This is a genomic window from Paenibacillus sp. tmac-D7, from assembly GCF_006519665.1.
Classification (GTDB): Bacteria; Bacillota; Bacilli; order Paenibacillales; family NBRC-103111; genus Paenibacillus_G; species Paenibacillus_G validus.
Genome location: NZ_VIDW01000010.1, coordinates 1 through 57,671 on the forward strand (window position 1 = coordinate 1; position 57,671 = coordinate 57,671).

At 50.2% G+C, this 57,671-nt stretch carries 45 protein-coding genes (1 of these 45 running past the window's edge); 1 reads left to right on the forward strand and 44 read right to left on the reverse strand.

Features of this window, described 5'->3' with window-relative positions; translation table 11 throughout:
- Window positions 1–273: 273 nt before the first annotated feature.
- The 3 genes from FKP33_RS09270 to FKP33_RS09280 form a co-directional block, all read right to left on the reverse strand.
- Complete coding sequence (locus FKP33_RS09270) at window positions 274–1,449, reverse strand: mandelate racemase/muconate lactonizing enzyme family protein (RefSeq protein WP_141334668.1); 1,176 nt, start codon at window positions 1,447–1,449, stop codon at window positions 274–276.
- 59 nt (window positions 1,450–1,508) lie between these two features.
- The gene (locus FKP33_RS09275) at window positions 1,509–2,192 is read right to left on the reverse strand and encodes a GntR family transcriptional regulator (RefSeq protein ID WP_164751748.1); all 684 of its coding nucleotides are present in this window, start codon (window positions 2,190–2,192) and stop codon (window positions 1,509–1,511) included.
- A gap of 400 nt (window positions 2,193–2,592) precedes the next feature.
- A complete protein-coding gene (locus FKP33_RS09280) occupies window positions 2,593–10,629 on the reverse strand; it encodes a glycoside hydrolase family 94 protein (protein ID WP_258313418.1) in 8,037 nt (2,678 codons plus the stop codon).
- 66 nt (window positions 10,630–10,695) lie between these two features.
- Here FKP33_RS09280 and FKP33_RS27650 point away from each other — a divergent pair, with 66 nt between their 5' ends.
- The gene (locus FKP33_RS27650) at window positions 10,696–10,869 is read left to right on the forward strand and encodes a hypothetical protein (protein WP_230875942.1); all 174 of its coding nucleotides are present in this window, start codon (window positions 10,696–10,698) and stop codon (window positions 10,867–10,869) included.
- A gap of 650 nt (window positions 10,870–11,519) precedes the next feature.
- Here FKP33_RS27650 and FKP33_RS09285 read toward each other — a convergent pair.
- The 41 genes from FKP33_RS09285 to FKP33_RS09485 form a co-directional block, all read right to left on the reverse strand.
- On the reverse strand, window positions 11,520–13,268 hold the full coding sequence (locus tag FKP33_RS09285) for a stalk domain-containing protein (protein WP_141334671.1): 1,749 nt from the start codon (window positions 13,266–13,268) through the stop codon (window positions 11,520–11,522).
- A 149-nt stretch (window positions 13,269–13,417) separates the two neighbouring features.
- Window positions 13,418–14,506: a GerAB/ArcD/ProY family transporter gene (locus tag FKP33_RS09290; protein WP_127606016.1), complete on the reverse strand. Its 1,089-nt coding sequence runs from the start codon at window positions 14,504–14,506 to the stop codon at window positions 13,418–13,420.
- Window positions 14,496–14,750 carry a hypothetical protein gene (locus FKP33_RS09295; RefSeq protein ID WP_127606014.1) on the reverse strand — a complete coding sequence of 85 codons (255 nt, stop codon included), beginning with the start codon at window positions 14,748–14,750 and terminating at the stop codon, window positions 14,496–14,498. The genes FKP33_RS09290 and FKP33_RS09295 overlap by 11 nt, the downstream gene beginning before the upstream one ends.
- A 6-nt stretch (window positions 14,751–14,756) precedes the next feature.
- On the reverse strand, window positions 14,757–15,995 hold the full coding sequence (locus FKP33_RS09300) for a Ger(x)C family spore germination protein (RefSeq protein WP_164751747.1): 1,239 nt from the start codon (window positions 15,993–15,995) through the stop codon (window positions 14,757–14,759).
- A complete protein-coding gene (locus tag FKP33_RS09305) occupies window positions 15,985–17,595 on the reverse strand; it encodes a spore germination protein (protein ID WP_141334673.1) in 1,611 nt (536 codons plus the stop codon). Before FKP33_RS09305 ends, FKP33_RS09300 begins: the two co-directional genes overlap by 11 nt.
- Before the next feature lie 51 nt (window positions 17,596–17,646).
- Window positions 17,647–18,216, reverse strand: coding sequence for a DUF427 domain-containing protein (locus FKP33_RS28070; protein WP_141334675.1), 570 nt, complete (start codon window positions 18,214–18,216; stop codon window positions 17,647–17,649).
- Between the two features lie 318 nt (window positions 18,217–18,534).
- Entirely contained in the window at window positions 18,535–19,680 is a 1,146-nt protein-coding gene (gene ssuD, locus FKP33_RS09315) for an FMNH2-dependent alkanesulfonate monooxygenase (protein ID WP_127606006.1), read from the reverse strand.
- Window positions 19,681–19,707: 27 nt separating this feature from the next.
- Window positions 19,708–20,535, reverse strand: coding sequence for an ABC transporter ATP-binding protein (locus FKP33_RS09320; protein WP_230875941.1), 828 nt, complete (start codon window positions 20,533–20,535; stop codon window positions 19,708–19,710).
- A gap of 16 nt (window positions 20,536–20,551) precedes the next feature.
- On the reverse strand, window positions 20,552–21,652 hold the full coding sequence (locus FKP33_RS09325) for a taurine ABC transporter substrate-binding protein (RefSeq protein ID WP_244932913.1): 1,101 nt from the start codon (window positions 21,650–21,652) through the stop codon (window positions 20,552–20,554).
- Window positions 21,653–21,693: 41 nt separating this feature from the next.
- Window positions 21,694–22,509 (reverse strand): ABC transporter permease, encoded by an 816-nt coding sequence (locus FKP33_RS09330; protein WP_127606004.1) that lies wholly within the window; start codon window positions 22,507–22,509, stop codon window positions 21,694–21,696.
- Window positions 22,510–22,623: 114 nt separating this feature from the next.
- A complete protein-coding gene (locus FKP33_RS09335; protein ID WP_127606002.1) occupies window positions 22,624–22,938 on the reverse strand; it encodes a DMT family transporter in 315 nt (104 codons plus the stop codon).
- Window positions 22,939–22,940: 2 nt separating this feature from the next.
- Window positions 22,941–23,306 (reverse strand): DMT family transporter, encoded by a 366-nt coding sequence (locus tag FKP33_RS09340; protein ID WP_127606000.1) that lies wholly within the window; start codon window positions 23,304–23,306, stop codon window positions 22,941–22,943.
- 1 nt (window position 23,307) lies between these two features.
- Window positions 23,308–23,853, reverse strand: a complete 546-nt coding sequence (locus FKP33_RS09345) for a TetR/AcrR family transcriptional regulator (protein WP_127605998.1) — start codon at window positions 23,851–23,853, stop codon at window positions 23,308–23,310.
- A gap of 201 nt (window positions 23,854–24,054) precedes the next feature.
- The gene (locus FKP33_RS09350; protein ID WP_141334676.1) at window positions 24,055–25,242 is read right to left on the reverse strand and encodes an acetyl-CoA C-acetyltransferase; all 1,188 of its coding nucleotides are present in this window, start codon (window positions 25,240–25,242) and stop codon (window positions 24,055–24,057) included.
- Between the two features lie 69 nt (window positions 25,243–25,311).
- Complete coding sequence (locus tag FKP33_RS09355; protein WP_141334678.1) at window positions 25,312–27,357, reverse strand: (Fe-S)-binding protein; 2,046 nt, start codon at window positions 27,355–27,357, stop codon at window positions 25,312–25,314.
- 73 nt (window positions 27,358–27,430) lie between these two features.
- On the reverse strand, window positions 27,431–28,405 hold the full coding sequence (locus FKP33_RS09360) for an electron transfer flavoprotein subunit alpha/FixB family protein (protein ID WP_141334801.1): 975 nt from the start codon (window positions 28,403–28,405) through the stop codon (window positions 27,431–27,433).
- A gap of 13 nt (window positions 28,406–28,418) precedes the next feature.
- Window positions 28,419–29,186, reverse strand: a complete 768-nt coding sequence (locus tag FKP33_RS09365; protein ID WP_141334680.1) for an electron transfer flavoprotein subunit beta/FixA family protein — start codon at window positions 29,184–29,186, stop codon at window positions 28,419–28,421.
- 40 nt (window positions 29,187–29,226) lie between these two features.
- The gene (locus FKP33_RS09370) at window positions 29,227–30,399 is read right to left on the reverse strand and encodes an acyl-CoA dehydrogenase family protein (protein WP_127605990.1); all 1,173 of its coding nucleotides are present in this window, start codon (window positions 30,397–30,399) and stop codon (window positions 29,227–29,229) included.
- Window positions 30,400–30,416: 17 nt separating this feature from the next.
- Window positions 30,417–31,946: an o-succinylbenzoate--CoA ligase gene (menE, locus tag FKP33_RS09375; protein ID WP_219996647.1), complete on the reverse strand. Its 1,530-nt coding sequence runs from the start codon at window positions 31,944–31,946 to the stop codon at window positions 30,417–30,419.
- Between the two features lie 20 nt (window positions 31,947–31,966).
- The gene (locus tag FKP33_RS09380) at window positions 31,967–32,752 is read right to left on the reverse strand and encodes an enoyl-CoA hydratase/isomerase family protein (protein ID WP_141334682.1); all 786 of its coding nucleotides are present in this window, start codon (window positions 32,750–32,752) and stop codon (window positions 31,967–31,969) included.
- Window positions 32,753–32,771: 19 nt separating this feature from the next.
- The gene (lpdA, locus tag FKP33_RS09385) at window positions 32,772–34,448 is read right to left on the reverse strand and encodes a dihydrolipoyl dehydrogenase (protein ID WP_141334684.1); all 1,677 of its coding nucleotides are present in this window, start codon (window positions 34,446–34,448) and stop codon (window positions 32,772–32,774) included.
- An 11-nt stretch (window positions 34,449–34,459) separates the two neighbouring features.
- Window positions 34,460–35,500 (reverse strand): 2-oxo acid dehydrogenase subunit E2, encoded by a 1,041-nt coding sequence (locus tag FKP33_RS09390; protein ID WP_181410096.1) that lies wholly within the window; start codon window positions 35,498–35,500, stop codon window positions 34,460–34,462.
- 13 nt (window positions 35,501–35,513) lie between these two features.
- Complete coding sequence (locus FKP33_RS09395; RefSeq protein WP_141334688.1) at window positions 35,514–36,512, reverse strand: alpha-ketoacid dehydrogenase subunit beta; 999 nt, start codon at window positions 36,510–36,512, stop codon at window positions 35,514–35,516.
- A gap of 17 nt (window positions 36,513–36,529) precedes the next feature.
- Window positions 36,530–37,492, reverse strand: coding sequence for a thiamine pyrophosphate-dependent dehydrogenase E1 component subunit alpha (locus FKP33_RS09400; protein ID WP_141334690.1), 963 nt, complete (start codon window positions 37,490–37,492; stop codon window positions 36,530–36,532).
- 21 nt (window positions 37,493–37,513) lie between these two features.
- Entirely contained in the window at window positions 37,514–38,116 is a 603-nt protein-coding gene (locus tag FKP33_RS09405; RefSeq protein ID WP_141334692.1) for a TetR/AcrR family transcriptional regulator, read from the reverse strand.
- The gene (locus tag FKP33_RS09410; RefSeq protein ID WP_181410097.1) at window positions 38,106–38,546 is read right to left on the reverse strand and encodes an acyl-CoA thioesterase; all 441 of its coding nucleotides are present in this window, start codon (window positions 38,544–38,546) and stop codon (window positions 38,106–38,108) included. Before FKP33_RS09410 ends, FKP33_RS09405 begins: the two co-directional genes overlap by 11 nt.
- A gap of 150 nt (window positions 38,547–38,696) precedes the next feature.
- The gene (locus tag FKP33_RS09415; protein WP_054798977.1) at window positions 38,697–39,497 is read right to left on the reverse strand and encodes an SDR family NAD(P)-dependent oxidoreductase; all 801 of its coding nucleotides are present in this window, start codon (window positions 39,495–39,497) and stop codon (window positions 38,697–38,699) included.
- A 34-nt stretch (window positions 39,498–39,531) separates the two neighbouring features.
- On the reverse strand, window positions 39,532–40,719 hold the full coding sequence (locus FKP33_RS09420; protein WP_181410098.1) for an iron-containing alcohol dehydrogenase: 1,188 nt from the start codon (window positions 40,717–40,719) through the stop codon (window positions 39,532–39,534).
- 13 nt (window positions 40,720–40,732) lie between these two features.
- Window positions 40,733–41,464 carry an ABC transporter ATP-binding protein gene (locus FKP33_RS09425; protein WP_141334698.1) on the reverse strand — a complete coding sequence of 244 codons (732 nt, stop codon included), beginning with the start codon at window positions 41,462–41,464 and terminating at the stop codon, window positions 40,733–40,735.
- On the reverse strand, window positions 41,457–43,277 hold the full coding sequence (locus tag FKP33_RS09430) for a branched-chain amino acid ABC transporter ATP-binding protein/permease (protein WP_141334700.1): 1,821 nt from the start codon (window positions 43,275–43,277) through the stop codon (window positions 41,457–41,459). Before FKP33_RS09430 ends, FKP33_RS09425 begins: the two co-directional genes overlap by 8 nt.
- A complete protein-coding gene (locus FKP33_RS09435; protein ID WP_306439345.1) occupies window positions 43,274–44,266 on the reverse strand; it encodes a branched-chain amino acid ABC transporter permease in 993 nt (330 codons plus the stop codon). The genes FKP33_RS09430 and FKP33_RS09435 overlap by 4 nt, the downstream gene beginning before the upstream one ends.
- Window positions 44,229–45,500, reverse strand: a complete 1,272-nt coding sequence (locus FKP33_RS09440) for an ABC transporter substrate-binding protein (RefSeq protein WP_196426822.1) — start codon at window positions 45,498–45,500, stop codon at window positions 44,229–44,231. The genes FKP33_RS09435 and FKP33_RS09440 overlap by 38 nt, the downstream gene beginning before the upstream one ends.
- 173 nt (window positions 45,501–45,673) lie before the next feature.
- Window positions 45,674–47,986: a hydantoinase B/oxoprolinase family protein gene (locus FKP33_RS09445; RefSeq protein ID WP_141334702.1), complete on the reverse strand. Its 2,313-nt coding sequence runs from the start codon at window positions 47,984–47,986 to the stop codon at window positions 45,674–45,676.
- 2 nt (window positions 47,987–47,988) lie between these two features.
- Entirely contained in the window at window positions 47,989–50,133 is a 2,145-nt protein-coding gene (locus tag FKP33_RS09450; protein ID WP_127605969.1) for a hydantoinase/oxoprolinase family protein, read from the reverse strand.
- Window positions 50,134–50,261: 128 nt separating this feature from the next.
- On the reverse strand, window positions 50,262–51,614 hold the full coding sequence (locus FKP33_RS09455) for an MmgE/PrpD family protein (RefSeq protein WP_141334704.1): 1,353 nt from the start codon (window positions 51,612–51,614) through the stop codon (window positions 50,262–50,264).
- A gap of 238 nt (window positions 51,615–51,852) precedes the next feature.
- Complete coding sequence (locus FKP33_RS09460) at window positions 51,853–53,142, reverse strand: dihydrolipoamide acetyltransferase family protein (protein ID WP_141334706.1); 1,290 nt, start codon at window positions 53,140–53,142, stop codon at window positions 51,853–51,855.
- Entirely contained in the window at window positions 53,139–53,357 is a 219-nt protein-coding gene (locus FKP33_RS09465) for a tautomerase family protein (RefSeq protein WP_054798966.1), read from the reverse strand. Before FKP33_RS09465 ends, FKP33_RS09460 begins: the two co-directional genes overlap by 4 nt.
- Before the next feature lie 59 nt (window positions 53,358–53,416).
- A complete protein-coding gene (locus FKP33_RS09470) occupies window positions 53,417–54,412 on the reverse strand; it encodes an alpha-ketoacid dehydrogenase subunit beta (RefSeq protein WP_141334708.1) in 996 nt (331 codons plus the stop codon).
- A gap of 27 nt (window positions 54,413–54,439) precedes the next feature.
- Window positions 54,440–55,387, reverse strand: coding sequence for a thiamine pyrophosphate-dependent dehydrogenase E1 component subunit alpha (locus FKP33_RS09475; RefSeq protein WP_127605961.1), 948 nt, complete (start codon window positions 55,385–55,387; stop codon window positions 54,440–54,442).
- Between the two features lie 62 nt (window positions 55,388–55,449).
- The gene (gene lpdA / locus FKP33_RS09480) at window positions 55,450–56,865 is read right to left on the reverse strand and encodes a dihydrolipoyl dehydrogenase (protein ID WP_141334709.1); all 1,416 of its coding nucleotides are present in this window, start codon (window positions 56,863–56,865) and stop codon (window positions 55,450–55,452) included.
- Window positions 56,866–56,936: 71 nt separating this feature from the next.
- Window positions 56,937–57,671, reverse strand: partial view of a molybdopterin-binding protein gene (locus FKP33_RS09485; RefSeq protein WP_372812861.1) — the 3' portion only. Its footprint extends 264 nt past the window's final position; only the last 735 of its 999 coding nucleotides appear in the window; the start codon falls outside the window, past its right edge; its stop codon occupies window positions 56,937–56,939.

The following is a 57,671-nucleotide window of genomic DNA, read 5'->3' on the forward strand; positions in this document are numbered from 1 at the left end:
GATGATCTATAGCCGCCTTGCGGTTCGCCTTATAGGTCGAATTGAAGATGCCATGCCATCTCGTCATCCACATGGTGTTCTATGAAATAAAGAAGAATGCGTCATTATGTAAGCCCTTACATTTTGTGTTTTATATATGACACATCCCTTTATTCGATCTCCTACAGTCTTGTGCGATGTCCACTGACATCAGTTGTCGGGTCTTTTACCGGATCGTGCAGCCCACAGGCATGTTCATATACAGCAGTACCAGGTGCAAACCAGTCTGCTTTTTTAAAATTCGCTTCCATATTTTGATATCACATCTAAATTGACTTCAATTCCTAGTCCAGGATTCTGAGGAACCGGCACTTTTCCATTTTGTAAGGTTATCGGTGTTTTTAAAAGCTCATCCCGGAGAGGATTAGGGTTTCTATCGTACTCAACTATAGGTTCGTTTTGTAACGGGACGGTATTTGCCGTATGCGGACTCGGCGGGATCGATGCTAATACATGAAGAGCCGCCGCCAGGGCGATTCCTGACCCCCATACATGTGGAATGACCGTTACACCGAAGCTTGAGGCCAGTGCCTGTATTTTCATCCATTCGGAAAACCCTCCGGAAACGCAAATATCCGGTTGGGCTATATCTACACAGCCTCCTAAAAATAAATCTCTAAAACCAAATCTGGTGAACTCGCACTCTCCTCCCGCAATGGGAATGTTTGTTGAAGATCTAACTTCGCGGTAACCAATCCGGTCTTCTGGAACAACGGGTTCTTCCAACCACATGACATTGAATTTTTCAAGCTCCTTCGCCATTTTCACTGCCGTAAACACATTATAAGCATGATTACAATCCACCAAGAGGGAAGTATTAGGACCAATGGCCTCTCTAATGGTTTTAACCCTCTCTATATCCTCTTCTATTGACAACAGGCCTACTTTCATTTTTAAAATCCGAAAACCCGCATCGACGTAAGAACGAGCTTCTTCAGCCAATTTAGGCAATGAATCTTTGTAATTCAGAACATCCTCGCCTCTGTAGTAACAGCCTGTTGCATAGGCAAATACGTTTTCTCGAAAGGAGCCTCCAATTAAGTGATGCACCGGTTTATTTAACATCTGACCATAGATATCCCATAAAGCGATATCTACTGCACTTAACGCTTCAATATAAGTTCCTTTTTGTCCAAAATCCCGCGTATCTGCATAATTTTGTTCCCAAATTCTAATCGGATTTTGTAACTCTTTATTTATTAATTTTGGTGATAAGACGTGTTTAACAACAGCTGCGACTGGTTCAGGAGGACCATATTGCCCTCCCTCCCCCCACCCAATAATCCCATTATCCGTTTCGATTTTAACTATTAAACTATTTCTCTCAGGAAAAGAGCATTGGGAAGAGAAAAAGCGTTCATTACCTAACGGCGTTCGTAAAATGTACGTTTGAATATTTTTAACTTTCATAATCGTACCTCCTAAAAGAGTTGGGAATTGGCAATACGGCCTTGCGATTCTCCGTTCATTTATATGGTTCGAATGTTATTTTTCACTGCAAATAGGATGGATTCTTTGGTTCCCCTCACATGTTTCCTCATTCTGCGCTCCGCAAGTTCACCGTCCCCGGCTTGAATAGCTTCAAATATTTCCCAATGTTCCTTGTTGGATAATTCCAATCTTCCAGGAATATGGTATGAAAAATAATGAAATCTCTGAATTTGGTTCTTAAAATCGGAAACGATCGTCAAGATCTTATTGTTGTTTGCAACGTCAAGGACAATCTCATGTAATGTGTTTCCGAGTTCAAAAGACTGATCCTTGTCTCCGTTTTCAAGTTCTTGATCAGCTTTTTTTAGTGCCTCATGCAGCAAAATAATCTTTTGTTCCGTTATCACGCTTGCCGCAATTCTAGCGCTAATACCTTCGAGAGCTTCTCTTACGGTAAATATATCCTCAAGATCTTTTACCGTAATTTCTTTAACCAAAGCTCCCCTTCTCGGAAAAAATTCGACCAAACCATCCTGGACCAGATGCCTGATCGCTTCCCTGATGGGCGTCCTGCTCATCTGAAATTCCTTGGCCAATTTTTCTTCGACTAAGGGAGTATTTGAAGGTAACTCACCTTCCATAATCTTTTTCTTTAATGTTTCATAGACCACAATAAACCTCGAATTGCCCTGATCATGGTTAACCATTGCTTCTTTCTTCACTTTTGCACACTCCATTTGAGTTTCAACTCGTTAACGTAATTCGGTTGATTATTATGATTTCAATTTATGATATTGTGTACAATTACGATAAAATAATTATTATTCGGTATAATATGACGAAATATCGCAAGTCCACTTTTTGAATTGTATACTATTTTATCCGTTTAGTCACTTTAACTTTGTTATATTGTATACAATCCTGTTAACGCTTTAAATTTAACATACCCTTCCAAAATAATCAATAACTTTTTTTCAAAAAACTGGTTATTGTCACTGAGGGTGTAAGAAACCAAAATTCCGCGAATCCATTCGCAACCTGTGCAGATTACGGCGGTCATCTGGCGTAAAGCAGCATGCCTTACTTCATCCGACGACGACCGCCCAATCTTATACCCTGAACCTACAACGTCACAACGACATGGTGGACTTGCCCATCGTCGCACAATTCAACGTAGTAACCGTCTGTTGCTTCGTGTTCCATCAGGACAATTTCTTGTCCGTCCAATTGTAATGCGGTCACTCCGCTGGACTTATGCAACGGATTGTTGACCGTAATGTGATAGCGCGTCCCGCCAATACGGTATTGGACGGAAAACTCCGGCCATTCACAAGGAATGCACGGGCTCATGTACAACCGTTCCCCACGTCTGCGAAGTCCGAGAATCCATTCAATCCCCGCCTGATACATCCAGCCCGCAGCACCCGTATACCAAGTCCAGCCGGCGTGTCCTTTGTGAGGATCCGCCGTGTAAACGTCTGCCGACATCACGTAGGGTTCACCGGCGTACTTCCGTACTTCATTTGGCGTACGCGTGTGCGTTAGCGGATTTAACAGGTGAAACAATTCAAACGCCTTGTCTCCGTTCCCAAGACGGCACCAAGCGATGATGCTCCATATGACACCGTGTGTGTACTGGGCCCCGTTCTCGCGAATTCCGGGCGGATAACCCTGAATGTAACCGGGACTAGGGTCCGTACGGTCAAACGGCGGTATCAGAAGATGTGCGACGGAAAGTTCCCGATCCACAAGTTCACGATCAAATGACTGCATCGCCTGCAGAGCCTTGTTCCTTGGCGCCGCTCCGGAAATGACCGACCATGACTGAGCGATAGCATCGATACGGCATTCCTGATTGTGTACAGAACCGAGCCATTGTCCGGCATCGGTGAAGGCACGACGGTACCACTGCCCATCCCAGGCATGCTCGTCAAGTGAAGAGACGAGCCGGTCCCTTACATCCTGGTAACGGTTTGACCGCTGCACATCACCGCGCTCCCGGCACAAATCCGTGAACCGACCCAGAATTTCGTAGAGAAACCAACCGAGCCATACACTCTCGCCGCGGCCTTTCGCGCCGACAAGGTTCATGCCGTCGTTCCAATCTCCGATTCCGATCAGCGGCAGCCCATGTTCGCCGAAACGCTGCAAGGCCTTGTCGATTGCCCGCAAGCAGTGCTCGTAAATGGTTCCGCTTTGTTCAGAAACTTGTGTCGGCTCGTATCGTTCATGTTCTCCCTCGCGCAGCGGTTCACTATGAAGAAACGGCGCTATCTCTTCAAATAAGCTGTCATCCCCCGTATGTTCGGCGTACCGCGAGGCTGCATACGGCAGCCACAGTAAATCGTCGGAGAAAAACGTGCGGATGCCGCGTTCCGTTTCTTCATGCCACCAGTGCTGCACATCACCTTCCACATATTGATGCGCTGCGTGCAGCAAAATTTGTGCCCGTGTAAGGTCGGGTCGGGTATGCAGAAGCGCCAATGAATCCTGCAGCTGATCACGAAAGCCGAATGCTCCTCCCGCTTGATAAAAAGCGGATCTGGCCCACATTCTGCTGCTCAGCGTCTGATAAATCAACCATCCGTTCAGCAGGACATCCATCTCCGGGCATGGTGTAGAAACCGAGATCTGGTCCAACACATCATCCCAGAATTCCCCTACGTGTGCGAATGACTGCTCACATACACCGGCTTGGCAGTAGGTTTGCGCCAGTTTCACGGCGGCATCCTGCGAATGTTCGCAACCAAGCAGAATGTAGACTGTCTGTTCGGCTCCAGGCTCCAGCGTAAGCTTAGTCTGCACGGCCCCGCAGGTGTCATAAAGTGGTCCCGTTGTTCCCGACAGGCGCTCGCGGCCGAGCGCGGCGGGTTTTTCATACGTACCGTTTCGTCCGATAAATTCATTGCGGTCTGCCGTCCAAGACAGATCAGGAGGCCCGACGGGATCGGTCCGCTGCACTCCGGATTCCGTGTTCAATGACTCCTCTGACGATTCCTGTGGTAGATACAAACCCAGAAAGGCTGTCGCATCGCGAAATGATTCCTGATAGGCATTGCGTGCCAGCAGCATTTGGGCCGATTCGTTCCATTCCGTAACGATGAAGGAGGCGTTCGCCTGACGCCGTACACCCAGCACCCATTCAGCGTAATAGGTGACGGAAAGGCGTCTCCGCTCGGAAGTCCTGTTTTGCAGCCGCAATTTGATCACCTTGACCGGATCATGGAGCGGAACAAAAACGGTCATTTCCTGCATGACGCCGTGTCTCTCGTGTAGAAACCTCGAGAATCCCCGTCCGTGCGAAACCGTATAGGGTTGGTCAGTGTGTGCGGTAGACGGAGTAGTAGTCCATGTTTCACCGCTCTCTTCGTCCCGCAAATAACAGACTTCGCCCGGCGGGTCAAGTACAGGATCATTTGACCAAGGCGTCAGTTTGCACTCACGGCTGTTGCGCCACCATGTGTAGCCCGTACCGAGCTCGGAAACAAGGCAGCCAAAGCGTGGATTGGCGATGACATTGATCCATGGCGCGGGCAAATGATTGCCGTTTTTGAGCACGATCCGGTACTCCTGGCTATCGGGCGAAAATCCTCCCCAACCGTTGAAGAACAGCAAATTGCCTACGTCCTCCGGAGGCGGGTTCCCGAACCTGGATAACGGCGCTGTCGCCTCCAGCGGAGCCGGCAACTCTTTTTCCGGCCTCGGCAGCTTGATTTGCGTCTTCAGACTCGGGCCACCCGCGCGAAGGACAAGACGGGCTGCTGCCAGCAGCAGTGTCTTATCCTCGTCCGGAAGCTGATTAGCGTTAAGGATGAACACGCCTCCATGTCCTGCGCCATGCCGGTCAATGCCGTGTTCTACTGCGCTGCGCAGCGCTTCCTGCAAATCCTGCTGGTACCCCCCGGGCGATTCGTTCAGAATGACCATGTCGAAAAGTAACCCCATGCGGCGTAAATACTCGTGTCCGATCAGAAGCTTGGCAATAAATTTCATATTGGCCCGATTCTCGATCCGTACAAGGATAATCGGGCGATCCCCGGACACTCCGTACGACCAGAGTCCGGACTGTCCTTTTATATTGGCAGTGATTCTATCCATCCGCTCCTCCCTCAGCGGCGGCGTATACAGCACCTGGCCTGCAAAGGTTTGAAGGGCCGTCGCCTCGGCGGCAGTGATGTGCAGATGCCTAAGCTCGATTTGACTGCGATTCCATGCAAGTTGAAAGGTTCGTTCCACGACTTGGTTTTCTTGGAATCGGCGGACGAGACTGATCGCCTCCTCCTTCGAATCGGCAGCGCAGGTGACAGCAAACAGTTGAATTTGTTCACCGGGCTCGATGCTTAACTGCCGACGCATGATAAAGGCAGGATCAGCCACAGAGCCCACCGTTCCACGAAGGCGGGAACGGATCCCCTTCGGCTGGGAGATTGTATGCCCGCGGCCAATAAAGCTGGCCCGGTCAGTCTCGTATTCCACCGGTCCGAGTGTTCGTCCTTCCACCATAAGTGAATGCGCCGCCCACAAGGGCTTCTCACTTTCCTGACGAGGCCTTCTCCGGGCGAGGAGACACTCGGCATCGCCCGCATATTCCGTTTCGATAAACAATTTGCTGAAGGCGGGATGCGCATCATCAGCTATAGGAGATGCCAAGGTCAGTTCAAGAAACGTTGTGACCTCCATGATCTTCGCCTCATTCCCCGTATTGGTGAGTGTCAATCGGCGAACTTCCGCATTCCATTCGGGCGACACGCAGACTTCAAGACTTGTCTGCACGTCTCCGTCTGCGCGCATAAATGTGGCCCGATCAAGCGAGAACTGCACGCGTTGTTCAGAGGACGGAACACGGCACGGTTGAAACGCCGGAGACCACACCACGTCACGGTTAACGTCGCGGATATAGATGTAGCTCCCCCAATCGTCCAATACCGGATCCTCCCGCCAACGCGAGACGGCCAGACCTTCATATCGACTGAACCCGCCGCCGCTGCCCGTCATCACGGTCGTATAGGTTCCATTAGAAAGAATACACACCTCCGGAGTACGCGTGTCTGCGGTAAGGTATTCCCTCAGGGCGCCATTTTGAACCGGCTTTGCATGAGGTACAGGTTCGCGTGCCATTGCAGGGTGTTTAGTGATTTTGGGGCGCGCGGGAATACGTTCCTGCAGCAGCAGTTCTGCCGCTTGCACGCGCTTGTCCCGGTGAAACCGTTCGTACATCTTTACCGGCAGCAGCATGTTGGCCAGGGCAAGCAAACTCATACCTTGATGATGGGCCATAAAACTTCGGATGACCATGCAAGTCTGATTGTTCGGCATCCGTTCGGACGTAAAATCGATGGCTTCATAGTAGCCATATTTGCCGCGGGCGCCGAGCTCTTCCATTTTGCGCAAATCTTTAAGCCCTCGACGCTTTGCGAAAGGTAAAGCCAGAATGGCAGCATACGGCGCCACGACCAAATCTTGTTCCAGGCCGCTCTTGAAGCCGAGACCGGGAACTCCAAACGCCCTGTATTGATAGTTCATCTGATAATCAAACGCGTAATAACCGGATTCGGAAATACCGAATGGAACACCCCGTCCATGGGCGTAGTCGATTTGCCGCTCCACCACGGCACGGTAGGTGCTCTCCCAGATGGTGTTCCGATAGGTGCGCATCATGAGCCAAGGCATCAAATATTCAAACATGGTTCCGGACCAAGAGAGCAGCGCGGCGCGCTTCCCGACTTTCGTCATTGTCCGTCCGAGCGCACGCCAATGCGCTACAGACACTTGACCGAGGGCGATGGCAATAAAGCTTGCCTGCCTTGCCTCTGATGCCATCAGGTCATACAGGATCTTATCTCGTTCCTGCAGCGCGGCATGGTACCCCAATGTGAAAAGTTTGGTTTTGTGATCGTAAAGCGGACGAAAGTCTGTCTCGTTAATCAATAACGCGATGCGGGCGATCAGATTTTGCCCGCGTGCCAACCAATTTTCTAAGGCAGTGTCTGCCGATGCTTCGCGGTCCGCCCTCTCTCCATGACCCCGAACTCCTGCGTCTGCCGCTCCTATGGTCTTGTCAGAAACTTCACCCTGCAGTGAAGGCATCAACTCCTCGGCGAATGCCACATTTAAGGCTTCTTCGGCCTTGCCCCGATCCTTCACATACGACTCCGGCCCTTCGTTCGGTTCGAAGTCTGTCTTGAGCCACTCGGCCAACCCCTCTTTGACCGTCATTAAATAGCCGACGAAGTTGCCGGAATCCACCGTTGAAACGTACAGAGGAGGTAATGGTTCCAAAGTGGTCGTATCGTACCAGTTATAAAGATGGCCATTCCATTTATCCATGCGCTCAACCGTATCGATCGTACGCTCCAAACGCTCAACCAACCCGGGCGTATCGATAAATCCGAAATCCCGTGCAGAAAGCGCGCAGGCAAGAAAAAGCCCGATATTGGTAGGCGAAGTTCGATGTGCGATCCCATTGGGTGGTTCCAATTGAACATTATCAGGCGGCAGCCAATGGTCTTTTGCGGTAACAAAGTCCTCGAAGAATGTCCAAATCTGATTAGCCAGCGCCCGCAGCTCTTTCTCTTCATCCGGTTCAAGCCTCCGCTCAGCCCGTTGTATTGGCAGGTCCAACCAGCGGATCGCAAGCGGAGCGAATAACCATATCGCGCAGAGCGCTAAGCCTGTCAACCGTGCTGCTGAACTGCCGCTGGCCGCTGCTGCCAGCGCAAAGACAAACACCAACACGTATCCTTGGTACATCCCCAGAAGCGTAACATGCCGCCCTCCACGGTTGCGGCGTTCAATTTCCGAAGAGCTGACCCATTCAAGCAAATGACGCTTTGATACGAATAACCGGTATAAGGTTCTACCGATTGCGTCGAGCAGCAGAACGGTTTGAAACGGCAGAGTCAACAGGGTAACCATAATTTGCAAAGCCGTCGAAAGCAAGCTTCGGGGACGCCGAATGGTTCGCCGAATCGCCACGAGCTGCCGGATCAGCGGCAAAACCAATGTAGCTGCTCCAAAAACAAACCACCGTTCGGGTGATCCGGGAAGTACGCTCATGCCTAACAGCAGTAGTGCGAACAATGCTGGCGGAAATAGACTGCGCCGCAGGTTATCTATCAAATGCCAGCGAGTAAGAGCGGATAAATCGACCGGCAAACGCTTCCCCCGCCGGTCGGAAATGCGGGGAAAGAGCCATGAGAGCAATTGCCAATCGCCACGAACCCAACGGTGCAGCCTCTTCTGATATGCGCTGAACGTAGCGGGTTGGTCATCAATCAATTCAATGTCCGACATCAATCCGGCACGCAAAAAGCCGCCTTCCAGCAAATCATGACTTAGGACCCGGTTTTCAGGAATACGTTCACACAGAACCTGTGCGAATGCATTCACATCGAATATCCCCTTACCCGTAAAGATACCCTCCCCTAATCCGTCCTGGTACGGATCGGAAACGGCAAACGCGTAAGGATCGATTCCCGGGTCACCAGACCAAAGATAGGCCAATCGCGAACGTAAGGACGATTCGTGGCTAATGCCAATGCGCGGCTGCAGCACGCCGTAGCCCTCGACAACCCGTGTCCGCGAGCGGTTAAGCCTCGGCTGGTTGTATGGCAAATGCAAAGTACCGATCATCCGCTGAGCACTGCCTATCGGAAGCTGTGTATCCGCGTCGAGCGTAATGATATAACGGATGCTCGGAAGAACGCTTGAGTCCCCGACTACGAAGTCGTAAGTCGTATTTGCTTGTCCTTGTAGCAGTTCGACAAACTCTACCAATTTGCCCCGCTTGCGCTCCCAACCCATCCATACTCCCTCAGACGGGTTCCATAACCTGCGGCGTTGAAAGAGGTGAAACGTACTATTCCCGCCCGTATGGGAGTAAGTACGGTTCAACTTCTCAATACTTGTGCGAGCAGCTTCAAGAATTGCGGCATCCTGCGGAAGACTCTCCGCGTCGGCATCGACAAAATCACCCAGAAGGGCGAAGTGAATATTCGAATCGCGGTTGGCCAGATAATGAAGCTCCAGTCGATCTGCCATTTCATGCACTTGTTCGACGGTTGACCAGATAACGGGAATGACGACCATCGTGGTCGCCTCAGCCGGTATTTCATGCGAGAAATCATAGCGCAGCAGCGGCTGCGGTTGCCTTGCGCATTCTATGATCCAGTATGTCGCCGTCACCGCCCACTCACTCACGGGTACGGATAGCATGAGCAAAATCACCGCCCACTCGATCATCGTATAGCTGGCACCGCCACCGATCCACGCAGCGAATCCGAGAAGGGCACATGCAAACAATCCTGTGAGCAGGGTGAAATATACGCGAGTAGCTCGTTGCCATAGCCCGATTTGCGGCAAACGCCGGGGGCTGCTGCATTGTTTCAGCGCGCGTTGCAGCTCTTTGACGCCACTCGGTTCGAGCAGGTAATAAGCGATAAACGCTTGACGAGGCATAACGTCTGAATCTGCCGTACTTCCTGCGGTTCTATTCCCCTCCGCAGCACCATTCGCAGTATCTGCGAAGGCTTGTCCGCGTTCCGCGCACGCCTGGTTATACTCCTTCGCTGCTAGCTCTACGACCTGCTTGGCAACCAGATTTTCCGGCACACGAAAGCGGCGGGCTAGTTGCTCAACGCTTGTTCGCAGCGCGTCGCGGCTTGAATCATCAAGCAATGGATAGACGCCGGCGTTTTCTTGCCGCATCGTGTGCTCCACCAGGCAAATTTGTTCGAACGGATCGCGCCAGTCCGAGCGCGTGATTTTTCTCAGACTGCTGATGGCGTTGCCTGTAGTCACTTGATAGGCGGCTTGAAGCTGATACTCATAGGAGACGATTCGATCGAGGCTGTCAGGACCGTTTTCCAATTTGCACATCAGCCATTCACGCATGGTTGCTGAATCGTCTGCCCATTCGCGCAGGTGGCTGACCAGGTGGACGATCATCGGACCGGAGAGCGGCATATCCTGACCTGCTTGTTCAAGTGCAGCCCTAAGCGCTTCGGGATTTAGCTTCGACGGCTCTATACGCTCCAGCAGCCTTTCGACCAGAGAACACACCTCCTGCCGTTCGCGAATCAGTTCCATGACTTCTGCCAGCCGCCGTACCAGGGCAATCCGTACGATAAGCGGGATCGCCCACGTTTCGGCAATCGTCAAAACCGATACTTCCTGATAAAAATTGATATAGGAAACAAAAGAGTTCTCGTTCAGGTTCCCATCCATATGGTTAAGATAATCGGCACAGATCGAAAGTATCCGTGGCTCACCGGTCTTGCGCAGGTGCGGCAAATGCTGCAAAAAGTTTCCGGTAAGCTGGTTTTGAACGACTACCCCCTGCTCCTCAATGAACTCCGCGTGATCGAGGAACCATTCTTCCGCTGGCTGCGAGCAGCTTGAGCGACGTCCTTGCAAGGAGCGTACGAACGCGCGCAAATTCTCGATGTCCGTAGTAAAATTCCGCCATAGACGACGCTTCGATGGCCGCCGTCTAAGATATGGTTCATGGGTCAGTGCAAGTTCATGAGCTTTTTGTCGGAGTTGTTCCGTATGCAGATTCATAGATCCTCCTAAAGAAAGTCAGAAATTAACCATGTTAAAGAAGTAATTTGTATAAGGTACTGACTCTGTAGCTGTTAAGTTTATAACAGTTAAAACATTCCCAATTTGGATGAAAATTATAAATATAGATTTTGAAGGAGAGTGTGAACGTATCGTGCGGAAGAGCCCAAGGGGTTGGAAAAGGAGGCCAAAGAGCCAAGGATTTAGCCTGGAAGAAGAAGTGCAGCGGTTACGAATGGAGATGAATTTCTAAAAAAGCCAGGGGGATTTCAAAGGAGATGGAACGAGATGTAAAGCTTTGAAGTTATCCAAACTTTTCCGCTCTGCTACCCGCCTCAATGAAAAAAGCAGGTCGCCGCGGCGCCTGCTTGGGTTGTCTTGATGAAGCTATAATTAACCTTTAGAGTGGCGATTAGCACGTAACCGCGGGTTCCGTCAAGCCGTATAGACACCCTCGCCGTACGAACTGTTGTTTGTTAACCCGTTGATTAGGGCTGTGGTCCAGGCTTTTTCAAATAAAATCTCGCCACATCCATTTCATAGGTGCCGCGCGGGTAAGATACCTGGCTCCTGACGGTGACCTTCGTCAAATACCGGTAATCGTCAGACGTATCCACGGTGAACGAGAAGCGGTCTCCCTCGAACGGAACCTCAAACTTCTTATCCAGTTCATAACCGCCTCCATATACTTGCCGTTCCACTAGAACGGTAAGTCCCGATCCGACTCGCTTAGACGCAGTCCCGCTGAAGACAACCTCAGCCGCTTCCGTTTCCGTATAGCCTAGTGCCGGCTGATCGAAGCTGATTCGGCTTATTTCCCCGAAACCGGAAGGATCGGGGTAGTCAATGACGGGATCGGCTGTTTCCGGAGTCAAATTGAACTCAAGCTCTGAGCTGAATAAGATGCGCTGACCGACCTTCAAGTCAAGGTCATAACCGTAGGAGCCGATATCGAACCTAAGCTCCGTTTGAAATTGATATTTGGATAAACCTTTCCGACCTCCGTAATCATAGGCCCCGGCTTCACCGATCAAACCGATCGAGCTGGCGCGGGACGTTCGATCGATACTTCTCCTGTCAAGTATCCTGAGTTCAGGAAATTGACTGACGGTACCCGTCATGTATCCAACAGCATTCGGAGCATAATAATAGTTTCGATAATCTGCAGGCAATCCGTAGTCATCGACTTTATAGTCGACATACAGGATATCGAGCTTCTTTGTATCCGGATTCCATTGTGAGTTATAGCCAAACAGCTGCTGAAGATCGCGTTCACTAACGAGCACGTCGGAGTCAGCGTCGGCAGGCACGGCTTTCACAGGAAACCTGCCCCTTTGCCCGCCCGACCCATACAATTGGATATCTAATGGATGCTCGGGATAAGCGGTTACGTTAGGTGCATGCGCCATCATGCCGAATATGCCGTTGTATAAACAGAGCGTCACTTGGCCGCAGCCCGAGTGCGAACCCGGACTGGTTCGATCATACCCTAAGGCTTCCCCCATAAAAGCAAGCGAAATCATCGGACTTCCGTCTACGATTTTTCCAATCGTTTGGCCCTGGTATACAACAGTATCGTTGCCAATCACAATATCCTTCAGTTCGATGGAGTTCACCTCGCGAAGAACCAGAGGCGCGTTTTCCATTGGCGGGTATCCCGGCGCCTCGCTTTTAGCCGGCGTGAATGCGATAGTCTTTGCTTGTTCATTCCATTCCACCAATCCCATGCGATCCAGGTCGTTTAACCGAATCGCAGTCCGTCCGTTCAAGTTGTACGACGGAATTTCCTGATCCCCATAGTAGGTTCGGATATCGGTATAGAGCACATCGCTGAGCTTCATGCCCACAGGAAGAGCAGCTTCCTGCTCTATCGGCGGCGCCTCCAACGTTTTGGCCGGACGGTTGTAAATGGTCACCTTACGATCCGCAGGCGTCCATACGACGTCAAAGCCGTATTGCCGCAAATCCTCGGCAACAACAGCGGTGTACCCGTCAATATTCATCGAGCGAATGGGTTTGCCCTGGACGTATGCTTTAATATCGGTCGCCAGCACGTCGCCGACATCGTCACCGATGATGGTTGTTCCGTCCGCAGCTTTCGCATCCGCTTGCTGCATCGGCAGCAAACCTGCCGTTAATACAGCAATTGCCGCCGCGGCGAACAGCTTGCGCAGCGAGCCGGCCGGACCTCGACGATCAACCAGTCGACGATGGTCAGCTTTCAATCTTTGCAGCATAGCTTCTTCTCACCCTCTCCGAATTCACGTCGTAGCCGCTTCTAATCTTCCTAAGCAGTTACCCTGTAGACGCAGCTGTTGCGGGGAAAGTTGCGAGACATAACGGTTTTTTCACGACAGCATGCTTTGGCTCGAGACTTGTATTGCCTTTATTTCACATTCCGAATGGTTGAGATTAACAATAAAATCGCAGGTATACAGAATCCGTGGAGCAAACTGTATAGTGGATAGGCTCCCATAGTAAACCATCTGATTTCAGCCGTATTTTGATAAACGAGCATGGACAAGGCGATAACGAATAATCCATAGGGAAGAATGGTGATACGATAGTTTTTCAATTTGAAAAGCTGAGCTGTCGCAAGATTAGCGGCATAAAAACAAAATATTAATTTGACAAAAATAGTCATAATCCAAATAATCGCAACCAAAACTTCTACTCGCTCAAAAAAATTACCGACCCTTATTTCTTTGGCAACATCAAATACGGTAAAGATACTTCTCGCAGCAATGTCCACTCCTAAAACCGCTATTGAAATAACAACGATCAAAGTGCCGAATATAGTGGCGAATATTGCAAATAAGGTGAAATACCTCTTTATTTTTCTTTGTTGGATAACGAATGGAAAAATGATCAAAAAAACAACCAGCTCACTAATTGGAAATCCCAAAAAAGGGTATATGCCTTTGACTGGTATTAGCCATCCATCAGGGAGTATGGGTAATAATTTAGACAAATCGATGTTCTTTAGCAGCATCAGTGTGGTCATAAAAAAGATGATGATCACCCAAGGAAATAATACTTCACTCGACCTTGTGATCACCTCGAGTCCCAAATATGCGCCATACATGATAGGAAGCATAAAAATGATGTGAACAACGTGTGTGGGTGTTTGCGGCAATACATTCGTTGTAACAAAATCCCCTACGTTTCTAAGTACCAGCGCACTTAGGTATAAAAAGAACGATACATACATGACACCAACCATTTTACCGAACCATTTGCCCAGAATTCGTTCACTATATTGGACGATGGATTCATTAGGGTATCTCATGGATAAGCGATTCCATAATAACACGAACCAAATAATCACGGTGATGCACAAAAGAATGGAAATCCACGCGTCTTGTTTCGCAATTGAAACGATAATGGAGGGCATGACTAAAGCCGTACTTCCTAATGTAAACATGAAAACAGCAACACCCAATTGCAAGGGTGAAATCTTTCCGTTATCCATCATGAAAATCCTCTCCTTCGGTCCAAAGAACAATTGGTTTAACAATGGGCTCCAACAGTGTTCCAATCGCTTTGGTTGGAGATGGGATGGGAAGATCAAGAACTACGCCGATATAAAGGATCACCGCCAATAGCAATACCGATGAAAAAATGATCATCTCTTTTTTCATTTTCTGCTTAAATAACGATCTCCCTTCCCACAAAAAAATAAGGGCTCCGGCTGCAAGTACTCCAATTACTGCGAGCATGTTTTCCTACTCCTTTTTCTCCCTACGGTCATTTCCAAAATAGGATTTATATCTTAATCCTTCTCTTCTTATTTCTGTATCGACTTCAATATGGACAGGGATCTTTGAGAAAATGTACGCCCAATTGTTCATGTTTTTTTTCCAATAAGCCGGATTCGCCTTATATACAGCATCAGCAAAACCGAATATATCCGTTTTCAATTTTTTCGCTTTTTTCACCGCATCCAGCATCTCTTTTTTGATTTGTGCTTCCGTTTCCTTGCCGATTTGAGCAAAAGTTTCTTTATCGGTTAGATCCATGTCTGAGCATAATATCTCCGCTATATTCGCTTCCTGCTTTACATGGATAACAATAGATGGTTGTCCCTGTTGAAACTTCCCCTTCATGCTTGTGGTGGAATGTACGACTTCAACAGCAATGTCGCTTTCTTTCTTACAAGAAACGTTGATGACCGTACTTTTCACTTTATCCTGAATCCATGCCGATCCCCTCGATTCCTTAGGATCTAAAAAATCAACCAGCGTTTGATTCTTGAACACGGCCATGCCGTTTAATTTTAAACTCGCTGAAGGATTGATTTTTTCAACGTTTTTATTATTGCCGCCCTTTTTTATATCCCCGATAATTTCAATACTTCCCATTGATATTTCTTTTTTTCCGGAATTGATGTTTGCGATCATCTCTTTGATACTCATACGATAGGAGGTTCCCAAAATTTGTTCGGCGTTCTCAACGGATTCGCGCATTTTTGTTCCGGGGATCTTTTCTATCGGTGTTTTAATTTTCAAAAGATCGGAAGCTTTTGCACCTTTAGCAACAAGAACATAAAAATCTGTACGAACTTCCGGATCCCTTTCAATAAGATCAAATAAGGGAGTTACTCCTTTTCGCGCTAAATCCTCTCCAATTACAAGCACTTGATTATGCGCAAAATATAATCTTCTTGAGGTTTTATTGGCAATTTTTCGTATGGCTTCAAAAACCGTCCGCCCTGTTTCGCTATATGTGGTAACGGAGCTTGAGCTGCCTCCCCCGCCCTTGCCTCCTCCTGTTGAAACTTCAGCGGGGTTCACGACTTGGACTGTAAGTTGAATATCCTGGCCTTCGCTTGTATCCATGCCCATGGCAATAACCGTCGAAAGTTCATCCAAATATTTGATATCCCAGCATCCCCCCAAAGGAATGAAGAGCAGCAGTATCCATATACAAACAAACATTTTCTTTCGCATCACATTATTCATCATGTCTGGGTTTATCCCCCGGCGGATGGTTTGGCTTCTGATCATGACCTTGTTGCATAAAATCTTCGCTAATCGGAAGCGGATGCGTTTTCATAGCCCAAAACGGAAAACGAAATAACGCATCCTTTTGTTCTTTGAGCATAAACGGAGCAAAAGGTTTTAAGTAAGGAACCCCAAACGACCTTAAGCTGGATAAATGTACCACAAGAAGCAATAAGCCAACAGCAATCCCGTACATCCCCAAAGTGCCGGCAAGAATTAAAATGCCAAAACGCAACAATCGTATGGCAATTGCCAGACTAATGGAAGGAATAACAAAATTTGTGATGGCGGTGAACGAAACGACGATAACCATGGCTGGCGAAACGATGCCGGCTTCCACAGCGGCTTGACCAATGACCAATGCGCCTACAATCGAGATGGTGTTTCCTACTGCACTCGGCATCCTGACCCCGGCTTCACGCAGAACTTCAAATACGATCTCCATCATAAAAGCTTCGATGATAGGCGGGAAAGGGACTCCTTCTCGCTGGGCCGCTAAATGCAGCATTAAGGTTGTGGGTAACATTTCTTGATGGTAAGTTGAGACCGCAACATATAGCGAAGGAAGGAGCAGTGCAATTAACAAAGAAACAAACCGCAAAATTCGCAAAAAATTACCGAAATCAAAACGTTGATAGTAGTCTTCTGCTGACTGTAAAAAGCTGTTGAACATGACCGGAACGAGCAACACGAAAGGTGTTCCGTCGACCAGAATGGCCACCCTTCCTTCAAGTAAGCCGGCAGCTATAACATCAGGTCTTTCGCTATTGAAAACCGTTGGGAACGGAGTCCATATTCCATCTTGAATCAAGTCTTCAATATATCCGGATTCCAGTATTCCATCAATTTTAATTCGTCCCAAACGATTTCTTACTTCCTGCACGATTTCGTCATTGGCGATTCCTTTGATATACATGACTCCGACTTGGGTTAGAGTCACATCACCAATGATTCTTTCTTCGAGCCACAATTTGGGGCTCCTTATTTTTCTTCGAATCAATGAAGTATTGGTACGAATGGATTCCGAAAAAGCCTCTTTCGGACCCCGGATGACCGTTTGTGTGGACGGTTCGGTGACGCCCCGATTTTCGCCTCCCTTGGTTGCGACGGCAATCGCTTTGTTACAACCGTTGAAAAGCAGTACCGAATCTCCGGATAACATCCCGAGAAAGAGATGCTTCCAATTGGATACTTCTTTTACATCCCCGGAAGTTAGCAGTTGTTCTTTTATGATCTGGAATGCCTGCTCAGCATCTATATCGGGGTCCATGTTGAATGCCTCATCTTGTAAACGCATTAACCTTTCCATAACAAAATCAGAGATAATCTTTTGGTCACATAAACCATCCGTAAATGCAGCCGCGGCGCGAAATTTTCCGGCTACCTGAAATTCCCGGATGATGACATCATGACTGTTCCCCATCTCGGATTTGATGGTTTCCATATTCCTAGTTAAATCATTGTGCAAAGACTGATTTTGAAAGGGTTGCAAATCTTCAATTTCCTGGATTTCGGCACGATCTGTTTTCTTTTTTTTCATCTTTAGAAACTTTGGAAACATGCCTCATCCCCCCTTACAGTTCAACCATTTGATAATTTTTCCAAAATCCCTTCATATTATTCCATGTTCGAATAAATACAGAGTCAAAAAAAGACTATCGAGACTTTCTCGATAGTCTGAAGAGACCGACATGTGTCTTGTCTTATTCTTATAGCTTCCCCATCTTCCGCGATACGTGTTCGGCGGCCTCAACCACCGCTTGGATCGATCTCTCTTTAAGCGCTTATCGTTCAATACGATTTGAATGTGCCGCGAGCTGGAGACCGCATCCACTCGTTTGTACGGATCTCGGGGATGCACAAAAACTTCTTCCTCTTCCTCCAGCCATGTATCGACCTTGTTCCAATAAAAGGCCAGATACCCACGTATCGCTTCGCTTTCAGGCCGTGGTTGTTGATAGCTCCATACGGCGTTGTCAATAACCCTGTCTCCTGCCTGTATGTTCCAATAAGAGGCGTCTCCCTTCAGCGGGCAATGAGTGGTATGCAAACTTGGCATAAGCAAATCCTTGCGCACATCCGACTCAGGAAAATAATACACGGGAAGATGGCCTCGCTCATGAAGCGTCAGTACGCCTTTACTATCCGCGATTGTCTCACCGCAACACGGACGCGAACCCATCTTGGATTCGTTTCAATCATGATGTTTTTCTTGACAGGGTCGACTGCTTGACAAGACGGCTCTCCAACGGACGGAATGCTCTTCGAAATACCTCCTTAAATATAATCATATAGTGATAATTTATTATCTATAATAGATAATAAAATCCCTTGAAATGATTCTCAAGCATTATTCCTATTATTCCAATGTGAAATGAAATTCACATATGCCGAATGAAAATAAAAAAGGAGATTGCAGTTCTCTAATCAGCAAGGATTAGAGGCTGCATCTCCGTTGATAATGGGTAGTATTCCTCTGTACTGACTAGATGGCTCCGAATTAATGTTTGTCCGGAAGAAGCTGCTTGGACAATATATTTTCAGCTAATATTTCACCCATAGGCTGCAAGGTGACATCGGCCGGACGCTTCGGGTAGGACACCGGAAGTCTTGGGAATAACAAGTCCGCAATCCGATAAGCTTCTTCTAAATGCGGATATCCTGACAAGATGAACGTATCGATTCCCAATTCCCGATATTCAAGCAAACGCTTCGCAACGGAATCAGGATCTCCGACCAGCGCAGTCCCAACCCCTCCCCGAACTTGACCAATTCCCGCCCAAAGATTAGGACTAATCTCCAGCCGGTCCGCGTTCTCTCGAACCAAGCGGGTCATTCGCTGCTGCCCGACGGAATCAAAACGGTCAAACGTTTGTTGCGCTGTGGCGATGTCTTCATCCGTCACATACTGAATGAGCTTATGCGCCTCTGACCATGCTTCCTCAGCCGTATCCCGGACAATGATTTGCACGCGAAGCCCGATCCGGATTTCTCTATTCTGCTGAGCTGCAAGCGCCTTCACATCTTTGATCTTCTCGGCCACCATGTCTGGCGGTTCCGCCCACGTTAAATAGGTATCTATATGCTTGGCAGCGACTCTATGCCCAGCCGGGGAAGAAGCTCCAATGAATAATGGCGGCGACTTATGGTCTAACGGAGGGAACAATAGCTTGGCCCTTTCGACACGAATATGCTTGCCGGTGAAGGTCACTTCCTCACCTGTCATGAGTCGTTTCCAGACGGTCAGGAACTCATCGGTTGCCTCATATCTTTCGGCGTGCGCCAAGAAAATTCCGTCACCGGCCATTTCCAACGGGTCCCCTCCCGTTACGACGTTAATGAGCAGACGGCCCGAAGAGAATCGTTCGAAAGAAGCAGCCATTCGTGCCGCAATACTAACCGATACACCGCCAGGTCTTACCGCCACAAGAAACTTTAATCTCTCCGTAACGGGAAAAAGTGCTGATGCCACGACCCAACCGTCTTCGCAGGCATGACCGGTAGGCACGAGCATTCCTGTGTAGCCCAGCCGATCAACAGCTTGCGCGATTTGGCGAAAATAGGACAGGTCGGTAACTCTGGCGCCTTCCGTTGTTCCCAAAAATCTGCCGTCTCCCATCGTCGGTAAATACCAAAACATTTCCATCTATGAGCTCTCCTCTTCTAATGGTAGTTATTCCTTTATATGCGAAGCTATTTGTGTGAACAGAAATGTTCGCAGTTCCGCGAATTCCCTCGTGGACCGAATATGTTCAAAAGATTCGTCCGCGAATTTCAAATGAAGCGGATTGTCAAAGTCTTGCACAATTCGGCCTGGACTAGGGTGCATGATAATAATGCGGCTAGCCAGCAGAAGTGCTTCATCCACATCATGCGTTATAAAAAACAGGCATTTTTGCGTTTGTCTCCATATCTCGCGCATATGCTGCTGCATCGATTCCCGGGTTAACGCATCCAGCGCGCTGAACGGTTCATCCAGCAAAATAATGTCGGGCTCAGTAGCTAGCGTACGAGCGATCGCCGCACGCTGCTTCATCCCCCCGGATAATTGGTGTGGAAGCAAGGATGCATAGTGATCCAATCCTACAAGCTGTAAGTATTGTTTGACTCTAAGCTTACGCTCCGCCTTCCGGACTTTACCCATCTTCAGGCCGAATTCAATGTTGCCCGATATGGAGAGCCAGGGGAACAGGTTGGCATGCTGGAAAACCACGCCCACCTTTGAATCCGGTTTGTTATGTTCCGTGCCGTCGATATGGACCGTCCCGGTAGTCGGCTTGACATAACCTGCGATAATATGGAGCAGTGAAGATTTGCCGCAGCCTGAAGGTCCCAATACACAGACAAACTCGTTCTTTTTCATACGCAACTGAATACCATCCAGCGCCCGAACGGGTGTTGTCGTATGATGAAACTCCAAGGAAATGTCTTGAAGCGAAATGCCCTGGAGTTCATGCAGGAGAACATCCCGTTCAGCAGCAGCGTTATGTTGACCGAACAAAAGGATCTCCTCCTTCTTATTTTTGATACAAATCGTTACGAATCGCTTCTTGGTATACGCTAATTTCAGGAGACTTGGTAATCGATTTTTGCTCGACCAAAAAATCGGCTGTTGCCTTTAATAGCTTAGCGAATTCACCCGGATTGTCCTTGGTTCCCATATATTTGGCATTCGTCTGGTCGGCTGCGTTCAGCACGATAATTTCCTTCATCGCCTTCAGGCTTTCCTCCGGACTAAGACCGAGTTCCTTCGAAAGTGCCTCAGACGCTTCTTTCGGATGATCGATATAATAGTTGCTTGCTTCATCCAATACGGCGATATACCCTCTCACGACTTCCGGGTATTTGCTGACAAAATCTTTACGAACGACGCCGAACTCTCCGGTTAATGCCCCTTTGTCCGCTATCTGCTTCGAGGTAATAATCACCTTGCCGTCGTTTGCAAGCAGTTTGGACTGCACAGGCTGCCATGTGAATCCGCCGACGATATCGCCGCGCTGCCAGGCTGCCAGAAGATCTGGCGCTTGCATATCGATGATCTTCACTTCTTTGGGGTCAACATTCTCTTGCTTAAGCGCAGACAGCAGACTGAAATGAGATGTCGAACCAAAGGTCGTAGCAATCGTTTTGCCTTTCAAATCTTGCAACGATTGGATACCCGAATTATTCTTCACGACCAGCGCTTCGCTCTCGCCGATGACGTCGTGAATATAATAAATTTGATAAGGAAGCCCTTGTGCGATCCCGGATGCGCCCGGCGGTGTTCCGACCAGACCTAAATCAATTCCTCCCGCAGCCATGGCTACATTCACGTCGCGACCGGAGTCGAATTTCAGCCACGAAACTTTAACATCCGGGAATCTCTTTTCCGCTAATCCCAGCGCTTTGGCCAGCAGTTCCCCGTTTGGTGAAACCTGATAGCCGATTTTGATTTCTTTAGGAAGCTCACTGGCTTTGCCAGGGTCTTGTGCTCCAGCAGCTGTCGGCTTGGCTGTGCTTTCCTCAGCTGCGGATGGGGAGTTAGCCGTACCGGCACTACCGCAACCGGATATGACCATCATCAACGTAATTAATAATAAGATAGCGGTATGTATTTGTTTCTTTGACTTATGAATCAACAAGAGACCTCTCTCCTTATCATCTTCATCTTCGTGTGTATCTACTGCCCTTCCGTCCATGGCGATGCCCAACGAATAAGTCTCCGGAGCAAGGCGTCAATAAGGACTGCAATAATCCCCATCATCATAATAGCCGCATAAATAATATCACTTCGTAAAAATTTACTTGCGTCCAACACCATCCAACCGATCCCGGATACAGCCGCAATCATCTCGGCAGCTACCAGTGTGGCATAAGTAACACCAACAGCCGTACGAAGCCCTGTTAATATATCCGGAAGACACGAAGGGAATATGACATACAGGTATATATTCCAGCCGGATGCACCCAACGACTTGGCTCCATGGATTCGATCCATCGGTATGCGCTGACTGCTATAGACCGTCGTAATGAACAGCGGTGCGAATGCGCCCAAGAACAGCAGGATGATTTTGGATGTATCGGTAATGCCAAACCAAAGGACTAGCAGCGAATAATACGCAAGAGGCGGAAGCGGACGATAGAACTCAATAAAGGGGTCGAAAATGGCTCGAAGCCACCTCAATCGGCCGCATAGGATGCCTAACGGCACAGCAGTTATACAGGCAGCTGCCAACGCCAGAAACAAACGTTTCATACTGGCGCCAATGTGTCCTGCCAACGACACTCCTTTATAGCCTTCGCGCGCAATATCGAGAAATGCTGTCCAGACCGCAGCCGGAGACGGAACGAATAGCGGGTTCACCCAACCCTTCGTGCTGGCCAGCAGCCATAAGATAAGAGCGATCAAAACGGACAACGCGGAAATACCGTAATAAATCGTGCTGCTCGCTTTAGAACGTCTCTTTTTTAAGTTTCGCACGGGTACTTCTGCCATCCCATCTGTCTACTCCTTTCCATACACGCTGTGAAAATAACAAAGTATCCATAGATATATAGTTGGTTATACTGCGTGGTGCACCCTGCTCAGATGGGTAGACACCTTTATTCCTCAAGAAGTCAATTTTAATCCAACAATGCCAATGACAATCATGGCGATATACATAGTTTTTCTCAGGCTGTAGCTTTCATTAAAAAAAATCATGCCCACAATCACTGCGCCTACAGACCCTATACCCGTCCATATGGCATAAGCGGTGCCGACCGGAATGGAAGCAAGAGATAATGAAAGTAAAAAGAGACTGCCTCCCAAGGTTGCTATACAGATAAGGGTGGTCTTGTTCAGCCTGAATCCATGCAGCCTCTTCATCAACACGACACTGACAACCTCTAACAAACCGGCGACGATCAAACAAATCCAATCCAATTTTATAATTCCTCCCGATAACGGGTCGTTGTTTGGTTTACAGGGGGTTCTTTGGCTTCCATGCTTTTTAAACCAAGGATGCCGAAAAACATGAACGAAATAAAGCCTATTCTCATCCAATCTGCGGGTTCATTCAAAAACAGCATCCCTGCGATCACAGTCCCCGCTCCGCCTACACCGGTAAAAACCGCATATGCGGTTCCCGCTGGAAGCATCCGGATCGATTTGACATAACATCCATAACTGATGAGGATACATATAATGGTTGCTATGCTTAGGAGCGGATTGGAGAATCCTTGCGACAATTTCAACCCAATGGCCCAGCCAACATCCATGACACCGCCAACTAGCACATAGAACCAAGGCATGCTAGGCGTCCTGCTTTTCGGTCATTTTCATGAGATAAGCGAGGACAGATGATCGCAATTCTTCATCCAGCGGCGCAAATCCGAACAGTTCACAGAAAAATAATCCGTCTCCGGCCAGCCTGGCCACCGTAGCCTGAACAGGATTTGAACACTCGGCAGCCATTCGATTCTGCCAGGTTATATAGCGTTGGCGCATCGGTTCCAGCAGCTCCGGGTTGTTTGCGGCGGCTGCCAAAACGCCCGAACTCATTTCCAGATCATCCTTGCTAATCTCAAATGTTTTAATCAAATAAGCTTGTGCCCACCCATTGTTCAGATTGGTATTACGCACAGCTTCCTCCGTTGTGTCCGAATCGAATCGGTCCAGAAAATCGCTTAAAATAGCCTGAATGAGTAGCTCTTTGGATGGAAAATGGTATAAGAGACCGCCTTTGCTTACGCCAGCTTCTTTGGCGACGGCATCCAATGTAAGCTGCAAAGCTCCTTTTTCCCTCACGAGGCGACAAGCTACTTTCAATATTGCGTCACGTTTTGAGTTTGATGTCATATGATAGCCCCCTGTTGATTACTATACCGTCCGGACGGTTTATTTGTCAATAAAAAATACATATTCCCATCGCATTAGTTGGATATAGAAAAGTGCGTCTACGCTGGTCAAGTAACCCGAACTCTCCTTGTTGCCGACATTTCCCTGCTTAAAATTAAAAAATCCCCATTATACGGGGATCTTAATACGTGAGGGTTCGATTTATTCCCTTTCAACAATCGTTGCTATGCCCTGGCCTCCGCCTATGCACAGCGTAGCAAGACCATACCGGGAGGACCGGCGCTTCATTTCATAAAGCAGTGTAACCAGAATCCGGGCGCCGCTCGCGCCAATGGGATGTCCGATCGCGATCGCACCGCCGTTTACATTTAACTTGCTTCTGTTGAATTTGAGCTCCCGGTCAACGGCAAGAGCCTGTACGGCAAAAGCTTCATTCGCTTCGATCAGGTCTATATCTTCGAGGGAGAGGCCTGCTTTGTGCAGCGCTTTCCGCGTGGCCGGTACGGGACCGAGTCCCATGACACTAGGATCAACCCCTGCGGAAGCGTTGGCTTTTATAACCCCTAGTGGAGGTATTCCGAGCTTTTGCGCCTTTTCCCTGCTCATGATAAGCAGGCACGCAGCCCCGTCATTGATGCCTGAGGCGTTGCCCGCAGTCACGGTTCCATTCTTCATGAAGGACGGTTTTAATTGGCCGAGGTCCTCAGCCGTGACGCCTTTACGGGGAAATTCATCCGTTTCAAAGACAAGGGCGTCGCCTTTTCTTTGCGGAATCCGAACAGGAGCGATTTCATCCTTGAAATTCCCTTGGGCTGTCGCCGTTTCCGCTTTTTGCTGGCTCCAGGCTGCGAATTCATCCTGCGCTTCCCGGGAAATGGCGTATTTCTCGCACAGGTTCTCTGCCGTGATCCCCATGTGATAGTCATGAAACGCGCACCATAATCCGTCGCGAATGAGGCTGTCGACCACCTGCTGGTCCCCCATCCGGAAGCCGCTTCTGGCGTTCTCCAACAAATACGGCGCTCTGCTCATATTTTCCATTCCACCCGCCATAACGGCCTCGGCTTCTCCAGCCCAAATGGCCTGTGCCGCTAAATGCACGGCTTTAAGACCCGAACCACATACCTTATTGATGGTCATCGCCGGAATGGATTCCGGCAGGCCGGCTTTGACCGCAGCCTGACGGGCGGGATTTTGTCCCAATCCGGCCTGGTATACGTTCCCCATTATAATTTCATCCACTTCATGGGCAGCGACTCCTGAACGGTCAAGCGCGCTTTGGATCACAACCGATCCAAGCTCCGTAGCCGGTACAGCGGCTAAGCTCCCGTTAAAACTGCCGATGGCCGTACGAACGGCGCTCACAATAACGGCGTCCCTTCTCGTCATCCCGGTCCCTCCTCTCCTTTACTCCATAAAAAGTCCGCCGTTTACAGGCAGCACTTGAACCGGAATTGTTCATGCAAGAGCACGCTCCACGATTTCCGAAATATCCAGTGTCGCGACCCGCTCTTCCGCTTCTTTCGCTTTGACGCCATCGCTCATCATCGTCAAGCAGTACGGACAGTTGCTTCCGATCGCTGTCGGGTTCACGCGCAGCGCCTGCTCGGTCCGCGCGAGGTTGACGCGTTTGCCCTGCGTTTCCTCCATCCACATCATGCCGCCGCCGGCCCCGCAGCACATCGAATCCTGCCGGTTCCGTTCCATCTCCAGCAGCTCCACACCCGAAATGGACTGAAGGATTTTACGCGGGATCTCATAAATTCCGTTGTACCGGCCGAGGTAACAGGAATCGTGGTAAGCAATGGCTTCATGGACCTGTTTGGTCGGTTTGATTCTCCCTTCTTCCATCCATGTCCAGATCAGCTCCGTATGGTGATAAACTTCCGCTTCCAGCCCAAATTCCGGATACTCATTCTTGAACGTGTTGTACGTATGCGGGCAGATCGTGACAATTTTCTTCACCCCATACTTTTCAAAATTGGCGATATTTTTCTCGCACAACTGCTGGAATAGAAATTCATTGCCCATCCGGCGGGCCGTATCCCCCGAATTGTGCTCCTCATTACCCAGAATGGCGAATGGAATTCCAGCCGCATTCATGATTTTGGCGAAAGACTGCGCCACCTTCTGGGTTCGCTGATCGTAAGAGCCCATGGAGCCGACAAAGAATAAATACTCAAATTCATCCACTTCCTTAACCGTCGGGACGACGATATCCTCCCGTCCTTCACGCCATAGGATCCGCTCTGTCCGGCTGATTCCCCACGGATTGCTCTGCCGCTCGACGTTCTGGAAATAACGGACCGCTTCGGACGGCATACGGCCTTCCGTTAATACGAGATGACGGCGCATATCGATAATCATTTCGACATGCTCATTGGCCACCGGGCACTGATCTTCGCAGTTCCGGCAGGTCGTACAGGCCCACAATTCCTCCTCGGTGATCACCTCTCCGACCAGATTTGCCGCTAGTGAATCCGTCGTCCCCGCCTTCTTGACCAGCGTATCCGCTCCGGGATCTTTGAAGACGAAACCAGGCATCCACGCTGTCCGGGAGGTGATGGCCGCTCCCTTTTCCGTTAAATGATCCCTCATCTTGGTGATGACGTCCATCGGCGACAACGTTTTTCCCGTACCCGAAGCCGGACACATCTGGGTGCAGCGCCCACACTCGACACAGGCATACAGATCCATCAACTGGTTTTGGCGGAACTCTTCGATTTTGCCAACCCCGTATGTTTCCTGCGTTTCATCCTCGAAATTTATAGAAGTCAGCTTTCCTGCCGGTTTCGTATCCCGCAGATAGACGTTCACGGGTGCAAAAATGATATGCGCGTGCTTGGACTGCGGGACATAGACGGCAAACGACAGCAGGGTGAGCAGATGAATCCACCAGAACACATAGAACCCTACGCCCGCCGCAGCCGGACCGATGCCGGCGAACCAACCCGCGATGATCGAAGAAATCGGAGCATAGGGGCTTCCCGTATTCCCGAGCCAAAGATGCTCAAAAGCCAGGCTCATCAAGATCGAGAACATCAAAACCGAGAGGAACATGATGACGAGGCCCGCTTTGAATCCCCTTTTCAACCGCGCCAGTCTTTCTATATAACGGCGGTAAAAGGCATAAAGCGCAGCAAGAAGGACGAGTAACGTAGTGACTTCCTGGAGAACGCTGAAATAGGGATGAAATTCCCCGATCGGATATTCAAAGCCTTTGATAAATCCTTTGATCATGAGCTCGATAGCCCCGAACTGAAGGATGATAAAGCCGTAAAACAGGATAAAGTGCATGACGCCGCTTTTGGCGTCCTTGAAAAGTTTTCGCTGCCCGAATACATGAACGAGAAACTCGTTGATCCGGACCGCGGTATCTTTTCGCAAGTTCGATTTTTTGCCTAGTTGAATGAACATGATGCGGCTGTAGATGACATGAGCGGCAAGGTACAGCGCATATCCGGTTACAGCGAGAAAGGCTATGAAATTTAAAAGTGACAGCATGATCATTCCCCCATCCTCTGCGGGTACCTTACTTGTCGCTGTTTGTTTTTACATCCGGGTCTTCCGTCAGCGGTCAACCCGCCGCATCGTGCAAGGTTTGCTTAAAGGCCTCCGTCAGCATAGGGACAACTTCAAACAGGTCGCCCACGATGCCGTAATCCGCAATCTTGAATATCGGAGCCTCGCGGTCTTTATTGATGGCGACAATCACCTTCGAATTGGACATGCCGGCCAGGTGCTGAATAGCACCGGAAATGCCGCAGGCAATGTATAAGTCCGGGGTTACCACTTTACCCGTCTGGCCGATTTGCAGCGCATAGTTGCAGAATCCCGAATCACATGCCGCCCGGGAGGCGCCCACAGCGGCTCCCAGCACAGCTGCGAGCTCACGGAGCGGTTCGAAGCCTTCCGCGCTCTTCACTCCCCGGCCTCCGGCTACAATGATTTTGGCTTCGCTCAAATCCACGCCGCTCGCCGTTCTGCGAACGATGTCTTTGACCAGCACTTTCAGATCTTTGACGTCCGGACGGAAAACAGCCGCAGCGGTTTGGGCAGGAGCTTCGGAGACGTCAATGTTATTCGGGCGCAGCGTGGCATAGATCGTGCCGCTGCGGAATGACTTGATCTGGAACGCTTTACCGGAATAGACCGCCCTTGTAAAGAAAACGTCTTCTCCCGTCACTTCCATTCCAATGCAATCCGAGATCAATCCGACACCCATACGCGCAGCGAGTCTGGGAGCGATATCTCTGCCTGCCGACGTATGACCCATCAGTATGGCATCGGGACGTATCTCCTGAATGAGTTGAAAGAGTGCCTCGGTGCAGTATTCATTGGTTGGATGGGCCCCTTCACCGGAAATCGCGTAAAGCTGTTCCGCGCCGTACTTGCTTATTTCTTCAGCATACGATTCAGCGTCTGATCCAAAGAGTGCGGCTATCAACGGTCCGCCGTCTGCCAGTCTTCTGCCGGCCGTCAAAGCTTCGAACGTTACATGTCGCAAATGCCCGTCTTTTGTTTCCCCGACTACCAGCACTTTTCTACTCATCATCAATCTCTCCCTATACGACCTTTTCTTTGCTGCGCAGCGAATGTACCAGTTCCTTCACCTGATCCTTCAACTCTCCCTGGAGCATGCGACCGGCCTGCTTCGGGGAAGGCAAATATTGATCGACAACCTGGGTATAGATCTGCAATTCTTCCGGCTTCATGTTCAGATCGGCGACGGTCAGCTGCTGAAGCGGCTTCTTCTTCGCCTTCATGATGCCGGGCAGAGACGGATAACGGGGTTCATTTAATCCCTGCTGGGCGGTCGCCAGCAAAGGAAGGTCGACCTCCACTGCCTCTACGTCACCCTCTACATCACGCTCAATGGCGGCTCGGCTGCCGTCGATGGTTAGTTTCGTAATCGTCGACACGTGGGGAATCCCGAGCCGTTCGGCGACACGTACGGCAACCTGGCCGGCTCCCGAATCAATGGCCATATTTCCGGCAAGAATCAAATCGTAGGATTTCCCGTAGATGGCTTTGGCGATGATGCTGGCAATCGCCGCTTCATCATGCTGGCTTTCCTCGGATATCACGTGTATCGCTTGGTCTGCCCCCATAGCCAGCGCAGTCCTGAGCGCGCTTTCGGCTCTGGACGGTCCCACGGTAAGCACGGTCACTTCACCGCCTAATTCGTCCTTCCAGCGGATCGCTTCCTCCACCGCATATTCGTCATAAGGATTGATCACAAATTCCGCGTCATCCTCTTTGATCTTCTTGTTCTCGATGAAAATTTTTTCTTCCGTGCCTAAGCTCTGTTTCAGCAAAACCAGGATGTCCATCCTTCACTCCTCCTCCGCAATCCATCAAGGCAAACGAAAGTTAATAAGACCGCGGCAGACCGAGATCATGCTGCGAGATATAATTCAATATCATTTCTTCAGATACGGGGGCGATTTTGAAAAGTCTGACGTCGCGCCACAACCGTTCAATGTGGTATTCTTTCGCATAGCCATACCCGCCCATTACCTGCATGGCCCGGTCGCAAGCATGGAAGGCTGCTTCGGCGGCGATTAATTTGGCCATGTTCGCTTCGGTGCCGTTCGGTTTCTTCTGATCATAGAGCCATGCGGCTTTATAATTCATCAGCTGCGCCAGCTCCAGTTCGGCCCGAATTTTCGCAAGCGGGAATTGGATGCCTTGATAAGCGCCGATCGGGGTGTTGTTAAACACCACCCGTTCTTTCGCGTAATTCACCGCGAGCTGCAGAGCGAGCTGCCCCGTCCCAATGAGCCCGGCTGTCGTCACAATCCGTTCTGCGTTAAGCGTATCCACAAGGTATGACCAGCCTTTGCCTTCTTCTCCGATCAGGTTGTCTTTATGCACTCTCAAATTTTCGATAAATACCGTATCGGACCGCACACAGCGGGTCCCCACTTTCTCAATAGGCTGAAGTGTAATGGCGGGGTCCTTGGTATCCACCAGGAAGAGGCTGATTCCTTCGGTTTTTTTCTGCACTTCGCTGCGCTTTGTCGTTCGGGCGACGATCAGCATTTTATCAGCCACATCGGCACCGGATATCCAAATTTTTTGACCGTTGATCACGTAATGATCTTCTTCTTTCCTGGCAATCGTCGTGATCTCAAGCGAGTTGCTGCCTGCGTTCGGCTCCGTCAGCGCCATGCAGAAATTAAGCTGTCCGGCGGACATCTTCGTCAGATACTGTTCCTTTTGCGCTTCGCTGCCGTGAAGATCGATCGTCACTCCGCCGAAAACGGGAGTGAGCATAAACAGCTGTGCTACCGTGGACCCGGCCCCCCCTTTAGCCAGCTCCTCGATCACCATGGTCATTTCCATCATCCCAAGTCCGACGCCGCCGAATTTCTCCGGAACGGCCACACCGATATAACCGTTTTTGCCGAGCTCGCTCCATAATTCAGAGACGAATTCGTGCTTGTCGTCCTTTTCCCGCCAATAGTCCAGCCCGAAATCTTCAGCAATTTGTCGAACGCCGTCCCGCATCATTTTTTGTTCGTCGGTTATTTCAAAATTCATTCAGATTCATCCTCCTTCTATTCCCTCAATAGTCTTTTCAGCACTTTACCGGACGGATTCCGCGGAAGTTTATCTATGAATTCCACTTCTTTCGGCACTTTGAATTTAGCCAGTCTGGACATACAATGCTCTTGAATTTCTTCTGCGGTCAGGGTTGCCCCCGGCTTCACGACGACGAACGCCTTCGGCACTTCTCCCCACCTGTCGTTCGGTACCCCGATTACAGAAGCTTCAAGTACTGTCGGAAGTTCATAAAGAACGCGTTCCACCTCCAGCGATGCGATATTTTCTCCGCCGCTGATGATCATATCTTTCTTGCGGTCTACGATAAACAGGAAGCCGTCCGCGTCCAGTCTGCCCATGTCTCCTGTGAAAAACCAGCCGTCTTTAAACGTTTTCCCGGTAGCCTCCGGGTTTTTCCAATATCCTTTTGAGATTTTCGGTCCCCGCAATACGATTTCACCCACCTCGCCCGGCGAAACTTCATGTCCCTGATCATCTACGATTTTCAGATCGAGATGCAGGCAGGGCCGCCCGACCGAGCCGAGCTTCTCAAACGTCATGCTGCTCGGCATGAAGGTGTCCCCCGACACCGTTTCGGTTAATCCGTACGCGTCGCAAAACCAGGCGTTTTTAAACAACTGCTGGATTTTTTGGATGAGCGGCTCCGGCATTCGTTCCCCGCCCGCGATAATGTAACGGATCGAATCCAGCTGATATTGATCCGTCGTCGGTTCCTGCAGAATCATGTTGACCATGGCGGGAGCCAGCCAGATGTTCGTCGGCTTCTCTCTCTGGATCGTCTCCAGCACTTCGAGCGTGTTGAACTTGTTGACAATGACGATGCTTCCACCGCGATAGAGGGTGCCGGTTGCCGTCAAGTCGAGCGCTCCGACATGATACAATGGCCCGGAGATTAACGTTTTGTCGTCCGGCGTAATATTGAATTCCCAAATATGGCCGATATTTTTCCAGTACAGATTTCCATAGGTAATCATGACGCCTTTGGGCCGGGAAGTCGTGCCGGACGTATACATCAGGCGGTGCAGGTCGTCCAGTTCGACGTGCGCGTCCTGAACGTCGGCGCCCCGGTTCGTTTCTATCAATTGTTCGTATCGGGTCCAACCGGACGGTTCGTTGGCGGACAGCGTAATATAATGCTGAAGCTGCTGCACATTCCCCCGAATGGAATCCAGCGTTTCATGGAAGGAGTCCTCCGAGAAAATAGCTTTGGCATCGGCATTGTCTGCAATGTATGCGATTTCATCGGCGGCTAAGCGGAAGTTTAGCGGCAGAAAGATCGCTCCGATCCGGTTGGCGGCAAAAATAATTTCAAAAAATTCGGTGTGGTTAAATAAGAGAATCGCAACCACATCGCCCTTCTTTACTCCGAGATCAAGCAGCCCTTGCGCTAAGGCGCTGACTCTCTCCTGAAGCTCGCGGTACGTCATTCTTTGCTGCTTGAAGGTGATGACTTCTTTGTTCGGGTTGTTTAAAGCGCCTCGGGTCACAAGGGATGAAAAATTGTTATTTCCCATATGTTTCATAAATCAACCCTGCCTTTTGCTTATTTGCCTTTATAATGGGGCTTGCGTTTTTCAAGAAAAGAAGCTAGACCCTCTACTCTGTCCTCGGTGCTGAAGTTGACAAGCCATGCTTCCGCTTCCAGAACCAGTGCCTGGTCCAGAGAAATTTCGCTTCCTTGATTAATCGCTTTTTTCGCCTGCATGACGGCAATCGGACTATTGGCTATTATTTTTTCGGCCAGCGTCCGGCAGTAGGGCAACAATTCTTCATGCTTCACGACTTTGTTCACCAATCCGAGCTCCTTGGCTTCTTCGGCGGAAAGACGTTCTCCGGTAAACACCAGTTCTTTGGTGATTCCTTTACCGACGAGCCTTACCAGTCGCTGGGTGCCGCCCCATCCGGGATAAAGGCCGATGCATACTTCCGGCAGCCCTAATTTGGCTTTCTCCGAGGCAATTCGAATGTCGCAGGCCAAAGCGAGTTCCATTCCTCCCCCGAGCGTATAGCCGTTAAGCGCCGCGATGACGACTTTTCGCGAGTCTTCTATTTTCTTCAATACTTCCTGTCCGCGGTACACAAATTTCTCGCCTTCCAGAACACTCATCTGCCGCATCGCAGCAATATCTCCGCCGGCAACAAACGCTTTATCCCCGCCACCGGTAATCATGACCACCCTTGCCTGATCGTCCCGCTCCAGCATCGTGAACGCTTGATCCAGCTCATCCAGAACCGCGTCGTTGATGGCGTTCAATGTTTCCGGGCGGTCCAGGACGATCGTGGCGAGCCCGGAGTTGTTTTCCAACCTGATATATTGAAAAGACTGCATACAAATCTCTCCTTCACGGTTAAGAATGGATGCCGCGTCCCATGCTCGCGAGAATCGCCTCGACCAGCACTTCCGACAGCGTAGGATGCGGGTGAATGGCTAATGCAAATTCCTCTGCGGTTGCCTCCAAATGGACGGCCATCATCGCCTCTCCGATAAGTTCGGATGCGTTCGGGCCGATGATATGGATACCGAGAATTTCGCCGTACCTGGTATCACGCAGTACTTTCACAAATCCAGCGGTTTCCCCGTAAGTCATGGCCCTTCCGTTTGCTTCAAAAGCGTATTTGCCGATCTGATAATCCCGTCCCTGCTCTTTGGCCTGCCGCTCGTTCAAGCCTACGGATGCGATCTCGGGAGACGTGTAAATACAGCGGGTAACCGTGCGGTAGTCCATTCTGGAAGGCCGCCCCATGGCGGCTTCGGCTGCGACGACTCCTTGAGCGGAGGCAACATGGGCCAGGAACTCGATTCCCGTGACGTCCCCAACGGCGTAGATGGATGGGATGCTGGTTCTCATCTGATCATCCACGGCGATTTTTCCGCCTTCCAGCCGGACGCCGAGCTCCCGCATCTGTTCCAGATCCGGCCTTCTTCCTGTCGCCGCAAGAATGGCATCGACCTCAATGGCCTGTGCGCCTTGGGCGGTTTCTACATGTACGACCTTACGGCCGCCATGGATATCGATGCGGGTAACGGTTGCGGAAGTAAGAATTCGCACCTGTTCCTGATGGAGGGATTCCGCGAGAACGCGGGCTAGATCCCGGTCCGTCCCGGGAAGGATTTGATCGGCGCTTTCGATCAGGGTAACTTCTGTGCCCAAAGGGGCATAAATACCGGCAAATTCGCATCCGATCGCTCCGGCGCCTATAATGGCCACGCTTCTCGGCCGTTCTTTGCCGGCAAGCGCTTCGGTGCTGGTCATCGGGCCTGCCTGCTTCAGCCCCGGAATCTCCGGCATGTGCGGCTGGGAACCGCTCGCCACGATGATATGGTTCGCTTCGATCCTATGGCTCTCTCGGTCTTCCGTCCGCACTTCAATGGTATGCGGATCGACGACCCTGCCAAGCCCCTTGAGCAGCTCGATTTTATTCTTGTGCAGCAGTCCCGCGACGCCGTTCTGCAGCTTTCGGACGACCTGATCCTTGTAAGCGATCAAACGGGAGTAATCGACCCGGGGGTTTTCGAAGAAAACGCCGTATTCCGCTGCGGTTTTCGGCATTTTGACGAATTCCGAAGCCCGCAGCAGCGTCTTCGTCGGAATGCAGCCCGTGTTCAGGCAGGTGCCTCCCAAATCGCGTTGCTCGATCAGGGCGACCTTGCCGCCAAGCTGAGCAGCGCGTATAGCGGCGACGTACCCGCCGGGCCCCGCTCCAATCACCGCTACATCGTACTTCTTTCCTTCTCCGGCTGCGCCGGATGCCGCTTGTGAAGCTGAAGACCGTTCCGCCTCCGCAGCTTCCGTCTCCATAATGGCAAGACACTCCCCGGTCGCAACGGTTTCCCCTTCCTGGTGTAGAATAGAGACCATGATTCCGTCGTAAGGGGCGGTGACTTCGACCGTAATTTTGTCCGTGGCGAGCTCCAGAACGACTTGGTCCTTCTCAACCGGATCCCCTTCGGAGACCAGCCACAGTCCAACGGTCGCTTCCGTCATGGTGAGTCCCGCTTTTGGAACGATAATCTCCTTTTTCATCTTCACTGCTCCTACAAAGAGTCCTGAAGAGATTCCGGATTCTCCAGCAACTCTTTTATATTTTTTAAGAACAAAGCCGCAGGTGCGCCATCCATCACCCGATGGTCAAAGGACAGCGACAGGACCATGGTTTTCCCGATGTGAATTTGCCCGTTATGTACGATCAAATCCTCGATCATTCTTCCCACCCCGAGGATAGCGCTTTCAGGAAGATTGATAATCGGGGTGAACGCATCCACTTCATACATGCCCAAGTTGCTGATCGTGAACCGGCCGCCCTGCACTTCATCCCGCCGAAGCTTGCCTTCTTTGGATCGTTTGACCTTATCCTGCAGGTCCTTGGAAATGTCCTGCAGGCGCCTTCGATCGGCATCACTAATGACCGGGACGATTAAGCCTTCCTCTAAAGCGACGGCCACGCCGATATCGCATTGTCGATGCCTGACGATCCCGTCCTGTTCCATGGAGACATTGACACGCGGATGCGCACGTAAACTCTCTGCTGCGATTTTCACCAGAAGATCCGTATAGCTCACCTTCATGCCGTCCTGCATCCATTTGTTTCGAAGCTCTGCAAGCCGGGTCACTTCCGCTTTCACCGTAAGCGTGACGTGGGGAGCCGTCTGCTTGCTGTAGGCCATCCGTTCCGCGATGATTTTACGCATTCCCGTCATCGGAACTGCTCCCATGGGGGGGACGCGCTCTGCAGAAAAACCGGCCGAAGCTGATTCCTCTTTCCGCGGCCGTACATCGGAGCTCCTGATCTTGCCGCTCACACCGGATCCCGCTACCGTGGACAGGACGATGTTTTCCAACTGAGCGATCGCTCTGGCGAGCGGAGTGGCTTGAATCTTCTTGTCCGGCCGAATGCTTGGATCTCTTTCGGCAGGCCCACTAGACATGTTTGCACGCTGCGAACGGTAAACCTGCACATCCTGTTCAATGATTCGGCCGGAAGGCCCGCTTCCTGCCACTTCGGGCAACGGGATGTTCTGCTGTGCTGCAAGAGCTCTCGCACGTGGAGAAGCGAATATCCGCCTGACGCTTGTCATTCCGTCCCCCTCCCTACTTCGCAGCTGCGAACTGTCTGCCCACACAGATTCGCTGAACCGCTTCGATAATATTATTCTCATTCGGCATATAGTAATGCTCGAGCGGTTTGCTGTACGGTACAGGCGAGAACGGAGCGGCGACCCTTTGAATGGGAGCATCCAGGTAGTCGAACGCCTCCTCCTGCACCATCGCGGCCAGCTCGGCTCCGATCCCGCCGATTTTCACCGCTTCGTGAACGATAACGAGCCTTCCCGTTTTCTTCACCGATTCGAGAATCGTTTCCTTATCGAGCGGAGTAACCGTCCGCGGATCAATCAGCTCCACGCTGATTCCCGACTCCTCCAGCACCTGTGCCGCCTGCAGCGCTTTGTTGACCATCTGGCCAAGCGCAATGACGGTCACATCGCGGCCTTCCTTAACTACCTTTGCCTGACCGAGCGGAACGGTGTATTCTTCATCGGGGATCTCTCCCTTCGAGCTGTACAGCATCTTGTGCTCAATGAAAATAACGGGATCATCGTCGCGTATCGCTGCTTTGAGCAGGCCCTTCGCATCGTAAGGGTTCGAGGGCATCACTACTTTCAGTCCGGGAATATGCATAAGCAGCGCTTCCAGGCTTTGCGAATGCTGCGGCCCCGCGTTTGATCCCGCCCCGGCCTGCGTACGAATGACGAGCGGCATTTTCATTTGTCCGCCGGACATAAACCGCATTTTCGCCGTTTGGTTGATAATCATGTCAAAGCAGACACCGATGAAGTCCATAAACATGATTTCGACGACCGGCCGGAGCCCACTGGCGGCGGATCCGATGGCCATGCCGATAATCGCACCTTCACTGATGGGCGTGTCGACAACCCGGGCTTCGCCGAATTCCTCCATCAAGCCGCGCGTCACGCCGAACGATCCGCCTGACGCCGCAATATCCTCTCCGGCCAAAATGATGCTTTCGTCCCTGTGCATTTCCTCTTTCAACGCCAAATTAATGGCCTGGTTGTATCGCAGTACCGCCAAAACTTCCACCTCCCAAGTTAAGAAGCATAAATGTCCTGCAGCGTTTCTTCGCCTTCGGGCAGCGGGCTTTCCATCGAAAACCGCTCCGCTTCATCGATTTCGCGCTCGACCTGATCCTTGATCGCGGCAAGCTCCGTTATATCGACGTCATACTGCTCACGCAGCACTTGTTCCACATGGAGGATCGGATCCTTCTTCCTCCACGCCTCAGCCTCGCCGGCCGGACGGTATTTTTGCGGATCGCCTTCATAGTGGCCGCTCCAACGATTGGTGAAACATTCCACGATGACAGGTCCTCCTCCCTTACGCACCTTGGCCACAATGGCCGACAGCTCTTCAAATACTTCCACCACATTATTTCCATTCATAGCATGGCCTTCGATCCCGTACGCTTTGCTTCGTTCCGCCACGGTTTTCACCGGCAAATGTTTTTCCCGAGGAGTGAATTCCGCATATTGATTGCTCTCGCATACAAAGATTGCGGGCAGCTTCAGAACGGCAGCCAAATTCAACGATTCGTGAAAATAGCCCGTTCCCGTCGCCCCTTCTCCAAAGAAGGCTACGGCAACCTGGCCGGTGCCCTTGGTTTTGGCGGAAAAAGCCGCCCCCACCGCAATCGGCATGCCCGCACCGACGATTCCGTTAGCGCCAAGGATCCCCAAGTTGACGTCGACGACGTGCATGGAACCGCCTTTTCCTTTGCAGTAACCGGTCCGTTTGCCGAATAATTCGGCCATCATCCGTTTGACGTCGGCGCCTTTGGCGATGCAGTGTCCGTGTCCGCGGTGGGTGCTCGTGATGTAATCGTCCTTGTGAAGATTGGCGCAAACACCGGCCGCCACCGCTTCCTGCCCGACATAGAGATGGAGGAATCCGGGAATGTGCCCGCCGGCAAACAGCCCGGAGACTCTCTCTTCGAAATTTCGTATCTTCATCATCGTTTCATAAAGTTCGAGCAGCCGCTCTTTGCTTATCTTCACGTTACCGTCCCCTTTTCGGTTTTACTGAAATAAGCCTTTGGTGATGAGAGTAATAAAGATATCCGACAGCTCCTCGATCGACTTTCCTTTGCCCGGCTTATACCAGGTATGCATAAAGTTGCAGGATCCCAGAACATACAGCACGACGATGTGGCTGTCCTCGACTTTAAAGACGCCTTTGTTCTTGCCTTCTTCCAAGACGCGCACGAAGATGTCTTCGTATTCATCCCGCTTCTCTTGTACGGCCTGCTTTTTGTCGTCGCTTAAATACTTCATACAGTTAAAGAACAGGGTAATGTCGTCCTTGAATTGGTCAATGATCTGCAGGTGCATCTTCAGCAGTTCGATCAGCTTATGCTCAGGCTCAAGTGATTCGGCCTCTACCAGACGCAAACGTCTTAATCCTTCGACAATAAAGCGGTCGTGTAGCAAAAACAGTACGTCGTCCTTGCTCTTTATGTAGTAATATAATCCGCCTTTGGTTAGACCGGCTGTGTCGGCAATATCCTGCATGGAGGTTTCATGATACCCTTTCTTAACAAACAGAGACAACGCGATGTCCAAAATTTCCGTTTTTGTATCGCTTCCCTGCCTGCGGTTCACTGAAGATCCGTCAAACGTCACTTGATTTCACACCTTTACTGTTATTAATTTCTACTCGAACATAGTTTTCCAGCTTGAAACGCAGCTCATCGGTTAGCCGGGTCGTTTTCTCCGCAATTAGATCATAACTCACCAGGACCGCTTCGCCTACTGCCAGCAACTCGTTCGAGTCTTTATCATGGATTTCATGTCCCAATTTGAAGCTGGATCTGCCGATATCCATGACATAGGTGTGGATCTTCAAGCTCTGATTGATGTAGACCTGCTTCTTGTAGTCACAATGCAGCGAAGCAACAAGAAACGGGAACTTCTCGGATGGAAGTACCATGCCGCTGTCCAGCAAAAAATCGACGCGCGCCTGCTCAAAATAAATAAAATAGCTGACATTGTTAATATGGCCAAGTGCATCCGATTCACAATACCGGGTGCGTATTTCTGTAAGATGGACCAACGCCTTCACCTTCCCCCAATGAAACATACCGATCGGTCGGTATTTATTAACCTTATGATAATTATACCGACCGGATGGTATTTTGGCAATACCTGGTTCATTTCTTTGCTGCTTGGAAGGGAGACGCTGAACGTTCAGCGGCAGGACGGATTACTCATCACGATAAATGCCGAGTTCCTTGGCGATCAGCCGGATTTCGCCGCCTGCCGTCATTCCCCCGTCGAGCGTTATTTCCCCTCCGGTCATGTAGGAGGATTCGTCGGAAGCGAGAAAAATAACGGCCTGGGCGACTTCCTCCGGCTCACCCGCCCGTTCGAGGGCGTTCACTTTGTTAAAAGCCTCTACCATTTGCTTGGCCGGTAACGTAAGCGGCGTCCAGATGAAGCCGGGATTAACCGAATTCACCCTGATTCCCCAACCGCCAAATTCCTGCGCAGCGGCCTTGGTCATTCCTCTCACCGCCCATTTACTCGCTGTATAGGGAGCTGCAAAATAACCGGTCACTCCGGCGATCGACGACATATTAATAATCGACCCGCGGCCTGACTTTCGGAGCAGCGGCGCACTATATTTCATCCCAAGAAATACGCCGGTCTGGTTAACGGCAATCACCCGGTTCCAATCGGCCAGAGAGCAGTCGACAAACCGTTCCCTCTTGGTAATTCCCGCGTTGTTGACTAAAATATCCAGTTTCCCAAACCGCTTCTCGATCGAGATTGCCGCCTGGGTCCAATCTTCTTCAAGGGTGACATTCAGTTCAAGCGGAATAACAGTCGTCGCTCCGCCCAGTTCTTCCACCGCCTTCACCGTCTCCTGCAAAGCCGACTGGCTAACATCGGACACGATAACGGCCTGCGCTCCTTCTTTGGCGAACATAACGGCTTCCAGCGCTCCAAGACCTCTCGAAGCACCGGTGATAAGCGCTACTTTCCCTGCCAGTCTTCCCCGCATTCATCTCTCACCTCTTATCATGAATTACACTTCCCTACCATGCGGCTTCGAGAAGAGCTACAATCTCGCCGGTTCCTTGTACAGGTCTGGGACTGCTTGCCACGACCAGATCTCGCATGGCATCTTCCGCAATCGGTTGAAACTGCTCTTTGCGCACCTGGACATCGCGAAGCCTTAGCGGCAGCTCCAAATCAGCCACCAGTTTGACCACCAGCTGCGAAGCCATTGCGGCGGCTTCCTCCACACTCCTGCCGCTTACTTCGCCCCCCATGGCGGCACTGATCAGGGCTTGCTGTTCCAAGGTAAAGGGCAGCGAAAAGCGCATGACATGCGGAAGCATAATGCAGGAAGTGACGCCGTGGGCAACGTTGGCATGGGCTCCTATTTGGTGTCCGATGCCGTGGCTGAGTCCCATCATCACGTTGCTCACGCCAAAGAACGACATCCATGCAGCCATTTGACATTGCAGCTTCGCTTGCAAATCTGCTGGATCTTTTTTACATTTCGGAAGATATTCGCTCAGCAGCCGGATCGATTGGAGCGCGAGTGCCGTAGTGATGGGGTGAGTTTGCTTGGAATAAACGGTTTCAATGGCATGATCCAGCGCTCTCATCCCGGTGGCCGACCACAGCCAGTCCGGCGTGTCCGTGCAGAGCTCCGGATCCATATATACGACTTTCGGCGTCAATTGGTCATCGATGTACAGTTCCTTTACCTTCCTGTGCTCATCTGTAATGCCGATAATGTTGGAAAACTCGGCTGCGGACAAAGTCGTTGGAACGGCGATGTGCGGTATTAATTTTTGCTTGACTTGAGGAATTTCGATTTTATCGGGATACTCGAATTTGACCGAATACGATTGTAATTGCTGCGGCTCATCGAGGCCCTCTCCCAATACTAAAGCGATGGCCTTTGCAGAGTCGATGACCGTGCCGCCACCTAAACTGATTAACAGGTCGATACCCCGGTCCCTCAGCCTGGAAGCGATTTCGAAAATCGACTGGCTTGGCGCGTGCTGTACGGTACCCGAGAGGACAACCTCCAAACGGCTTCCCAACAGCTGTTCCAAGCGTTTGATAACCGGAGAAGCGAACAGGCTGTTACTGGTAAGCAATGCAGCTTTCCTGGCGCCTAAACGATCGATTTCCGCAGGCAAATTTTCAATGACGCCAGCACCATGGAACACTTTCTCAACCGGAATAAACCGGTAGCAGCTTGACATGAACATCACTCCTCTAATGGTTCCCTTTACCCAAATAGATGGACGAAAGATCGTCGGAAGCGAGCAAATCTTTCAAATAAGCGCTGTCCCCGCTTTTCACGATTGCGCCGCGATCCAGCACATAGCCATAGTCGGCGATGCGCAGCGCGAGAGCCGCCATCTGTTCCGAAATAAATATAGTCATTCCCGCCTGATTAAGCTCTTGCAAAAATGCATATACCTCGTCGATAATAACCGGAGCCAAACCCAGAGACGGCTCGTCGAGCAGAAGCAATTTAGGAGCCGAAAGCAAAGCCGCCGATATAATCAACAGCTGCTGCTGTCCCCCGCTAAGCGTGCCGGCCAGCTGATGCTTCTTGCTTTCCAGAATCGGAAACCGCTGAAACACCTGCTCAATCTTGTTAGCTATCGTTTTCTTCTCAAGCCTGGGTGTACGAAAATGTGCGGCCAGCCGCAAATTATCGTGGACCGTTTGGTCCTTGAATAAACGGCGCCCCTCCATTACGTGAGCGATGCCTTGTTTGACCCGGGCTTCCGTAGGCCATGCTGCAATGGAGATTCCTTCAAACAGCAGGTCGCCCTCCTCGGGCGTTACCAACCCGCTGATGGAATTAAGCAGGGTCGTTTTCCCCGAACCGTTCGCGCCAATGATGGCGGTAATCCCCTTGCTTCGAATGTCAAGGGAAACCCCTTTCAAGGCTTTGATTGGACCATAACTGACATGTACATTCCGCACGCTAAGCATGATTCGCAACCCCCAAATAGGCTTCAATCACCTGCTGATTCGTTTGCATGCCCTGCGCATCGCCCGAATAGATTATTTTACCGGAATCCAATACGATCACCTCATCGATAAGACCCATTAGAAATTCCATATGATGATCAATGAGGATGACCGAGATCCCTAGCGTCTTGACATACCGGATAAGCTTGCTTAATTCCTGCATTTCATGCTCGGACAATCCCGCTGCCGGCTCATCCAGGAGCAGCAATTCAGGTTCAGCCAGAATCGCTCTTGCCACTTCTACCATTCGCTGTACGCCGTACGGTAAATTTTCGACCAATTCTTCCGAGTACTGTGCGAGTGAACAGAGCTCCATCATTTCATGAACTTTGACCAGCATCTCCTGTTCTTCAAGCAGAGAGCTTTTCAAATTGAGAACGCAGGACACAATGCCGGATTGGTATTTTTGATGTCTGCCTAACAGCAGATTTTCCTTGACCGTCATACTGCCGACATTGTGCGGGTCCTGAAAGGTTCGAATAATGCCCTGACCGGCAATGGCATGCGTAGGCATATTGGTGATTTCTGCCTTGCCGAAACTGATTTTGCCTTCAGTCACCGGGTAAACGCCGCTGATCACGTTGACCAATGTGCTTTTCCCCGAACCGTTAGGACCTACCAAGCCCAGAATGGTACCTTGCCCCAGCTCCAGGCTCACATGCTGCAGCGCGCGAAGTCCGCCAAAATCCTTGATCACGCCTTCCACCTTTAACTTTTTGTGATGAGGGCTGTAGGAAAGCGTGCGTGCCTCCCTCCCGGGAATGCGCAGAGGCTTAACCTCAGAAATCGGCTTTACCTTTTGGAGACGTTTTTCCTTGCTAAGTGCCGTACGGATTCCCAATAAGCCGGCAAAGCCTCTGGGGATAAACAGAAAGGAAATGACGAGAAGAAGCGAATAAATCATCAGCTGATAATCTTTAATAAATTGCAGCTTGTTTGCAATAAAAGTCAAAAATCCAGCGCCGAGAATGGGACCGATAATGGTTCCGAATCCGCCAAGTATGCCCATAACAAGAATTTCAATCGATTGCATCATGCCGAAAGAATTCGCCCCGATGTAAGCCATCAGATGCGCATACAGCGCACCGGCAATACCCGCCAGGCAAGCGCTCATCGTATAGGCGAGCTGCTTGACCCGGCCCGGAGAGATGCCGATACTGGATGCGGAGAGTTCGCTCCGGTGAATAGCCAGAAAGGAACGGCCGTAGTACGACTGGACGAAATTCCGCAGCATCCACACAATCAACGCGACAACCAGAAATACGATCCAATAATAGTGGATCAAATTCAATTTGATGCCGAACAAAAGCATGGTGCCCAGCTTGGGTGAAGGGATTCCGCTTAATCCCATGACCCCACCGGTGACGCTGGACCATTCTTTGATGATCTCCTCGATCACGAAACCGAAGCCCAAGGTCATCATCGCCAAGTAAAATTCTCTGACTCTTCCGGCCGGAAATGAAACAAGAAATCCTACCAATGCGTTTACAGCAGCCGACAGTAAAATCGTAACATATAATGGAAAACCGAAACGCACCATGAAGATGGCGGAAACATAAGCACCTATCGCATAAAACGCCGCATGGCCGAGAGAGATTTGACCGCCGAGACCGCTCAGCAGGTTAATGCTTTGCGCTAACAAAATATTGATTCCCCAAAAAATAAACAGCTGCACATTAGAAGGTGACATAAACAATGGAGCTGCGGCAACCAGCAGAACAAGGATCATCGTCAATACGGGCTGAACGCCTTTCTTCATGCTCATCGTCGTCATACTTTCAGCACCGCCCTGGACCCGAACAAGCCTTCGGGCTTTATCGCGAGAATGAGGATCAAAATAGCAAAGGCAACCCCGTGCTCTGCGGAACTGGACAGATACCCCCCAACCAGTTTTTCAATAACGCCGACCAGTATGCCGCCTGTTAAAGCGCCTTTCGAACTTCCCACCCCGCCAAGTACGGTCGCGACAAAGCCAAGCACCATAATGTTCATCCCGAAGTCAGGGCTGACCGTCCCGTAAATCGGTGCGATCAGGAAACCGGCGATGCCAGCCAAAATCGCGCTCAAAATAAAGGAATACGTAATGACGAGCTTCGATTTTATTCCCATAATGCGGGCTAATGTCGGATCGTAAGAGACCGCTTTCATTGCTTTCCCCCATATCGTCTTGTGCATGACCATTTCCATGAACAGCATGATAAATAGCGCAGCGAATAAGACGAGCAAGTATTGGGAGGACAACTTTACGCTGAGCAGCGGAACGTAGTCCGTGCTTGTGAACAGAAATGCAGGATACGCTATCGCTTGCGATCCCCATATTTTCGATGCCAGCGCCTGTAAAAACAGTCCGGTACCGAGCGTGGACACGACCCATCCCATACTGGAAGGATATTTGATTAAGGGACGAATCGAAACCCTCTCCAGTATAATTCCCAGCAATGAAATGCAAATGAGTCCAAACACAATGGCGACTGCCCAGGAAATTCCCATATTAAGAAATGATAGAATGAGCATGGAACAGAACATAATAAACGGCCCATGACCGAAGTTGAGAACCTTGCTGGACCAAAATGTCATGTTAAACCCATGAGCTACGAGGGAATAAACGGATCCTACACAGACTCCGGCAAATATTAATTCAAGCAAAAATTGAATATTCCCCATCCTGTTTCCTCCTCGAAGATAGATGCGGAGGGTAAACCGCCAAACGTCGCCCCCCGGCATTTTATTTCTTATAAGGGACCAATTGGATGTTGTCTCCATTTTTCACATACTGGAACAATCCAAGACCGTCAGTGCCGATGGCGTGATGCTTCTTGCCGCTAAACGTATAATTGGCGTTTACCCCTTGGTAGTCTTTCATGGATTCCAAAGCCGCGATAATATCGGGCGTTTTCGTGCTGTCGGCTTTTTTAATCGCTTCAAACAGCACAATGGCTCCATCGTAGGCATTGGTGACGTTCAAAGACATGAACAGCTGGGGCGTATCTCCATCTCCCCAATACCGGTCTTTCCCGTATTTTTTCATATAGGCGTCGGCAAATTCCTTGGCCGGAGCGGACAACGGGTTCTCGCCGAACGCTTTGATCATCGTACCGATCGTGCCGACGACCAGATCGCCCGCGCCTTCTTTATACGGATTGGAAAGGGCGCCATTCGTCGCAACGAGAGGTACATTCATGTCCAGACGGCTCATTCCCTTACGAATGTTGGCCAGATCGGCGCCTAAACCGACGCAGACGATGACCTCCGCTCCCTCCTTTTTCAGCTTGGCCAATTGGGCCGTCATATCCGGCGCTTTCTGGTTGTATTGTTCACGTCCGACCGGAACGATGTTGTATTTCTCCTTCAATATTTTCTCTACCAATTCCATCCCGGATTTGCCGTATGCCGTACTTTCGTGAATGAGGCCGATCTTTTTCCACTGCTCACCAGCGAATGTAGCGAGCACATCCGTTTCCACATCGTTTTGCAGCGCGAAGGAAAATACCGTTTTTCTCGGCGGGTTATTTACACCGTTAGGATACGTAACGTCGGTAGTCTGGGCCACGGGGTTAATTTGAATGATTCCGTAAACTTCCGTTAAAGGTACTGTAGCTAATGCCGGACCGCTCCCGGCAGGGCCGATGATCGCGACAATGCTTTTATCGTCAAGAAGCTGCTGCATATTGTTCGCCGCCTTATCGGGAACAAGCTGATCGTCCAACGCGATGAGTTCGATCTTTTTCCCATGAATCCCGCCTTGCTGGTTCCACTTTTCAATGGCCAATTCGACCCCCCGTTTATTTCCCTCCCCATATTCGTTATAAGGTCCCGTCAATGCGGAAGTCATTCCGATTTTGATTGTACCTCCACTTGCTCCGCCGGATATTGCCCCGTCGGATGCGCTTTTTTGCGGTTCAACAGCGGTTGAATTGGCACATGCGGCAACGATTAACATCGCGGACGCAACCAACAGACTCGACAACGTTCTCCATGTGTTCGTACTCTTCTTCATTTCGCGATTCCCCCCCATTTTACAAAAAAATGAATAAGACCGGATCATGCTGCATGGTGGCGCACAACACTGTACCATCAACATACCATCCAGATGGTAAGTCGATGGATCTGCTTGCAACTATATCCTTCCCGGCAAGTGTAACCTTGCCGGGAGGATGGGGATCAGGTGTATTAACTTAGTAAAAATTCGTGTAGAGGTTCATCTCCCTCTCGAACAACTTCCGTCGAGAGAACCGTAGCGCAGGTCTGGCAGAAGTATTCATGATACAACACATGCGCATCGACGAAACGTTTTAAATCGACGCTTTTTATGCCGACCTTCCCCACATCGCTTTTGCGAACCGGGACACGGGACTTGTAATTCTGATCGCCGGTTGCGAGCACTTCCCCGCAATGGGAGCAGCAAATTTCTGTCGTGCCATTTGTTTTGTTGAACCAAAAGTTATCGCCTAATGTCAGCATGCCTTGCGGAACACGAAATTCCTGAAGCTTGAACTCCAAATGGGTGGAGACAGGAGCTCCTGCGTCTTCGAGGCGCTTCCTCCGGTTTTGCAGCCGACGCTGCTCCGTGCTTCTCTCATCGACCGTCATCTCCTCGGTGAAAATAACGCCATATACCGTTTCGGCAAAAGAGACGGATGTAGTACCGGCCAGCACATCCTGCCGCACACGCTCAGGATCGCGAAGCAAAGGGTCACCATAACCGGCGCAGGAGCCCCAGTTCCATTCCAGAACATCCGAGTCGCCGAGTGCCAGAGCAGGTCCTTTCCCCGTTAACGAAGGCCGCTCGCCAGAGAGTTCATCCACATTGTCAATGAGGCGGCCCGATTGAAGAATTTCCTTAATATTTGACGATTTTATTAATACCGTCTCGCCACGGGTACCCGGCGATCCTCCCAAAATGCCGGAGGTTTTGGGAATGCCCTCGGCGGTATATACGCCTAGACCGACCTGGCCTTTGTGCGGCATATAGGCGAGGATACCGCCATTGCCACCGCGAAATTTTCCTGCTCCGGCCGAATCCTGATGTTCCTTGCGGTAGAGATATAAAATCGGCCAATCGCGTTCATAGCCTTCAACATTGGGCCCTTGACCTTCAGGAATCCACCATTGTCCGTCTGCGAATGAACCGTCACGGTATGGAGTGGCCCCGCTGCTGCCGATCATCGTATCCAGCATCGGTCCGACATAATACTCTCCACGCTGGTTGGTTCCTGCATGAATTTGGATTTGCCACTGGCCGTTCGTGGTACTCAAAGCCAGTTTATGAAGATCCGGATCGCCGGACGATAGCAGCATTTTGGACACAACCGAGTTCGCCATCGCTACCCCAAGCTCCGTTGCGTAAATGCCCGCCGGGCTTACCGCGACTCCATAGTCAGGACAAGTCATGGTGCCAGGGGTAGGAATAAACTCGCAGTGCCGGGCCGCTCCTCCTCCGCCTGCCCCCATTTGGTCGGCCAATAAGATCACGTTAAAAGCCGAGAGAATGGCTCCTCGCCAAGCGGCAAACGGCAGATTAATCGCACCGGCTTGCCCGTCTGTTCCTTCATTTTTAACCGTCAACGTGTTGCCCTTCTTCGTAATCGACAGTTCGATCCGGTACACACCGCGATCACCTGTAACCGCCACTTCCTGATAGGCACGCTCTTTCCACGTTCCGTCCGGTATGGTCGAAAGACGATCAAGCAGCGCCTTTTCACTTGTATTCAGCACCTTTTTCATGACGCCCTTCACGGTCTTGGATCCATACTTTTTAATCAGACCCAGGATTCTTGCACGTGACGCATGACAAGCGGCGATTGCTGCCCGCAAGTCCAACGCTACATTAACCGGAGTACGAGATTGCCGTCTGAAGGCCGCTTCAATTTCAATATCCAGCTTCCCTTCTTTCACAATCCTGACTGGCGGAAATACCGGCGGGTCAAAATAAATGTCTTGAGCGTTCGGACAAAAGCTTCCCGGAGTCGTTCCTCCTACGTCATTTTGGTGCAGGCAGTTTGCAACCCAGCAGAAGATCTGGCCTTCCCAAAACACAGGAGCAAATATACCTACATCCGGTTGATGTGCTGTGCCGACCCATGGATCGTTTTGCAGAAACACATCGCCGTCATGAATGCCCGGTTCTTCTCCCCGTTTCTCAATGACATACTTGATCATGACATCCAGCATACCACCGAAATATTGAAGATAAGGACCGAAAAAAAGAATTTCCGCATCCTCGGTAAAAATGGCGGTTTGGAAATCCCTTGTTTCCAGTGTGATCGGGGATACCGCCAAATTTTCCACAATCTTGCCTTGTTCCAGATTGACATTCCAAAGATTATGACGAACCACTTCATACGTAATCGGATCAATCTCTTCCTCATATTCGCTGTGCAGGCTTACCGAAGGGGGGACTTGTAAGGGGTCGATCGGGATGTACGCCCGCTGAACGCCGTCCCAAAACTTACGATGCTGCTCCTGCTCCTGCAGTGATTTCATGGTTATTCCTCCTCCAAATTGGAATTGATCCGAATCATGTAGTCGCCATGATCCGTTTTGGTAACGGTTTGATTTTCGTTCACCACGATAGAGGTTCCGTGCAAATCAATGACGGCCGGTCCTGCCACCACATTCCCGCTTGTCAGTAAACTTCCATTGTAAATATCGGCATCTACAGGCGGACGATGACGGCTAAAGTATACTTTACGGCTTGGCTTCCTGGCATGATCGCTTGGAGATTTGCTGCTATGTAAGTCCACTTTTCTGTCAAACTTACGCACCTCTACCATCGGTTCGCAGCGGACAGAAACAATTTCAATCCTTGCTTCAGGCAGGAGTGCGGCCGATCCGTATCGTTCCTCATACTGACGCGAAAATTCAGTAAGCAGCTCTGTCAGCATAGTTTCGTCCAATTTTCCCGTCGGAACCTTGATTTCCAACTCATGCCGCTGCCATTGATAGCGTATTTTCGCATAGCGTGAAAAGTGAATGGGCGTATCTTCACCGATTTCTGTTGCGACAATCTCCGCTCCTTTCTTTTCCAGTTCAAGGAATGGCGTTTCGAGACTTTGCGGCGAAAAAGGCGAGAGAAGCCCAACTTCTCCTTCAAGTTCATAGCGGATATCGCTTGAGGATATACCAAATGCTGACCAAACCGAGGAAGTTTCACCGGGAACAATAATCATTTTGATACCCAAATCACGCGCATAAGCCGCAGCATGGATAGGACCTGCTCCCCCGTATGCGACTACTGCAAAATCCCGTGGGTCAAAGCCTCTTCCGATAACCTCGTTCTCAATCAGATTCGCCATTTTCGCATTGACAATCTCCACCGTCCCCATTGCAGCCTCAATAATGGAAATGCCAAGCTGTTCGGCAATTTTACCCATGGCTTTTTCCGCCAGCTCCACGCTTGGTTTAAGTCCGCGACCCTTTCCGAATCCAAACACCGCTTCCGGATCAATATACCCTAACAGCAGGTCGGCATCGGTTACCGTCGGTTCTGTGCCTCCCAACCGGTAACACGCGGGACCAGGGTTTGCTTTTGCGCTTTTCGGCCCTACCCGCATGGCCTTGCTGTAGGGATCAATCCACGCGATACTTCCGCCACCGGCACCAATAGAAATGATTTCAACATTGGGCACGTTATATTGATACTTCTCTAAAACCGTTTTTTCGGCGGAAAGCGGCTGTCCGTCCCGGATAATCCCGATATCGAAGCTGGTGCCGCCCATATCGGTACCGATAAGATTATGAATATCTAACTCCTTCATGATCTTTACGCAGCCCATGATTCCGCCGACAGGACCCGAACCGATTGTTTGAACAGGCAGCTGCTTGCTTCGTTCGAGCGGGATCATCCCCCCGTGACACTGCATGATCAGCAGAGGAGCTTTGACGCCTTTCGTTTGAAGACTCCCGCTGATTTCCTCCAAATACTTGGAAGTAACCGGCCCGACATAAGCATTGATGACCGCCGCCACCGTCCGTTCGTATTCTCCTAAAGTTTTTGTCACCTCGTGTCCGCAAGTAACGAAGACGGAATCGTCCATTTCGTGAATAATTTCCTTGACCCGCTGTTCATGTTGCGGATTTTTAAACGACCAAAGGAATGAAATCGCGATGGCATCCACGTTTTGATCCAACAGCTTACGGGCGGCTTCCCTTACCTGACTTTCAATTAGCGGTACAATCACTTCGCCCTGCGAATCGATTCGCTCGGTAACCCCAATGATGAGTTCCTTGGGTACCAGAGGTTTTGGCTTGGCCGTCTCTGTCACCTTCAATATATTTTCCGACGGCTCTCCCGTCACACGTCCCAATCCGCGCATCATGTTGATCGTATCCTCGAAACCATAGGTTGTCAGTAAGCCTACACGTGAGCCATTATTCTCCACCACCGTATTGGTTGCCACAGTAGAGCCATGTGAAATCATGCTGATATTTCGATAAAGTTCCGCCGGGCTTAAACCAAGTTTCTCGCCTGCGGATTCAATGCTGTTAAAAAAACCGGAGTTGAATTTATCATGGTAGGTGGTCAGGGCTTTTCCTTCAACAACCGTCCCATCACTTGTAACAAGCACGGAATCCGTAAATGTTCCGCCAATGTCGACAGAGCAGATCAAGTCAAGCTTCGAACTTCCCATACACACGCTCACCCTTTCAAATTTTGTAATCTGATCATAACATACTGACCAGATGGTATTTTTATTCGTTAAAGAATTGCCATCAAAAAACCGACCGGACGGTATTTTAATGACATTAAATAAATATTTTAGCTGACTGCTGTCGTATTGGGCATAAGGGTCGATAGATTGGGCTTGTTCTCGAGAGAAAGCAGTTCATGGATTAACTGCTCCAATTGTTCCGAAGAAATCTGCATCTCTTTCCTGAGATCGCGAATCATTTCAATATCTCTTTCAGTCTCGAAATTATAAAAGTCCTGCGTAATACTCATTTCTCTCACCAATTTTTGGCCATTTTTGAGTTCTACCGTGATTTTATTGCATAGAGGATTCACCGTTTTTTCAGGAATCATGATCGTTTTGTCGATTAACTGATTTAACGTTTCATGATCGAATCTTTTGAGGTTTGCTAGCGTCATTTCACCGTCCATCAAAGAGGACGAGACGCAATAAGGGGCACTCATCAACGTCTGACTGATATTTTGAAAAGGACCTTTGGAACTCATTCCCGGATAATTGGCTTCATAATCGTTCATTTCGATTACGATGCTTTGAATCTGTTCCACCTGGATATCAAATTCCTTTTTCATCTCAAGAGCGTTGATCACAGGAGATTGATTGAAGGCACAAACCGGATACAACTTGAAGGTCACATTTAAGATTTCATACACTTTGCCTAAATGCTGTACACATTTTAACGGATCTTTATGATTTCCAGCAAAAGCATGTAAAAAGCCCGCATTTCCTTCGAAAGCCAATTTGGTGGCAACAGCGCCGCTTTGAGCCAATAAAGCGCATAATATTCCGTTTTTGGCTGCCACCCCATTCTCAAACCTCCATTCCATAGTCCCGGCTGCAAACGCTTCCAAAGTTCCGAAAGCAAAGCTTGCTGCAAAGCCTAAAGCATGAGCGGTCTGTTCTTCCGTTAAGTGAAGAAGCTTTGCCGCCGCGGCAGACGCTCCCAAGATGCCATAAACCGAGCTCGCCCTAAATCCTCGCGGTGTAGATTGGGAAGTGTAGTGCCTGCTAAGGGCACCTCCAACTTCATAGCCCGCTATTAGCGCTGTCAGGATTTCTTTTCCGCTGGCCCCCCTTGATTCTCCCAACGCCAATACAACCGGAATGACGATTGTACCCAAGTGTGCCGTATTATGCGTGTCCTCCTGAACGCGGCTGTGAAGCATGACAGCGTTTGCAAAAGCGGCTTCCATAACCGTACATTTGGAGCCGTTGTACAATAAAGTCGCTTCATGTGCGCCTCTGCCGGTCACGCCGGCGATTTCCGCAGCAATTCGCGGGAAATCCGTGTCGTAACCAGCGAGACCAACACCAATTCCGTGGATGAGGCAGGTTTTGGCTTTTTGCACAACTTCAACCGGGATTTCCTCAAAACGCAGACGATGGACGAACGAAGCCAGTGTTTCACTAACGGTTTGAGACATTTCTCCTCTCCTTTCAAAATGAAAAATCAATCGTTAGTTGTGAGAATAGTCTGTATGTTCTGAATTATATCATCGCTTCATTTACACAGTCAACGTTAATTCGTTAGGGTGAGTTGAAATCCGGATAATTAGCTGATCGATAAACTTCGGTTGACCTGATAAACGAAGGGGCAGCCTTCCGATGTTCAGGAAGGACTGCCCCTTAATTCCATATTCAGTTGCAACCTTACCGATGCAGTTATAGCAATTGCCAATCATCCGATTGCAGCTTCTCGACTAGTTTCTTCATAAATGCTGCAGCCGCCAACCCGTCAATGACGCGATGGTCGAATGAGCCGACTAGGGTCAACATGGGGCGAATCTCGAACTGACCATTGATGACGACGATCTCTTCTACAGTCGTTCCGACTGCAAGTATGCCGGCTTCCGGCGGATTGACGATTGCGCTGAACTCTTCAACGTCCATGGCCCCCAAATTGGAAATCGTGAATGTGCCTCGCTGCATGTCATCCCCTTTAAGCGTTCCGGCTCGGGCAGCGGAAACAAGCCGTTCACGCACTCCGGCGATTTCCATAACCGAAAGCTCGTCGGCATGATGGATGACCGGCACGACGAGCCCATTCGGCGCGGCGACAGCCAGGCCGATATGGATCTCCTCGTACTCCACAATATGGCTATCCGCTTGGTCGGGCGCCCCTACAAACGACGCATTCAACTGCGGAAATTCACGTAAAGTCTCCGCAACAGCACGAATTAAAAAATCGTTAACCGAAATTTTTATGTTTCTCGAGCGGTAAATGTGCGGCTGTATTGTATTTTTCACGGCCAGCAGCTGGGTAAGATCGACTTTTCGTTTCACATAGAATTGAGGAATCGTAGTGACGCTCTCCACCATGCGCCTGGCGATGATTCGTCTCATTCTGGATAACTCAACAACCTTCGACTTCCCTTGATGTACTCCGGTGTTCCTGGCAGACGTCGCCCCCGCGTTGTTCCTTGATGCTTCCCTGCTTTCCTTGGGTGCGAGCGGTATCTGTTGTGCGGCCTCCTCTACGTCCGCATACAGAATCCTTCCGTTCGGCCCCGTTCCTTGAAGCGTGGTGTAGTCGATTCCGAGCTCTCTGGCTCTTCTGCGGGCAGATGGGGAAATCGCGATGATCCTGCGGTCCTGGTTAAGAGGCAGCTCCGCATCCGGCGAAGCAGCTGCGACTGCATCCTTCGCGCATTCCGTGTTCGGCTGCGGCCGTTCCGTAGGAGAAGCCGCTTCGCGGACGCTCGCTTCCGGGGTCTTCTGTTCGCTTTTCAGCCTTAGAAGCGGGGCCCCGACTTCAACCGTGTCCCCTTCCAGAACGAGCAGCTCCTCGATGACACCGTCCTGCGGCATCTCAACTTCCAGGACCGCTTTATCCGTTTCGATTTCTGCTACAACGTCGCCTTTGCTGTAAAGCTGTCCCGGTTTTACTAAAAAACGTTGAACGATGCCCTCTTCCATCGTCAGCCCCATTTTCGGCAACCGAACAACATTCATTGATCGTTACCTCCGCTTTCGTTTTTTCTCCTTGTATCGTAAACTAATTCCCCGGCTATGCTGAACAAGTCAGCCTTAAGCTCGATCAATTCCACGCGCACATAATCCGGCGTAACAGATAATGCTTCGCAGCAAGCCTTCGTGATTCCGGCAACCAGCTTTCTTTTCGTTTCCAAATCCCGGCCTTCCACCAATTTCAGTTCAATATAGGGCATGTTAAATCTCCTCCGATTCCTAATGTACGAACCTTCTGCTTCCGCTTCAAAGCGCCCGGTTAGTTTACAGGCTGATTGCGGTAAAGTTGTGATTTAACGGCAGAGACAATGTCCGAGACCTGCGGAAGCGTTTCTTTCTCTAACGTTCTGTTAAATGGAATCGGCACATCTTCGGTAGCTACGCGTCCGACCGGCGCATCCAAATAGTCGAAGGCTTCTTCTTGTATTCGGGCTGCAAGCTCAGCGCCCCAACCGAAGGAACGAGTCGATTCATGCACGATAACGGCATGCATCGTTTTCTTTACGGAGGCCAGTACAGTGTCCATATCCAATGGACTCAGCGTCCGTAAATCGATCACTTCGACGGAAACATCTTCCTTGGTCAGCTGTTCCGCTGCGCGCAAGGAGAAGTCGACCATTTGAGAAATACTGATCAAGGTTACATCCTTTCCCACCCGCTTCACATCTGCTTGGCCGAGCGGAATCAAATACTCTTCTTCCGGCACATGGCCCTTTTTCGTGTACTGCATTTTATTCTCGATAAAGACAACCGGGCTATTCTCGCGAATGGCCGATTTCAGCAATCCTTTCGCATCGTAAGGGGTGGAAGGGAGAACGACTTTCAATCCGGGGATGTGAGCAAAGAACGTTTCCAACGATTGAGAATGTTGAGCACCGTTACCGCGACCGCCCCCGCCTTGCGTTCGAATGACCAGTGGAACGTTTGTTTGTCCGCCGGACATGTACTTCATTTTGGCGACCTGGTTAATGATCTGGTCCATCGCAACGGCCGTGAAATCGACCCACATGATCTCGATAACCGGGATCAATCCGGTCATTGCAGCGCCCAGACCGGCCCCGATAAAACCGGCTTCAGAGATTGGCGTATCCCGGACCCGCTCCCTTCCGAATTGGTCCAATAATCCCCAAGTTACCTTGAACACTCCGCCGTAGTCGCCAATGTCCTCTCCCATGATAAAAACCCGCTGATCTCTTGCCATTTCTTCACGCAAGGCTTCATTTAACGCCTGCACCATCGTTAATTCTCTGGTCATTGTGTTGTAACATCCTCTCTACCGTTTCTAGATTACGTCGGTGAAGATTTCCTCGAACCCGGGTTCCGGACTTTGCCGTGCAAATTCGGCTGCCCTCGCTATTTCTTGCAAGACCTCATGATTGATAGCCTCCAATTCGTCCGCACTGGCTTCTCCGCTAGCCACCAATTTTGCGCCAAGGCGCTTGATAGGCTCCTTCTCCCACCAAGCCGCCACCTCTTCCTTGGAACGGTAAGTTTCCGAATCGCCGTACATATGCCCGTTAAGTCTGTAAGTTTTGGCTTCAATAAATGTAGGTCCTTCTCCCCTGCGCGCACGTTCTACAGCCTCGGTTGTGACGTTGAAAACAGCTTCAACATCATTGCCGTCAACTATAATTCCAGGGATGCGAACCCCTTCCGCGCGATCGATCAGATCCTTGTTCTTCAACGAAAATTGAATCGGCGTCATTTCGGAATACAGGTTATTCTCACAAACAAACACGACAGGAAGATCCCAGATGGCAGCCAGGTTCATCGCCTCGTAGACAACGCCTTGATTGATGGCGCCGTCTCCGAAAAAAGTAACGCTTACGCGATCGGTTCCCGTCATCTTGGCCGTTAATGCGGCTCCGACACCAATAGGGGCACCGCCTCCAACAATACCGTTGGCGCCCAGGATACCGTTCTGCACATCGGTAATGTGCATCGGACCGCCCTTTCCTTTGCAATATCCCGTTGCTCTTCCAAGTACTTCGGCCAAGAGCAGCTTGGGATCGGAACCTTTGGCTATGTGCTGGCCGCGTCCCCGATAGGTGTTGGTCAGGTAGTCGTCTTGTCTCAGAGCACTGCATACCCCGACCGCAACCGCCTCTTGTCCGATGTAGGGATGGTACGACCCGCCAACCAAACCTTCCTTGTACAATTCGATCGCTTGTTCTTCAAAGCGACGAATCAGCAGCATGGTCCGATAAAATTGTTTCAAACGATTTTCCATCTGATGCACCTCGCCTTTTACATTTTCTGATTTGCTATGTACCGCAAACGTCTTCCGCTTCGTCACAAGGCATGCACGCCCTTGCCCATACCTGCTTCTGAGGCTTCCATCACGATTTCACCCAACGACGGATGAGCATGAATGGTTGCAGCTATATCCTCCAGCGTACTGCCCATTTCAATGGCCAAGCCGATTTCTGCAATCAGATTGGCAGCCTCGATTCCTACAATTTGCGCTCCAATGATAAAACCCGTGTTTGCTTCTGCGATAACTTTCACGAAGCCCTCCCCTGCATGCAAAGAAAGCGCTCTGCCGTTGGCAGCGTAGGAAAACTTGCCTGTCTTCACTTTGTAATCTTGCTCGACGGCTTCCTTCTCCGACAGACCGATTGTTGCGATTTCCGGATCGGAAAAAATGACGGAAGGGATAGCCTTGTAATCAACTGCACTTGGATGACCGGCAATAGCCTCCGCCGCCACTTTGCCCTCATATGAAGCTTTGTGCGCAAGTGCAGGTCCCTTCACCACATCTCCGATTGCGAATATGCGTGGATTGGACGTCCTGCCTTGGCGGTCCACGTCAATGAAGCCTTTCTGATCAACCTGCACATCCGCGGCTTCCAGGCTCAATGGATCGGTATTCGGCTTTCTGCCAACGGCCACAAAGAGGTAGTCCGCATCCATCTTCTTCTCTTCTCCCGAATGCGTATAAGTAAGTGTCACGCCGCCTTCCGCCTCATACGCCGCCTTGGCGCTTGCGCCGGTAATGATTTGCATCCCGTTCTTCTTCATTTTCTTCTCGACGATAGAAGCAAGTTCGGACTCAAAAGTAGGCAAAATATGCGGAGCATATTCCAGCAATGTTACTTTCGTACCAAACTTTGCAAACGTTTGGCCCAATTCAACGCCAATATATCCGGCGCCGATGATCGCCAAGCTTTGAGGAATCTCTTTCAGCTGAAGGATTTCCTTCGAAGAAACAATCCGATTGCCGAACGCAAACCCCTGGAGCTCCACCGGTCGGGACCCTGCGGCAACAATGCAGTGTTCAAACTTGACAATTTTCGAGCGGTTGCCGTCATCGATCCGAACTTCATTCCCGCTCTTGAATTGCGCCCGGCCTTTCACATAGGTAACTTGGTTGCCGCTTAATAAACCTTCGACGCCGTTTTTCAGCTTCTGAATGATTACATGCTTCCATTGCTGGACTTGAGCATAATCGATGGAAACGGACTGGGCTGCGATCCCCATCTTGTTATGCTTTGAATTCACAAATAACTCATACGTTTTTGCTGCTGAAATTAGCGCCTTTGAAGGAATGCAGCCGCTGTGCAGACAAACCCCGCCGGGTTCGTTCTCGTCTACGACAGCGACGCTTTTTCCTAATTGCGAGGCCCTGATGGCTGCAACGTAACCGCCGGGGCCGGCGCCGATCACCAAGACATCAACGTGATCCGGGCACGATACCGATTCGCTCACTTGAAATTCACTCCTTAACGGCTCTTGCGTTTCCGCAGCATAATAGATGTACCCGACAACGAATGGAATCGTTAACAGGCATGAAACCCGCCATAGCCAAGTGTGGTCATATCCTGGATTGTAATTTTATCTCCAGCCAGGATTCGGGGTAGAAAAACGTCGAATGATGTATAGGGATCATGCATCACACAGCCAGGCAATCCTAGTATAGGAATTTGATCGTAGTAGGAAACAAGCAGCATCGAGCCTGGCAGCATAGGGGTTCCATAACGGACAATATCCGCCCCTATATTTTTAATGGCCAACGGGGTCCTGTCGTCGGGGTCGACGGACATTCCCCCTGTTACTAAGATCAGATCAACGCCTTGATTAAGAAAATAGGTTATTTTTTTCTCTATTTCCTCAGATTGATCGGGGGCAAAGCATTGTTCCACGATTTCCGAACCGAAGTGTTCAACTTTCTGTTTGACCACGGGCCCAAATTTGTCTTCAATTCGTCCTTCATAAACTTCGCTGCCCGTAGTGACTACGCCAACCTTTAACGAACGGAAAGGAATCACCTTTGCAACATAGGCGTATTTTCGACAAATCGACTCTACTTCTCTGACTATACGCTTCTCGATCATAAGAGGAATGGGTCGAATCCCGCCGAGGTGCTGATTCTGCTCAACGGGTCGATTCGTGAACAAAGTCGAAAGAGCTATGCCCTGCAGTTCATTAATTTCATGAACAGCTTTTGGGTTGATCTTAATAAGACCTTGTATCTCGCTCTTAAACGTCATTTTCCCTTCTGAAGGTCCCACGGC

Excerpts from the sequence above, each read along its gene's own strand:
- FKP33_RS09270 (WP_141334668.1), bottom strand. The coding sequence starts at position 1,449 with ATGAAAGTTAAAAATATTCAAACGTACATTTTACGAACGCCGTTAGGT.
- FKP33_RS27650 (WP_230875942.1), top strand. The coding sequence starts at position 10,696 with ATGGTTAAGATAATCGGCACAGATCGAAAGTATCCGTGGCTCACCGGT.
- FKP33_RS09285 (WP_141334671.1), bottom strand. The coding sequence starts at position 13,268 with ATGCTGCAAAGATTGAAAGCTGACCATCGTCGACTGGTTGATCGTCGA.
- FKP33_RS09290 (WP_127606016.1), bottom strand. The coding sequence starts at position 14,506 with ATGATGGATAACGGAAAGATTTCACCCTTGCAATTGGGTGTTGCTGTT.
- FKP33_RS09295 (WP_127606014.1), bottom strand. The coding sequence starts at position 14,750 with ATGCTCGCAGTAATTGGAGTACTTGCAGCCGGAGCCCTTATTTTTTTG.
- FKP33_RS09300 (WP_164751747.1), bottom strand. The coding sequence starts at position 15,995 with ATGATGAATAATGTGATGCGAAAGAAAATGTTTGTTTGTATATGGATA.
- FKP33_RS09305 (WP_141334673.1), bottom strand. The coding sequence starts at position 17,595 with ATGTTTCCAAAGTTTCTAAAGATGAAAAAAAAGAAAACAGATCGTGCC.
- FKP33_RS28070 (WP_141334675.1), bottom strand. The coding sequence starts at position 18,216 with ATGGGTTCGCGTCCGTGTTGCGGTGAGACAATCGCGGATAGTAAAGGC.
- ssuD (WP_127606006.1), bottom strand. The coding sequence starts at position 19,680 with ATGGAAATGTTTTGGTATTTACCGACGATGGGAGACGGCAGATTTTTG.
- FKP33_RS09330 (WP_127606004.1), bottom strand. The coding sequence starts at position 22,509 with ATGGCAGAAGTACCCGTGCGAAACTTAAAAAAGAGACGTTCTAAAGCG.
- FKP33_RS09340 (WP_127606000.1), bottom strand. The coding sequence starts at position 23,306 with ATGCCTTGGTTCTATGTGCTAGTTGGCGGTGTCATGGATGTTGGCTGG.
- FKP33_RS09345 (WP_127605998.1), bottom strand. The coding sequence starts at position 23,853 with ATGACATCAAACTCAAAACGTGACGCAATATTGAAAGTAGCTTGTCGC.
- FKP33_RS09350 (WP_141334676.1), bottom strand. The coding sequence starts at position 25,242 with ATGACGAGAAGGGACGCCGTTATTGTGAGCGCCGTTCGTACGGCCATC.
- FKP33_RS09355 (WP_141334678.1), bottom strand. The coding sequence starts at position 27,357 with ATGCTGTCACTTTTAAATTTCATAGCCTTTCTCGCTGTAACCGGATAT.
- FKP33_RS09360 (WP_141334801.1), bottom strand. The coding sequence starts at position 28,405 with ATGAGTAGAAAAGTGCTGGTAGTCGGGGAAACAAAAGACGGGCATTTG.
- FKP33_RS09365 (WP_141334680.1), bottom strand. The coding sequence starts at position 29,186 with ATGGACATCCTGGTTTTGCTGAAACAGAGCTTAGGCACGGAAGAAAAA.
- FKP33_RS09370 (WP_127605990.1), bottom strand. The coding sequence starts at position 30,399 with ATGAATTTTGAAATAACCGACGAACAAAAAATGATGCGGGACGGCGTT.
- menE (WP_219996647.1), bottom strand. The coding sequence starts at position 31,946 with ATGAAACATATGGGAAATAACAATTTTTCATCCCTTGTGACCCGAGGC.
- FKP33_RS09380 (WP_141334682.1), bottom strand. The coding sequence starts at position 32,752 with ATGCAGTCTTTTCAATATATCAGGTTGGAAAACAACTCCGGGCTCGCC.
- lpdA (WP_141334684.1), bottom strand. The coding sequence starts at position 34,448 with ATGAAAAAGGAGATTATCGTTCCAAAAGCGGGACTCACCATGACGGAA.
- FKP33_RS09390 (WP_181410096.1), bottom strand. The coding sequence starts at position 35,500 with ATGACAAGCGTCAGGCGGATATTCGCTTCTCCACGTGCGAGAGCTCTT.
- FKP33_RS09415 (WP_054798977.1), bottom strand. The coding sequence starts at position 39,497 with ATGCGGGGAAGACTGGCAGGGAAAGTAGCGCTTATCACCGGTGCTTCG.
- FKP33_RS09420 (WP_181410098.1), bottom strand. The coding sequence starts at position 40,719 with ATGTCAAGCTGCTACCGGTTTATTCCGGTTGAGAAAGTGTTCCATGGT.
- FKP33_RS09425 (WP_141334698.1), bottom strand. The coding sequence starts at position 41,464 with ATGCTTAGCGTGCGGAATGTACATGTCAGTTATGGTCCAATCAAAGCC.
- FKP33_RS09430 (WP_141334700.1), bottom strand. The coding sequence starts at position 43,277 with ATGACGACGATGAGCATGAAGAAAGGCGTTCAGCCCGTATTGACGATG.
- FKP33_RS09435 (WP_306439345.1), bottom strand. The coding sequence starts at position 44,266 with ATGGAGACAACATCCAATTGGTCCCTTATAAGAAATAAAATGCCGGGG.
- FKP33_RS09440 (WP_196426822.1), bottom strand. The coding sequence starts at position 45,500 with ATGAAGAAGAGTACGAACACATGGAGAACGTTGTCGAGTCTGTTGGTT.
- FKP33_RS09445 (WP_141334702.1), bottom strand. The coding sequence starts at position 47,986 with ATGAAATCACTGCAGGAGCAGGAGCAGCATCGTAAGTTTTGGGACGGC.
- FKP33_RS09450 (WP_127605969.1), bottom strand. The coding sequence starts at position 50,133 with ATGGGAAGTTCGAAGCTTGACTTGATCTGCTCTGTCGACATTGGCGGA.
- FKP33_RS09455 (WP_141334704.1), bottom strand. The coding sequence starts at position 51,614 with ATGTCTCAAACCGTTAGTGAAACACTGGCTTCGTTCGTCCATCGTCTG.
- FKP33_RS09460 (WP_141334706.1), bottom strand. The coding sequence starts at position 53,142 with ATGAATGTTGTTCGGTTGCCGAAAATGGGGCTGACGATGGAAGAGGGC.
- FKP33_RS09465 (WP_054798966.1), bottom strand. The coding sequence starts at position 53,357 with ATGCCCTATATTGAACTGAAATTGGTGGAAGGCCGGGATTTGGAAACG.
- FKP33_RS09470 (WP_141334708.1), bottom strand. The coding sequence starts at position 54,412 with ATGACCAGAGAATTAACGATGGTGCAGGCGTTAAATGAAGCCTTGCGT.
- FKP33_RS09475 (WP_127605961.1), bottom strand. The coding sequence starts at position 55,387 with ATGGAAAATCGTTTGAAACAATTTTATCGGACCATGCTGCTGATTCGT.